Genomic DNA, 55485 nt, shown 5'->3' with positions numbered 1-55485 from the left:
GTCGACGGGTTCGACGTCCTCGTGATGTCCTTCGCGGCTCCCGGCGTGGCAGGCGAGTGGGGGCTCACCGATTCCCGGGTGGGAGTGCTGCTCAGCAGCGGACTGGTGGGGATGGCGCTCGGCTCGGCCGTGCTCGCGCCGCTGGCCGACCGCATCGGCAGGCGACCACTCACGCTGATCTGCCTGACCGTGTGCACCGCCGGGATGGCACTGGCCGCGCTCAGCACCGGGTTCGAGATGCTCGCGGCCTGCCGTCTCCTGACCGGTCTCGGCATCGGCGGCATGGTGGCGAGCCTGCCCGTGGTCATCACGGAATACGCGCCGCAGCGGCTGCGCGGCACGATGATCGCCCTGTACGGGATGGGACTGCCGCTCGGCGGTGTGCTCGGTGGTGCGGTCGCGAAGCTCGTGGTCGCCGAGTACGGCTGGCGCGCCACCTTCGTCGTGGGTGCTGTGCTGACCCTGGTCATGGTGGCCGGGGTGGCCGCGGCTATGCCGGAATCACTGGACTACCTGATCAGCCGCCGTCCCCGCGGGGCGCTGGAGAAGGTCAACCGGCTCCTGGAGCGGATGCGGTTGCCCGCCGTCGACACCCTGCCCGACCCGGAGCCCGGCGAACGCCGGGTGCGGGTGACGACGTTGCTGACCCGGGACGCGGCGCGGACGGTCCTGTTGTGGATCGCCTACTTCGTGATGATGGCGGGCTTCTACTTCGCCGCGAGCTGGACGCCGCTGCTGCTGCAGCACAGTGGTTCCTCGGCCCAGCAGGGCATGAACGCCGGGCTCCTGCTCAACCTCGGCGGGATCGCGGGCACCCTGCTGTTCGGCTTGATCGCCCTCAAGGTGCGGCTGCGCGGTCTGACGATCGCCTGCTTCCTCGCGGCGGGACTGTCGTACCTGGCGATGAGCGTGTTCCTCGATTCCGCCGTCGCCGCGTTGATCGCCGCGGTCGCGGTCGGCATGTTCATCAACGCCAGCGGCAACGGGCTCAACGCCATCGCTCCCGGTCTCTACGCCCCGGCGGTGCGCGCGACCGGGGTCGGCTGGGCCATGGCGTTCGGCCGCATCGGCGCCCTGACCGCACCGGTGCTGGCCGGGCTGCTTCTGGACAACTCCTGGTCGCCCCGCTCGCTGTTCGGGCTTCTCGTCGTGCCCCTGGTGGCGGCCGCCGTCGCGGTCTTCGTGATCACCGTGCCCCGGCGGACGGCGCGGACGACCACAGCCGCCGAAACACCCGCTCCGCTCGCCTGAGCCAGGCGTTCGTTCAAGGAGGAACAGCATGAAAGCCGTGCGCCTGCACGACTACCACAAACAGCCGATCGTCGAGGAGGTGCCGGAACCGGTCCTGTCCGGACCGCTGGACGTGATCGTGCGGATCGGGGGCGCCGGCGTGTGCCGGACCGATCTGCACATCATCGAGGGGCAGTGGGCCGACGCGATGGCGCCGCGGCTGCCCTACACCCTGGGACACGAGAACGCGGGCTGGGTGCAGGCGGTCGGCGCCGGGGTCAGCAACGTCGAGGTCGGGGACGCGGTGATCCTGCACCCGCAGCCCTCGTGCGGGCTGTGCCTGGCCTGCCGGGAGGGCCGGGACATGGCCTGCGCCGCGGCCGCCTTCCCCGGGGTGTCCGACCACGACGGCGGCATGGCCGAGTACCTGCGCACGACCGCGCGGGCGTGCGTCAAGCTCGACCCCGCCACCGACCCGGCCGACGTCGCCGCGCTGGCCGACGCCGGGCTCACCGCCTACCACGCGGTGCGCAAGGCGGTTCCGCTGCTGCCACCCGGCAGTACGGCCGTCGTCCAAGGGGCCGGGGGACTGGGCCACATCGGCATCCAGGTCCTCGCCGCCCTGACGGCGACGAAGATCGTCGTGGTCGACCGGGACCCGGCCGCGCTCGCGCTCGCCGCCCGCCTCGGCGCGGACACGACGGTGCGGGCCGACGGCAACCAGGTGAGCGCGGTCCTGGACGTGACGAGCGGGCGCGGCGCCGAGGTCGTGTTCGACTTCGTCGCCGAGCAGGGCGCGGAGAACGACGCCTGGGACATGACCGCGGCAGGCGGTTCCCTGTTCGTCGTCGGGTACGGCGGGGAACTGCGGATCCCGACGGTGGCGGCCGTGGCGGCCGAGAAGAACGTCGTCGGCAACATGGTCGGGACCTACCGCGACCTGGTCGAGCTGATGGTGCTCGCGGAAAGCGGGAAGGTGAACCTGCACACGCGCCGCTACCCGCTCGACGCGGCCGCCGAGGCGTTCGACGATCTCGCGCTGAACCGGATCCGGGGCCGGGCGATCCTGGTGCCGCAGGCATGACGGAGCCCGGTGGCGAGCCGGCCGATCCCCGGTTGGCGCGGCCACATCCGGTGCGGGTGCTCGACGGAGCGGTGTCCTACCTCGACATCCGGTATGCCACGGTGACCGGCTGGCGTCCGCTGACCCTGGACCTGCACCTGCCCCTGGACGCCGGCGGTCCGCTGCCCGTCGTGGTCTACGCGCACGGTGGCGGTTTCGTCGGCGGGAGCAAGGAAATGGGGCCGTGGGCGACGCTGCCCGCACGCGGGATCGCGGTCGCGTCGGTCGGTTACCGGCTGGCCGGCGAGGTCGCCCACCCCGGCCCGGTCGAGGACGTGCTGGCGGCGATCCGCTGGGGGCGGGCGCGCGGTGGCGAGTACGGGCTGGACCCCGGCCGCGTCGCCGGGTGGGGGAGCTCGGCGGGGGCGTACCTGATGGCCCGCGCCGCGTTCTCCGACGACGTGCCGCTGTCCGCGCTGGTGTTGCACTATCCGGTCACGGATTTCGGGCTGTTGCTGTCGGATGCGTCCACAGTGGAGGAGCGGGAGGCCCTGGCGAAGATGGTTCGCACGTTCCTCGACGTTCCGGCCTGGCCGGGCGAGGACCAGCTCGCCGCGGTTTCGGTGGTGACCGCCGCACGCCGGGCCCGCTACCGGCCGCCCGTCCACCTCAGTCACGGCTCCGGCGACCGGCGGTGCGGCCTGGCCCAGAGCCGCCGGTTGCACGAGGTCGTCTTGGCGGCGGGCGGCCGGTCCGAGCTGCTCGTCGTGCCCGGGGCCGATCACGCCGACCCGGTGTTCGCGACGCCGGCCGTCGTCGATCCCGCCGTCGAGTTCCTGCGCACGGCGTGGGCGCGACACGATCCGCTGGAATGAGGGGAAAAACCACATGCGCATCGGAAATCTGCGCGGCCGCGCCCACCTGTTGCGCGACCGCGCGGCGATCGACATCGCCAAAGCCAGCGGCGGCCGGTTCGGGCCCGAGCCCGCGGACCTGTTCGCCCGCTGGCCGGAGTTCGCGGCGTGGGCCGCCACCGCCCGCACCGACGTCGCCGAGCCGTACCGGCCCGAGGATCTGGGTGCGCCGGTGCCGCGGCCGCGTCAGGTCTTCGCCGTCGGCCTGAACTACGCCGAGCACGCGGCGGAGACGGGTTTGCGCGCCGGTGGCGTGCCGTCGGTGTTCACGAAGTTCGCCGACTCGCTGACCGGCCCGCACGGCCGCATCGTGCTCAGCGGGCCCTCCGTGGACTGGGAGGTGGAACTCGTCGTCGTCATGGCGCGGGAAGCACGGAACGTCGCGGAGGCGGACGCCTGGAACTACGTCGCCGGGCTCACCGTGGGGCAGGATTTCAGCGATCGGGACGTGCAGATGAGCGGGGCGCCACCGCAGTTCTCGCTCGGCAAGAGCTTCCCCGGCTTCGGCCCGCTCGGGCCCGCGGTGGTGACCCTCGACGAGCTCACGACGCCGTTGCGGCTGCGGTGCTGGGTCAACGACGAACTCGTCCAAGACGGTCACACCGGGCAGATGATCCTCCCGGTGGGCGCGTTGATCGAGCGGATCTCGGCGGTGTGCACGTTGCACCCAGGGGACCTCATCTTCACCGGCACACCGGCCGGGGTGGGGATAGGACGGACCCCGCCGAGGTACCTCACCCCCGGCGACGTCGTCCGCACCCGCATCGACGGCATCGGGGAGATGAGGCACGTCTTCGTCGAGGAGGCGTGAAGCCGTCACAGGCCGATGAGGGGGAGGAAGATCGTGTCGACGATCTCCTCCAGGACGTGGTCGGGCACCGGGGCGAAGGTCACCAGGATTTCGTGGCGCAGCAGGTCGAAGGGGAGCGACTTGATGCGCTCGCTCAACCGGTCCGCGGTGATCTCCCCGCGGCGGACGGCGCGGTCGAACAGGACGTCCGTGGCCTTCTCGTGCCGTGCGGTGAGCAGGTCGGGGCTGGTGCCGGTCTCCTGGTAGTAGGAGGACAGCTGCGCGTTCATCACGGTGATGAGCCGGGCGCGCGTGGTGTTGATCTCGCGCATCAGGGTCAGGACGTCCTCCCGCAGGCTTCCGGTGTCGGGGACGTCCACCCGTGCCCGCTCCAGGGTGTGCGCGATCGCCGCCCGGACGAGCGCGTCGCGGTCGGGCCAGCGGCGGTAGAGCACGGGCGGGCTGGTGCCGGCGCGCCGGACCACGGCGTCCATGGTGAACCCGGCGTAGCCGCCGGCCATGAGTTCTTCCCACGCCGCATCGAGGAGCGCCTTCTCCAGTTCCGCTCCACGCCGTCGTCCGGCCATCTCCACACCTCCCTAAGATAGACTCGTCTATCTTAGCGGAACGGGAGGTCGAACATGGACTACGACGTGCTCGTGGTGGGCGCCGGGCCGGTCGGCCTGATGCTGGCCACGGAACTGGGACTGGCGGGGATCCGGGTCGTGGTGGTCGAACGGCGTTCCGAGCCGGACACCGCGCCCAAGGCCGCGGGGATCAACACGGCCTCCGCGGAGATCTTCGAGCGCCGCGGGCTGCTCCCGGCGATCGAAGCGGCACGCGGGCCGCTGCCGTTCCAGGGGGAGCGGAACCGGGCGCCCTTCGCCGGGCACTTCGGCGGGATCCAGGTCCCGGCGGCCGCGGTCGACGAGCAGGACCCGCTGCTGCGCGGGCGCGGCCCCGGCTGGTACCTCCCGGTCGAGCAGGTCGAGGTGGAACGGGTCCTTGGCCGGCGCGCGGCGGAGCTGGGCGTCGAGATCCGGCGTGGCGCCGACGTGACCGGATTCGACGCGGACGACGACGGTGTCACCGTTCACCTGCGCGGTGGCGGCGACCTGCGTGCGGCGTGGCTCGTCGGCTGCGACGGCGGTCGAAGCCTGGTTCGGCGCCAGGCTGGCTTCGACTTCCCCGGCACGGACCCGACGATCACGGTCCGCCAGGCGACCGGCACCGTGCATGGGGCGGAGCTGCTGGGGCAGGGGTGGCAGTACACGACCACCGGGCTCTACGTCTACGGGCCGAGGCCGGGCTGGATTCGCACTGTCGAGCTGGACGGACCACCGGTGGACCGGGAAGCCCCGGTCACCGCGTCCGAAATGGACGCCAGCCTGCGGCGGGTCAGCGGCCTGGACGTGCACGTGACCGACGTCGCCGACGGCGGCACCCGCTTCACCGACCACGCGCGGCAGGCGAGCACCTACCGGCGTGGCCGCGTCCTGCTGTGCGGGGACGCCGCCCACGTGCATTCGCCCTTCAGCGGCCAGGGCCTGAACCTGGGGCTCGGCGACGCGGTCAACCTGGGGTGGAAGCTCGCCGCCACCGTGCGGGGCTGGGCGCCGGAGGGTCTGCTCGACACCTACGTCAGCGAACGGCACCCGATCGGCGCCGAGGTGCTCGACTGGACGCGCGCGCAGGTCGCCGCGATGCGCGGTGATGCCTACAGCAGCGCGCTCCGGGCCGTGGTCACCGATTTCCTCGGCACCCGGGATGGCGCGACGCTCTACGCGAAGCGGATCTCCGGTCTGGGGCAGCGCTACGACCTGGGGGGCGGCCACGCGCTGGTCGGCGCGCTGATGCCGAAGCTCCAGCTGGACGACGGCAGCCTGCTGGCCCACCACGCCCGCGGGGGACAGGCACTGCTGGCCGACTTCGCCGGGACCGACGTGCTCGCCGTCCTGGCGAAGGCGTATGGAACGCGTCTGAAGTTGGTGCGGGGCAGCGCGGAGGGCAGCGGCCTGAGCGGTTTGCTGGTACGTCCGGACGGTTTCGTGGCGTGGGCGTCGGATGCGGGTGACACCGACGGCCTGGAAACCACGCTGACCCGTTGGCTGGGTGCTCCGGCTGGTACTGCAACGACGCGACGATAGCCGCCCTAACCGTCCAAACGGGACCAGAAATCCGTCAGGGCGCGTGCGACCGGCTGCGGGTGCGTCACCGGCCACCAGTGCCCGACATCGGCGAGTTCGGCGATCTCCGCGCCGGCGGCTTCGGCCGCGAACCGGTGCTGTGCGGGCGTTCCACTGGCCTGGTCGACGTCCGCGAGGGCGATCAGGGCCAGGCCGGGGCGCTGCCGGGCGTTCGCGAGGCCGCGGCCCGCTTCGGCCATCACCGGCTGGGCGGCCGACCGCAGGAGCGACAGCACCGCCCGCCCCATGTCGTCGTCCATCCCGGCGGCCACGCGTTCCGCGACCGGACCGGTCATCCCGAGCGCGTTGACCACCTCCAGACGCTGCGCCAGCGTGCCGCCGAAGATTTCCTTCACCGAGGCTTCGCCCGCCCCTTCCTGTTGCCACACCTGGGCCCGCGCGTGCCAGACGTAGTCCGGGGCGAACAGGCCGAGCGCGTCCGACGCCCAACTGCGGATCAGCTCCGGGCGGGTCATCGCGATCTGGGCGACATGCGCGCCGCCCCAGTCGTGGCCGACGAGATCGACGGGTTCCCGGAACTGCTCCAGCCGCGCGGCGAGCCACTCGCGATAGCCCTCGACGGTGGCGGAGAAGCCGTTCGAGGCAGGCATCCCGAAGCCGGGTGGGGACAGCGTCACCGCGTCGTCCCGGCCGAGCGCGGCGATCAGCGGTCCCCACACGCCGGGGCTCTCCGGATTGCCGTGCACGAGCACCAGGGGAGCAGGCATGGTCACTCCTAACTTGCGTGTACGTATGCAAGTAACTGTAGCAGCGGCCGGCGCCGGAGACCACTGCCGGAAGTTAGGGCGTGACAGCGAAGGCCGCGCGTACCGACCGCGTCGCTTCCCGGATGATGGCCGTGACGTTGCGAACCGGCGGCTGGGCGATGAGTTGCAGCCCTGTCCCGCGGACCAGTGCGACGATCAGCACGGCGGCCGCGGCCGGGTCCGCGTCGGACCGGATGGACCCATCGGCGACGCCCTGGCGGACCACGTTCGCCAGTAGCTGCCGGAAGTCGGCGTCCCGGCGGGCGAACAGCGGAGCCAGCACGGGGTCGGCCGCGATCGCCTCACCCCACAGTTGCAGGAACGCGCGCGCCGACGGTGTCCGCCGCACGACGTTGCGCAGGTATGCCTCGATGATCAGCACCAGGTGGTCCAGGCCGTCGCCCTGGTATTCGGGGACGTCGAACCGCTGCGCCTCGTCGACCACGGACTCCAGCAGCCGTTCCCTGCTGCCGAAGTGGTGGTAGACGATGCCGCGGCTGTACCCGGCGGCTTCCCCGACCTCGGCGAGCGTGACGGCCCGGGACCCGCTGCGCGCGATGAGCTCCGTCGCCGCGTCCAGCACGCGACGGATGGTCTCCGCGCGTCGTTGCTCCTGCGTGCGCCGGGCCGGCCGATCGGTCATGCGTCATCCCCTTGGCAAACCTCGTGGTCGACGAAGTGTGTCACGGTCACCTCGTCCACTAGGTGAAGACGCCCGCGGTGGCGATCCGGACTCGCTTGCGTGCGGTCTGCTCGTCGTCCCCGAAGCGGTCGACACCCCAGGACAGCGTCACGACCAGCTCATAGAGCTCCTCCGCGGTGACGCCCTCGACGGCGTCGCCGGCGGACTTCGCCGCGTCGAGGAGTTCGCGTGTCCGGTCGAGCAGGGGGTTGCACGCGTGGGTCATCGGTGAGGCCGGGTCGCTGTGCGCGGTGGCGACGCAGGAGGGCAGGTCGTGCCAGATGCGCAGCTGCCAGGTCAGCCGCGCCAGCCATTCGGCGAGCGCTTCGCGTGGGGAGGCGGTTTGGGCCAGCTCACCGGATTCGGCCAGGGCGTCCTCGATGCTGGTCTGCATGACGGCGGCGAGCAGGTCGTCCCGCGTCGGGAAGTTCCGGTAGAGCGTGGCGTTGCCCACTCCCGCTTTCACCGCGATGCCGTCGAGCGAGGCGAGGACGCCCTCGGTTTCGAACGTCTCGCGTGCCGCGAGCAGGATCGCGTCGCGGTTTCGCCGGGCGTCGGCCCGCAGCGGCCGCGCCTTCGCGTCGTCAGCCATGACATCCCTCCTTGCGGAAGTGGGGAGTGTCCCCGCATACTGAATTTGGGGACACTCCCCACTTGATGAAGGAGTATAGGTGAACCAGTCACTCCAGGGCCGGACGGTGCTCGTGACGGGCGCGAACGGCGGGCTCGGCGAACAGTTCGTGGCCCAGGCACTCGAACGCGGCGCGAGCAAGGTCTACGCCGCGGCGCGCAAGCCGAAGAGCTGGAAGGATTCCCGCGTCCAACCGCTGGCCCTCGACATCACCGACGCCGCCGCCGTGGCCCGCGCCGTCGCGTCCGCCCCCGACGTCGACCTGGTGATCAACAACGCCGGAATCGCGCCGGACGGCGACTCCATCTCCGGGCCGGAGGACGAGCTGCGCCGGATCTTCGAAACGAACTTCTTCGGCACGCTCCGCGTCGCGAACGCCTTCGCGCCGGTGCTGGGCGCCAACGGCGGCGGAACCCTGCTGAACATCCTGTCCGCGGCGTCCTGGTTCAGCATCCCGACCGGATACGCGGCCTCGAAGGCGGCGATGTGGTCGGCGACCAACGCGCTGCGGGTGCAGTTGCGCGGGCAGGGCACCCACGTGATCGGCCTGCTCGTCGGCATGATCGACACCCCGATGACGGCCGGGTGGGACGTCCCGAAGGTCACCGCCGCGAGCGTTGTCGCCCAGGCCTACGACGGAGTCGCCAACGGCGCGCTCGAGGTACTGGCCGACGAGCCGACGCGCGAGCTGAAGTCCCGGCTGAGCACGAAGGCCGAGGAGCTCTATCCCTGGCTGGATGAGCAGCTGGCAGCGCTGGTGTCCTGACCCGGGGTCCAGAGTGGACGACCGCCGGACTGGTGCCGGCACCAGCCCGGCGGCCACGGGGCCGGCAGGTCGATCCAGCGTCGGCGGCCGCGATGAGCGTCAACCAGGACGTGCGCTCGGTCGGCTTCTCTCGGCAGCGCCGTCAGCGGCCTGATCCTGCCCGCACACACCGCGACGGGCAGCTTCGCCCCCACCGACTCGGCTATGCCACCCCCGCTCGGACGGCCGGGGCGCTGGGACTGGTCACCATCGTGCTGGCTGCGGGAATCAACGCCTCCCCGCGCAGGCAGCAGCAGTCGTGACGAGGCGAACAGCGGGCGACCGCGCCGACAGCGGCCGATGACCAGTCTGGCGAGTAACGACAGCAGCGGCGTTGCTGACCGCGTGCCGGAGTCCCACCGGCGTATGGCCGCGGCCACCCTGGCCGCCCGGATCGTGCCGGGTGAACGGGGGTCCTGCGACCCGCTCCGCTGATCAGCGACGTGGTCGCTCTCGACGAGACCTCGGGCGTCCTGCGGCCAGGGTTGCCCGCACCGGCCGAAAGGTGCTGCTCCGTCCGCGACGAGGCCGGCCACCGGCATCGTCGTGCCGCCTCTCCTGGACGATCACGCTGACCTCGGCAACGAGCCGCTCCCGCAGGCTCTTGTCGATACCGGAGTCGGTGATGATCACCTCGACCTTGTCCAGCGGGAGCACCTTCGACGATATGGCGCCGAGGAAGAGCGTGTGGGCACGCAGGTCGCTGATGCCCTGATCGCGAGGCGTGCCGATGGTCTCCGCCAGGGCTTCGTCCACTCAGCCGCCCATGAGGAAGGTGCGCACCCCTTCGACAGTCAGCAGGTGCTGGGCGATGCCGAGTCCGGGGTATGTGGCCCGCAGGTTCGTGACATGGTCCGGCATGTGCAGGGCCAGGGAGTGCACGGTCGAACCGGTGTCGAAGATGACCGCCCGGTCGGATTTCAGGGGAGGCGGCCGCCGATTGCGCGATGCGCCGCTTGGCATCGCGGTTGAGGGACATGCGGGCGTCGAACGAGACGATGGACGCGTGCGTTTCGGGTGCGACGGCGCCGCCCCGGGTTCGCTTGACCCGCCCCCGCCGTTCGAGCTCGTCGGGGTCGCCCCGGATCGTGACCTCACTGCCCCCCCCAGTCGGGCTGCCATTTCCGAAGGCACGACGCGGCCGGAGGTGGCTATCTCCTCCAGCAGCTGAGGCGGCGTTCGTCAGCGAGCATCGACAGAGCGCCGTGCCTGCTTGCCTGAGCAGGGGAGCGGCAAGGCCGTGCGCGCTCGCACGGCTGTCGGCGTCAACTCCTCGCTGTTGCCTCACCCGCTCGCAGACGCCGACGTGCGTCAGAGGCGTTGAGCGGTGTCCGAAAGTGGTCCGGCACACCCAGTGCTGCACGACGGAGCCACTCACTGGTCCCGCAGCGTCCGGTAGGTGAAGTCGGTCAGGTAGTCGTTCAGCTTGAGGGACGCCTCGGAGGCCTTGGCCTGATCGCCGTGGCAGATGGCGCGGAGGATGTCCCCGTGGAGGTCGGCCGCTTCGGCCAGTTCCGCCTTCGGGTTTCGCAGGTGGGCGAACCAGAACCGGCGCGAGAGCCCCTGCAGCGGGGCCATCGCCACCGACAGGTACTCGTTGTGCGCGGCCTCGACGATCAGGGTGTGGGTCGACTTCAGCAGCTCCCCGAACCGCCTGGGATCGTCGCCGTCGAACTGGCTGAGCACCTCGGCGAGCGCCAGGATGCGCTCACGCTGCTCCGTCGTGGCCCGGTGGGCGGCGAGGCGCACCGCGAGCTCCTCCATGGAACGGCGTAGCTCGAGCACCTTGAGTTGCGCCTCGATCGACGTCGGGGCGACGAACACGCCCTGGCTAGGGTGGATCTCCACCATGCGCTCGCGTGCGAGCCGTTGCAGCGCCTCGCGCACCGGCGTGCGGCCGAGCCCGGTGCGTTCCATCAGCCGGGCCTCCGACAGCAGCGAACCAGGCGGGAGTTCCTGGAACGTGATCATGCGTTCCAGCACGTCGTAGGCCTGGTCGGCCTTGTTCGCCACGGGTGCCTCCTCCTCGTTCCACCGCTGGGCCTGGACAATACCGCGACGCGCGATGTACAACCGGTACATGACCAATATATCGACCTGGTCGCTGACCGGTGGTCCGGTCGACCGGGGACTCGAAGTGCTGGCCGAGGTCGACGTGCTCGTCGTCGGGGCCGGTGCGGCCGGGGTCGCGGCGGCGGTGGTCGCGGCCGAGGCGGGTAAGTCGGTGCTCGTCGTGGAGAAGTACGGCTTCGCCGGCGGCGCGGCGGTCGCCGGGATGTCCGGCACGATCTGCGGCATGTACCTGGCCTCGGATGCCGACCGGGAGCCGAGGCAGGTCGTCGCGGGGTTCACCGAGCGGTTCCGCGGGGAGCTGGCCGCCCGGGGCGGCCTCACCGCGCCGCAGGTCTACGGCAAGACCTGGACCGTCGCGCACGATCCGCTCGTGTGGCGCGAGGTCGCGGACGACCTCCTCGAAGGCGCGGGCGTCACGGTGCTCTACCACACGGCCGTCGCCGCCGTCGTCCTTGACGGCGACACCCACCGCGGAGTGGTGGTCGAGTCGAACGCCGGCCGGGCCGTGGTGCTCGCTGCCAGGACGATCGACGCATCGGGCGACGCGGCTGTGGTCGCCCGCGCCGGGCACCGCTACACCTTCGGCGACAACGGCGCGATCCAGAACCCGACCATGTTCTTCCGCCTCGGCAACGTCGACGTCGAGCGGTTCCTGGAGTTCTACGGCGAGGACACCATCTGCCCGCCGTACGTGACCGAGGAGATCCTCCGGGCGCGAGGCGCCGGGCTGGACCTGCCGCGGCAGAAGATCTGGATCTTCACCACTCCCAGGCCCGGCGAGCTGCTGGTCAACGCGACCCGGCTGGCCGGCCGCGACGGCCGGATGCTCAACGTGATCGACCCCGCCGACTTCACCGAAGCCGAAATACTGGGTCGGCGGCAGGTCCGGTCCTACGCGCGGTTCCTGATTGATCGGATCCCCGGTTGTGAGAACGCGTTCGTCGTGGACACGGGGGTCGAGGCCGGGATCCGGCAGACCCGCACGATCGCCGGGATCGAGCGGCTGTCCAACGAGGACGTCCTCGCGGCACGCAAGCGCGAGGACGGGATCTGCCGGGTGCCGTGGCCGATCGAGCTGCACGCCGGTGACCGGCCCAAACTGAGCTGGCTGCTCGACGACTACTACGAGGTGCCCTACGGCGCGCTCGTGCCCGAACGCGGCGAGGGCGTCATCGTCGCGGGCCGCTGCCTCAGCGCCGAGCACGAGGCACTCGCCTCGGCGCGGGTCACCGCGCAGTGCTTCGAATACGGCCACGCGGCCGCGGTGGCGACCGTGATGTCGCTGGACAAGGGCCTGCCGTACCGCGGACTCGACGGCCGCGAGATCCGGTCGGCGATGGCCGCCGGCGGAAGCGCCCTGTCCCTTTCCTGACTGGAGAAACACCATGGAACAGCTGCGGAGCAACTTCGAGCCCGGCACCACCCGCTGGGCCGTGCGCCGCGCGCAGTGGAGCGCGATGGGCATCAGTGCCGAGGACCAGCGCAAGCCCAAGATCGCGGTCGTCAACACCTCGTCGAAGTTGTCGGTGTGCTTCGCGCACCTCGACGACGTGGCGGGGGTGGTCGCCGACGCCGTCCGCGAGGCGGGTGGGCTGCCGCTGGAGATCCGGACGACCGCGCCGTCCGATTTCGTCACCAGCGCGGGCCGCAAGGCGCGCTACCTGATGCCGACCCGTGACCTGATCGTCAACGACGTCGAAGCCGCCGTCGAGGGTGCGCAGCTCGACGGCATGGTGTTGTTGTCGAGCTGCGACAAGACGACCCCGGCCCACTTGATGGCCGCCGCGCGGCTCGACCTGCCCTCGGTCGTCGTCATCGGTGGCTACCAGCGCGGAGGGACGTTCTCCGGCTGTTCGGTGGACATCGACTCGGTGTACGAATCGGTGGGCGCCGTCGCCTCCGGGAAGCTGAGCGTGGACGAGCTCGGCGAGATGGCCGACCGGGCGATCGAGGGGCCGGGCGTGTGCGCGGGACTGGCGACGGCGAACACGATGCACGTGCTCGCCGAGGCCCTGGGCATGACGATGCCCGGCTCTGCGCCCACGCGTGCGAACTCCGCGGCGATGCTCGACCGGGCCGCGGCCGCGGGACGGCGTGCCGTCGAGCTGGTCCGGGAAGGGCTCACCGCCCGCCAGGTGCTCACACGCGACGCCATCGAGAACGCGGTCGAGGTGGCGCTGGCACTGGGGGGCTCGGTCAACTGCGTCCGGCACCTCACCGCCGTGGCCGCGGAGGCCGACCTCGACCTCGACGTCGTCGCGTTGTTCGAGGAGAAGGGCCGCGGTGCCAAACAACTCGCCGCCATCCGTCCCAACGGGACACACCAGGTGTGGGACCTCGACCGGGTCGGCGGGGTTCGCGCCGTCCTGCGTGCGCTGGCACCGCGGCTGCACACCGGCGCGCTGACGGTGTCCGGCAGCACCGTGGCCGAGCTGATCGCCGACGTGGCCGGACCGGACGGCGACGTGGTGCACCCGCTGGACGAACCCGTGGCCGACGAGCCGGGCCTGCTGATCCTGCGTGGATCGCTGGCGCCGGACGGTGCGATCGTCAAGGTCGCCGGGGTGGGTGCGGCACGGCGGCAGTTCCGCGGGCCGGCCAGGGTCTTCGCGGGTGAGGACGAGGCCATCGCCGCGCTGGGCCAGGGAGAGATCAAGCCGGGACACGTGATCGTGCTGCGCGGGATGGGCCCGAGGGGCGGCCCGGGCACGGTGTTCGCCGCGAGCTTCGTGGCCGCGCTCAACGGTGCCGGCCTCGGCGGCCAGGTGGCCGTGGTGACCGACGGCGAACTGTCCGGGCTCAACCACGGGCTCGTCGTGGGACAGGTGATGCCCGAAGCCGCCGACGGCGGGCCGCTCGCCGGAGTCGAGGACGGGGACGTCATCTCGATCGACCTCGACGCACGGCTGATCGACGCGGAGCCGATACGCGACGGGAAGCCCGTCACCGCCGGTGATCCCGGCAGCGAACGCGGCTGGCTCGGCCAGTACGCGGCACTCGTCGGCCCGATCCAGCGGGGCGCGGTCCTGCGCCGTCCCGCCCGCCACTGACCTTTCCCCGGCCACCGAAGGAGCTGGCTTTCATGACCGAATCCCGACGGCACGCCCGTAGAGCCGGTATCGCCGCCCTCGTCGGCACCACGCTCGAGTGGTACGACTTCCTGATCTACGGCACGGCCGCCGCGCTGATCCTGAACAAGCTGTTCTTTCCCGCGATCAGCCCGGTCGCGGGGACACTGGCCACTTTCGCCACCTACGCCGTCGGATTCCTGGCCCGGCCGCTGGGCGGCATCGTGCTGGGCAACCTCGGCGACCGGCTCGGCCGCAAGACGATGCTGGTGCTGACGATCGTGCTGATGGGCGTCGCGACCGCGCTGATCGGTGTGCTGCCCACCTACGACCAGATCGGCGCGTGGGCGCCGGTCCTGCTGATCCTGTTGCGGCTCGTGCAAGGCTTCGGCGCCGGAGGCGAGTACGCCGGCGCCGTCGTGTTGTCGGTCGAGCACGGCGACCAGCGGCGACGCGGGCTGGCCGGTGCGTGGGCCCCGGCCGGGTTCGCGCTCGCCACCCTGCTCGCGACAGGGATCTACCAGCTGTTCCTGCTGCTGCCCGACGAACAGTTCCGCCAGTGGGGCTGGCGAGTGCCGTTCCTGCTGGGGATCGTCATGCTCGCGATCGGCTATTTCATCCGCAGCGGCGTGGACGAGACTCCCGCGTTCAGGAACGCGAAGCAGGCCGAGGAGACCAAGACGGGACTGTTCGCCGCGCTGCGGTACCAGCCGAAGAGCTTCCTGGTCGTCATCGGTGCCCGGTTCGCCGAAAACGGCTTCGCCTACCTGTTCCCCGTGTTCGCGGTCGCGTTCCTGACCAAGCAGCTGGGCCTGTCCGACTCGCTCGGGCTGACCGCGGTGATCATCGCCTCGGCCGTCCAGGTGGGCGGGGTGCCGCTGTTCGCCTGGCTGTCCGACCGGTGGGGACGGCGGCCCGTCTACGCGGCCGGCGCGGTCGCGTCGGCGCTGTGGACCCTGCCGTTCTTCCTCCTGCTGGAAACCCGCGAGCCGGTGGCCGTCGTCGTAGGGTTCGTGGTGGGACTGGGCATTTGCTACCCGGCCATGCTGGCGCCGCAGGCGGCGTGGTTCGCGGAGCTGTTCGAGACCAGGACCAGGCTCGCCGGGTTCGCGTTCGCCCGCGAGATCGGTTCGGTGCTGGCGGGCGGGTTCCTGCCGCTGATCGCGACCGCGCTGCTCGCCTGGTCCGGCCACTGGTGGCCGGTCGCGGTGTACCTGGGGGTGCTGACGGTGCTCACCCTCGTCGCGCTCGCCGTGGGCCCCGAAACCCGGCGCCGCGACATCGAGTCCGCCGGCACGCGCTCGACGGTCACGACGGGGTAGCCCAGGGATCGACGGGGACGACGCGGGTGCTGCGGCCCAGCTCGTCGACGATCCGGCCGTGCACCTTGACCTGCCGCAGCACGATCCTGCGGTCCACCACGGCCGCCTCGGGGCAGTCCACCGCGATCCGGGTGAGCAGCTTTCCGAGGTGGTCCAGCGACCGCAGGCTCACGATCAGGGAGAGATTCGCCGGACCGGGGACCGCGGCGCAATGCCGGGTCTCGGGCCAGGCGCCCAGCCTGCGGCCCGTCTCGCGCACGTGGAGGTCCGGCACCGCCAGCCACAGCAGTGCCATGGACTCCCACCCCGCGAGCGGGCGGGCGACGTCGCACCGGAACGTGATGTCGCCGTGCCGCCGCAGGCGGTCGAGCCGGCGCTTGACCGCCTGCGGCGACGTGCCCAGCTCCGCGGCCAGCTCCGTGTACGGGCGCCGCCCGTCGTGCCCCAGCGCGAGGAAGAGCGCGCGGTCGGCCGGGCCGAACGGACGGATCTGTTCCGGTGCCGGCCCGGCGGGCTCGCGGACCAGCTCGGTCTGGGCGCGGTTCATCACGCCGAGCCGCCACACCACCCCGCCGAAAAGTCCACTGTAGACGTACGAGCGGGCGTTCACGACGTCCGGCGGCATCGGCAACGTGCGCACCAGAACCTCGGCGATGGCGGGCAGGGTCGGTGCCAGCACCAGCGCGAACACCCCGAACTCGCCGGTGGTGACTCCGACCGTCGAGACGTTCGGCAGCTCGGCGAGAGCCAGTGCGACGCGCTCCGCGGTCCCCGGACGGCACGTCAGTTCCAGCAGCGCGCCGCGCATCGCACTGTTGCTCAGCGCCACCGTGACCCAGGCCGAGCCGGACTCCACCAAGTGCTGCCAGCGCCGCGCCAGCGTGACCGGCGCGAGGTCCAGCGCTTCGGCGAGGCTCGTCCAGCTGGCCCGCGGGTTGACCTGGAGCGCGTCCACCAGCGCCAGATCGGTCTCGTTCAGCAGCTGGGTGTCACTATCCATCGTCCGGCGCGCCTCCACCGTCAGTATCCGTCGATTTTCCGAGGAACTCCGGGTTCTTCTGGAGTGTAATCGGAAATCACCGGACCAGGGAGTGACCATGGTCGACATCTCCGGCAAAGTCGTCCCGGACGCGCTGTACCGCAAGGTCGGCCGCCGGATCCTGCCGTTGCTCGTGGTGTGCTACGTCTTCGCCTACCTCGACCGCGTGAACATCGGCTTCGCCAAGCTGCAGATGACCACCGACGTCGGGATCAGCGAGTCGGTCTACGGACTGGCGGCCGGAATCTTCTTCCTCGGCTACGTGCTCTTCGAGGTGCCGAGCAACCTGCTGCTGCAGCGGATCGGCACCCGCAAGACGGTGTTCCGCATCATGCTGCTGTGGGGCCTGACCTCGGCCTCGATGCTGTTCGTGCACGACAGCACCAGCTTCTACGTGCTGCGGTTCCTGCTCGGCGTGTTCGAGGCCGGGTTCGCGCCCGGGATCATCTTCTACCTGACCTACTGGTACCCGCCGGCGCGGATGGCGGCGGCGATGTCGGTGCTGATGATCCCGGGGCCGCTCGGCTCGATGATCGGCGGGCCGCTGTCGTCGCTCGTGCTCACCGCGTTCGACGGCGGGTTCGGGCTCGCCGGGTGGCAGTGGATGTTCCTCGTCGAGGGCCTGCCGTGCGTGGTCCTGGCGTTCGTGGTGTGGAAGGTGCTGCCCGACGGGCCCGCCGAAGCCCGCTGGCTCACCCCGGCGGAGAAGGCCCGGATCGCCGCGGACGTGACAGGTCCGGAAACCCTTCGCCAGCACAGTTTCCGGCGAGTGCTCACCGATCCGAAGGTCTACGCTCTGGCCGTCGGCTACTTCTGCCTGATCAGCGGCCTGTACGCGGTGAGCTTCTGGTTGCCGACCATCCTGCGGGAGAACGGTCTCGCCAGTACCGTCGAGATCGGACTCTGGACTGCGGTGCCGTATGCGTGCTCGCTGGTCGCGATGTTCTGGCTGTCCCGCCGCTCGGACCGCCGCGGGGAACGCCGCCTGCACAGCGCGGTCCCGGCGCTGGTCTCTGCCGCCGGGCTGGCGGTAGCGGCGCTCACCGCCCAGTCGTTCGCGGTCTCGATGCTCGCGATCGTCATCGCCACGGCCGCGATGTGGGGCTCGTACACGGTTTTCTGGGCGATCCCGTCGGCGTACCTGACCGGCACCGCCGCGGCGGGCGGCATCGCCCTGATCAACAGCATCGGGCTGCTCGGCGGTTTCTTCAGCCCCACGTTGATCGGTTACGTCAAACAGGCCACCGGGAGCACTGAGGCGGGTCTGCTGTCAATGGTCGCCCTGCTGCTGGCCGGGGGGCTGCTCATTCTGTTCACCACACTGCGGAACGAGGCACGATGAAGATCCTGGCCGCTGGTTTCCAGCACGAGACCAACACGTTCGCCGACACTCCCGCCGGTTACGCCAACTTCCTGAACGGGGAGGGGTTCCCGGCGCTGTGCCGTGGCGAGGACGTGCTGCGGCTGGCGAACGTGAACCTGCCGATCGGCGGTTTCCTGCGCGCGATGCGGGACGTGACCGTGCTGCCGGTGATCTGGGCGGCCGCGTCGCCGTCCGGGCCGGTGACCGCCGACGCCTACGAGCGCATCACCGGGGAGATCCTCGGCGCGGCCCGCTCCGCGCGGCCGGACGCGGTGTACCTGGATCTGCACGGCGCGATGGTCACCGAGCACCACGACGACGGTGAGGGTGAGCTGTTGCGCCGTCTGCGCGCGGTCGTCAGCGACGACGTGCCCGTCGTGGCGAGCCTGGACCTGCACGCGAACCTGTCCGAGGAGATGTTCACGATGGCGGACGCCCTGGTCGCCTACCGCACCTATCCGCACGTCGACATGGCGGAGACCGGCGCTCGCGCGGCGGGGCTCCTCGCGCGGCGGATCGCCGGTGAGCGACTCCGGCCGGTGTGGCGGCGGGTGCCGTTCCTCATCCCGATCAACGCCGGCTGCACCGATCTGGAGCCGGCCTCGACCGTCTACCGTGGACTGGCCGAGGGGATGTCCTTCGCCGCGGGGTTCCCCGCCGCGGACATCCCCGATTGCGGGCCGGTGGTGTTCGGCTACGGCGGCGACGGGGTGGCCGAGGAGGTCGACCGGGTCCACGAGCAGGTCACGAGCCGCGAAGCGGACTGGGCGATCGCGCTGCCCGACGCCCGGCAGGCGGTCGCCGAGGCGATCCGGCTCAGCGCCGACGGGCCGGTCGTCATCGCCGACACCCAGGACAACCCCGGGGCGGGCGGGACCGCGCGGACCACCGGGCTGCTCAAGGCGTTGCTCGCCGCGGACACCGGCCCCGCGGCGATCGGCCTGTTCACCGACCCGGAGGTGGCCGCCGCCGCTCACGCGGCCGGGGTCGGCGCGACGATCACCGTGCCGCTCGGCGGGGAACCGGCCGTGCCCGGTGACATCCCCGTGCACGGCCGGTTCACGGTGGAGCACCTGTCGGACGGCCGCTGCCGCTTCGACGGCCCGATGATGCATGGCAACGCCGTCGACCTCGGCCCCTCGGCGTGCTTGCGCTACGGTTCTGTGCGGATCGGCGTCACGACCGGACGGACGCAGGTGTTCGACCGCAACCTGTTCCGGATGGTCGGGATCGAGCCCGAGCGCCAGCGGATCGTCGTGGTCAAGAGCTCCGTCCACTTCCGCGGCGACTTCGCCCCGATGGCCGCCCACATCCTGGTCGCGAAGGCCCCCGGGGTGATGGCCGCCGATCCAGCGGATCTGGTGTGGACGAAGCTGCCGCCACAGGTGCGGATCACTCCCGCCGGGCGGGCGGCGGATCGCGGACCTCAGCGAGATTCGTGACCGTCTCCGGGTCCCGGGACGGTCGGCGCAGGTGCGCGCCCTCAGCAGGGGAGTGCCCTGGCTCTCGGCGGTCCCTCGGTGCCGCCGCGCCCCGGCGGCGGCACCTCCCCGGCAACGTGCACTCGGCTGGGAGCAACGGCCCCAGCCGCAGAGTATGACCCCGGTGCTCACAGGGCGTTCCTAGTTCATGGCCGATCAGCCTTTCCTGGCTTCCGTGGACGAGGCCCGGGCGACCGGCTGCCCGCCGGATCGGTGGCCTCGCCGACATCGATGGTGCTCACTCGAACCCGGAGGCAGTAAAACACGGCGGACGCCCGGTGCACAACCGGTTGTGCACCGGCGCAACCGGTTGTGCTGGAGGTGTCCGATCGCGATATGCTCCAGCCCATGGCCACGTTGCGGGAGGTCGCCGAGGCGGCGGGGGTGTCCAAGGCGGTGGCTTCGCGTGCTCTGACGGGTGACTTCAGGACCCGGATGAGCGAGGAGACCCGCCGTCGGGTGCGCGCGGTCGCCGAAGAGCTCCAGTACGTGCCCAATCACCGGTCGCGGGCGTTGCGGTTCGCCAAGTCGGGCGCCGTGGGCCTGATCGTCCCGGACGTGAACAACGCCGTGTTCGCCGAGATGCTGGCGGGCGTGCAGGACCGGGCGGGCGAGGCGGGCATGTCGGTGCTGCTGGGTCAGATCGACCCGCCGCCGGCCGGCCGCGACCAGTTGCGCCGGCTGGTCGCCGAAGGCCGGGTGGACGGGGTTCTCCTGCAACGGCGTGAGGATTTCGACGACCAGCGCCTGCGTGAGGTGCTCGCCGGGGATCCGCCGGTGGTGCTGATCAACTCCAAGCTGGCCGGGCGCGCGGGCTCGGTCGTTCTCGACGACGTCCGCGGGGCCGCGACGGCGACCCAGCACCTGATCGACCTCGGTCACGAACGCATCGGTCACCTCGCCGGTGTGGCCGACCACGACACCGCCGTCCGTCGTCACCGCGGTTTCATCGAGACCATGCGCGCGGCGGGACTCCGGGTGCGTCCGTCGTGGGTCGAGCGCTCCGGCTGGGAGGCTCCTGGTGGCGCCGCGGCCGTCACCAGGATGATGCAGCGGAAAACGCGGCCGACCGCGCTGGTGGTCTCGAGTGTCAACGCCGGAATCGGGGCGTTGTCGGCGCTGAGCCGCCTGGGTGTCCGGGTGCCCGAGGACCTGTCGGTCGTCGCGATCAACGACACCTGGGTTGCCGAAACCTGGGCGCCCGCCCTCACCACCGTGCGGATGCCGCTGCGCGCCCTGGGGCGCCGCGCGTGTGGAATGCTGCTCGACCACCTTGCGGGACAACGACTCGGCGACGTCGTGGTCGAGGAGCCGGCGCCGGAGCTGATCGTCCGGGAGTCGACGCGGCCGGTCCCTTGACCGGGAGGCGGCCGCCGCTTACCATCGTCGGCAGTGTCCACTGTGGCACTTCACTCGAGCCCGGACATTTCCGTTCGGAGCCCTGGGATCGTTTCGCAGCTGCCCCTGCCGACAACCGCGATCCCTTGCCGATGCGCGTCGGCTGAGGCTCCTCGTTGACAGGACGAGGGCGACAATGCTTTCCGGAATCAAGATCGTCAGTTTCACCCATTTCCTGCAAGGCCCTTCGGCGACGCAGATCCTGGCCGACCTCGGCGCGGACGTCGTGAAGGTCGAACCGCCGCAGGGTGCCTTCGAGCGCGGCTGGTCCGGCCCGGACGCCTACGTCGAGGGTGTGTCGGTGTTCTTCTTGCTCGGCAACCGCAACGTGCGCAGCATGGCGGTCGACTTGAAGAACGAGGACGGGAAAGCGGTGCTGCGCCGGCTGATCGACGGCGCCGACGTGCTCATCGAGAGTTTCCGTCCGGGCGTGATGGACCGGCTGGGGCTCGGCTACGAAGAGCTGCGCCGGACCAACCCCCGGCTGGTCTACTGCTCGCTGTCGGGTTACGGGTCCGACGGCCCGTACAAGGATCGCCCCGGGCAGGACGTGCTCATCCAGTCGTTGTCCGGGCTCGCGTCGGCGACCGGCTCGGCGTCCGGGCCGCCGACCCCGGTGGGCGCCTCGCTGGTCGACCAGCACGGTGCCGTGCTCGGCGCACTGGGCATCCTCGCCGCCCTGCACGGCCGTGAGCGCACCGGCGAAGGCACCAGGGTGGAGAGCAACCTCCTCAACGCCGCGCTGGACCTGCAGATCGAACCGTTGTCGTACCACCTGAACGGCTTCCGCGGGCAGCGGAGTGCGAGCGGGATCTCCTCGCCGTTCTACAAGGCGCCCTACGGCGTGTTCGCCACGGCCGACGGGCACCTCACGATCTCCCTGACCAGCACCGACGCCCTGAGCAAGGTGCTGGAGGAACCGTGGTTCCGCGGGGTCGAACCCGACGCCGAGTACGCGATGCGCGAGGAGATCAACGCGCGTATCGCCGAACTGCTCTCCCGGAAGACCACGAGGTACTGGACCGAGCGCTTCGCTGAGTTCGGTATCTGGCACGCCCCGGTCAACAGCTATGACGACGTGGTGGCCGATCCGCAGGTGTGCCACAACGAGACGTTCCTGTCCTTCGATCACCCGTCGGCGGGTCCGGTCCAGGTCCTCGCCCACCCGATCAGTTACGGTGGGCAGCGCCCGGGAATCCGCCGCCTGCCCCCGGCGCTCGGGGAGCACACCGGGGAGGTCCTCGCCGAACTCGGGTACTCCGCTGGGGAAATCGCCCGCCTGATGGAAGGCGGTGCGGTCCATGGCTGACACGGCGCCGTGCCCGGTGCTGGTCGAGCGGTCCGCACCCATCGCGGTCGTCACGATCAACCGGCCGGAGAAGTACAACGCGATCAACGCCGCCGTCGTGGACGCGCTCGAAAACGCGCTCACCGAACTGGAGGGCGATCCCGCCATTCGCGCGATCGTGCTGACCGGGGCGGGCAAGGCCTTCGCCGCCGGTGCCGACATCGCGTTCTACGCCGACGCGGACCGCGTGTCGTTCGACGCCTTCACCCAGCGGTGCAACGAGTTGTGCGACCGGATCGCGAAATGCGCGGTCCCCGTCGTGGCCGCGGTGAACGGGCTCGCGCTCGGAGGCGGGTTCGAACTGGTGCTCAGCTGCGATGTCGTGGTCGCGGCGGACGAGGCGACGTTCGGTCTGCCCGAGGTCTCCCTCGGGCTACTCCCGGGGTGGGGCGGTACGCAGCGGCTGACCTGGCACGTCGGCCCCAACCGCGCCAAGTGGCTGGTGATGTCCGGCGAGCGCCTCGACGCGGAGGCGGCCGAGGCGGCGGGCATCGTCACCCACCGCTGCGCCCAGGACGAACTCGCGGCCCGGGCGGCCCAGATCGCCACCACCCTCGCCGAACAGGCGCCACTGGCCGTCGCCGCGATCCGCGAGGCGGTCACCGCCGCCGTGCCGGCCGCGGCGCAAGCGTCGGTCGGCGCGGGTTTCCAGCTGGAGAGGGCGAAGCTGTCCGCCCTGTTCGAGTCGGCGGACGGCAGGGAAGGGATCGCGGCGTTCGTCCACAAGCGACCGCCTCACTTCCGCGGTCGCTGATCCGCCACACCACTTCTGACCGCGCGTCCACGGACGGTGACGCGCGCCGACAGTTCTACCCGCACTGCACAACCGGTTGTGCATTTCTCATCGACAAAGGAGTCATCCATGCGAGCACAGCAAGCGAGCCCGCCGCCGAGCGGGCTGCGCAAGGTCGTGGCGGCTTCGATGGCCGGCACAGTCGCCGAGTGGTACGAGTTCCTGCTCTATTCGGCGTCCTCGGCGCTCGTTTTCGGCGCGTTGTTCTTCCCTCGGTCCGGCCAGCCGCTCGACGGTGTGATCAACGCTCTGCTCATCTACGCGGTGGGCTTCGTCGCGCGCCCGCTCGGCGGGATCGTCTTCGGGCACTTCGGTGACCGTCTCGGCAGGAAGAAGCTCCTGCAGCTGAGCCTGTTGCTGGTCGGGGCGGCGACGTTCGCGATCGGCTGTGTTCCAGCCTTCGCTTCGATCGGGTACTGGGCGCCGATGATCCTGGTGCTCCTGCGGTTCGTACAGGGCTTCGCCCTCGGCGGCGAGTGGGGTGGCGCGGTGTTGCTGGTGGGGGAGCACAGCCCGGACCGCAGCCGGGCGTTCTGGTCCAGCTGGCCCCAGGCCGGGCTGCCGATCGGCAACCTGGTCGCGACGGTGGTCCTGCTCGGACTGTCGGGAGCGCTCTCACCGGAGCAGTTCCTGTCCTGGGGCTGGCGCACCGCGTTCTGGGCCTCGGCGGTCATCGTGCTGATCGGTTACTACATCCGCACGCAGGTGGAGGAGGCTCCGATCTTCCTGGAGTCGCTGGAGAAGGCGCAGGCGCGGGCGAACGAGCGGACTTCGATCATCGAGGTGGTGCGGCAGTACCCGCGCGGTGTCCTCGTGGCGATGGGCGCGCGGGTCGGTGAGAACATCCTGTACCAGGTGGTGGTGACGTTCTCGATCACGTACCTGGCGCTGCGGGTGGGCAGCAGCACGACCGACATCCTGTTGCTCCTGGTGTTCGCGCACCTCGCGCACATGATGCTGGTCCCGTTGTTCGGCCACCTCGCGGACCGGTGGGGACGCCGTCCGGTGTTCCTCGCCGGTTCGGTCGCCATGATCGGATGGGGTTTCGCCGGGTTCCCGCTGATGGACACCGGATCCCCGGTGCTGATCGTGCTGGCGCTGGTCCTGGGGGTCGCCGTGCACGGCCTGATGTACGCCCCGCAGCCGGCGATGATGGCCGAGCTGTTCCCGACGCGGATGCGCTACGCAGGTGTGTCACTCGGCTACCAGACGACGTCGATCTTCGCGGGCTCCCTGGCGCCGTTCATCACCGCGACGCTGCTCAAGAGCTTCGGCTCGTCGATCCCGATCGCGCTGTACCTGGCGGTCGCCGCGATCATCTCGACCATCGCGGTGGTCGCGACCCGTGAGACGAAGGGTATGTCCTTGTCCGCATTGGACAGCCCGGTCGAGAGCCCGGGCGCAGGCGCGGGCTGCGGCGTGCCGGCCTCCACGAAGCCCGGCGAGGCTGGGTGACAGCGGCTCGCGGAGTGTGGGTGCCCCGGGCCAGCCGGTCCGGGGCACCCCCTGGAGTGGCCGTTGTCGAGCACCGGCCGGATGGAGTGCCGGAAGTGGCTGGCAGCACGTAGGAGGCCTGTGTGGAGCAGAGCCAGACCGCGGCGCCGGTGACCAGTCCGGCCTTCCCCGCGAAGTCGGTCACGACAGGGCCTTGTGGTTGATCCAGACGACCTGGTAGGGATGCCGCGACTGCCAGCGCTGGATGAGCTCCTCGGTGCCGGGCACCGTGAAGACCGCGTTGAGCGCGTCGAGGTCGGCGACTCCGAGCTGGATGATCGCGCTGGCGACGAAGACGGGACTGTGGTCGTCGGCGGGCACGCGGATGTGGCGCCGGGCCGAGAAGGTCTGGACGCGTCCGGAGCCCAGCATCAGGTTTTCGATGTCTTTCAGGTATTGATCCAGCTCGGCGTCGGGGATGGGCTGGTCGAAGGAGACAATCATGGTGTGGTTGAGCACGAACCGATTCAAGCAGCGGAGGCGGTGCGGAGTCCAAGACCGGTTCGCCATCCAGCGATAACCTGGAGGCATGATCGAGGTCGAAACGCGCGAGCTGGCCTACTTCGTCGCGGTCGCGGAGGAGCTGCATTTCGGCCGTGCCGCGGTGCGCCTGTCGATCGCCCAGCCGGCGCTGTCGAAAGCGATCCGACGCGTCGAGGAGCGGCTCGGGGTGCAGCTGTTCGTGCGTTCGAGCAGGCGCGTCTCGCTCACGGCGGCGGGGGAGGCCTTGCTGTACCACGGCCGCCATGCGCTGAACGCGATGAGCGTCGCGGTGCAGCAGGCGCGACAGGCTGGTGACGCGGACGCGCATCTGCGGCTCGTGATCAAACCGGGCGGCGACGCGAACCTGCTGTCGGGCATTCTCACCGCTTACGCCCAGCTGCCCGACGCACGCCGGGTCGACATCCTGTTCGGTGGTGCCACCGACCGCGCGGACTACGTGCGCGACGGCCGGGCCGACCTGGCACTGCTGTACGCGCCGTTCGACGATCTCACGGGGCTGGCGTACGAGGCGCTCCACGTCGAGGACCGGGTTGCGATTCTCCCCGCCGATCACCGGCTGGCCGCGCGCGAGGAGGTGCGGCTGGCCGACCTCGAGCACGAAACGATGCCGCGGTGGAAAGGCGTGCCCGGCGGCGGGACGGGGCCGGAGCTGGTGGACGTGCCCCAGATGATCCAGATGATCGTGCTCGGCCGGACGATCGCGGTGCTTCCGCGCTCGCTGGTGGAACCCGTGCCGCCGGGAATCGTGTGCGTCCCGGTCGTCGACGCCCCCGCCAGCGAGATCGTCCTTGCATGGGCGGAGCTGGACCGCCGTCCACTCGTCGCCTCGTTCGTGGCGGCGGCGCTCGCCGCCACCGGCGAGCGCCGCCAGGCGCTCTAGGTCGCCGGCAGATCCGGGCCCGGCTCACGCGCGTGGTGCGCGTTTGACCGTGACGGAGCTGATCCGGGTTTCGAGGCCCCCGGGCACCACCCAGTCGGCGGGATCGCCGCTGGGGCAGGCGTCGTGGGCGCGTGCTGCTTCCAGGATCGCCTCGGCGTCCCCGGGCGTCAGGCCGGCGAAGCGGACCCGGGTCTTGCCGGGGCCGTCCACGGCGACCACCCCGTCGCGGGGGCAGCCGCCGAGGCACTGGACACTTCGGACGGTGATCCCGTCCGCGCCGGGGTGTGTGGCGAGCGCGGCGAGCAGCGCGTGGCCGAACTGGCCGGTGCGGTGGGTGTCGTAGCGGGGGCAGGTGCGGCAGACGAGCAGAGGCATCGTGTTCCTCGGGGCACGGTAACGGCCGCCCGGCGCGGTGCCGGGCGGCCGACGGGGTGGTCACCGCTGGTCGGGGGTTTCCTTGTGGAACTTGCCGTCCTTCATGATGTAGTGCAGCTTGTCGTGGTCCTGCAGGACGGTGATGTCGGCGAGCGGGTCGCCGTCGACGAGGAGCAGATCGGCGAGGTAGCCGGGCTGGACCTTGCCGAGCTCGTGCGGCCGCAGCATGATCTCCCCGCCCAATGCGGTGGCGGCCAGGATCGCCTCCATCGGGGTGTATTCGAAGCGTTCGACGAAGTGCTGCAGGTCGCGGGCGTAGGTGCCGTGCGGCGTCCAGGCGAAGCCGTAATCCCCACCGGGCAGGACGCGGATGCCGCGCCTGTGCATCTCGATCATCGCGGCGGTGGCCATCTCCAGTTCGCGCTTGTAGCCGGCGGCTTCGGCGGCTTCCTGGGGATAGCCGAAGTCGGCGGCCTCGTAGAGGGTGGCCACCAGCCAGTTCACGCCCGGTGCGACGAAGATCCAGTCCTTGGCCGACTCCAGCAGATCCATGCCTTCTTCGTCGGTGAAGCTGGCGTGGTAGACGATGTCGACGCCGTGCCGCACGCACATCTTGACGCTTTCGGCGCTGCGCGCGTGCGCGCAGACCCGCTTGCCGCGCCGGTGCGCTTCGGTGACCGCCGCGGCGACCTCCTCGTCGGACATGTAGGTGTCCTCGGCGCGCTGGGTGCCGGTGATCTCCTCGCCGGTCATGGACAGCTTGATCTGGTCGACGCCGATCTCGATCAGACGGCGCACCGCCTTGCGCATCTCTTCGGGGCCGTCGGCGAACCAGGTGATGCCCTTGACCAGTTCGCCCCCGGTGACGGCGATCTCCGGCCCGTTGGCCAGGTAGCGGGGGCCGGGGACGCGGCCGGCGTTGATGGCGTCTCGGCAGACCACGTCGAGGCGGTCCTTGGCGGAGGCGGCGCCGAGGCACATGGTGTAGCCGGAGTCGATGTAGGAGCGGGCGGACTCGACCGCGAAAAGCAGGTGCTCCTCGACCGGCAGGGCGGCCAGGCCGTCGAGGTCGCCGCTGTTATTCCAGGTGAAGTGGGTGTGCGCGTCGCACAGGCCGGACATCAGCGTGCGGCCGCGGCCCTCGATCACCCGGGCGCCGTCCGCGGCGCCCGGCGCGGTCGCGCCGACCGAGACGATGCGGTCGTGGTCGACCAGGACGTCTCCCCGGTAGGGCTCGGCGCCGGTGGAGTCCAGAATGGACACGTCGCGGAACAGGGTCTTGTTCGCCGGGATGGACATGGGCTCTCCTCGTCGTTGAGGGGTTGGGATCAGAGGAACTTCTGCAGGAGTGCGGTGGTGTCGCGGGCGGCTTCCAGCGGCGTCCAGTGGCCCACGCCGGGCAGGACCTCGAGTGTGGCGTTGCCGTGCGCGGCGGCCAGGTTCTCGCTGACGGCGGGAGGACCGACCTTGTCGTCGGCGCCGGTGACCAGGAGCAGGGGGAGGTGCGCGGGCACCGGCCCCGGATCTTCCGCCGCGGCCAGTGCCTCGCAGTTGCGGGCGTAGCCTTCCGGGTCCTGACGCATGACCAGCTCGCGCACGAACGCGGCGACCTCGGGCTTGTCCCGGCGGGTCGCCTCGGACAGGGCGTTGGCGACGACGCCGGGCGCCACGGCCGCGGCGCCCTGGGCGCGCAGGGTGGCCGCCCGGTCCCGCTGGGCTTGCCGTCCGGCTTCGGCAGGTTCGGCGACCGCGCCGAGCAGCGCGAGTGCGGACACCTTCGCGGGGTACCGGGAGGCGAGTTCGCGCGCGATCAGCGTGCCCATCGAATGGCCCACGACCGCGGCCGTTTCGACGCCGAGCGCGTCGAGGACGGCGGCGAGGTCGTGGGCGTGCGTGGTGATGCTGATGCCGTCCCGGAGACCGGAGCGGCCGGCCCCGGCGGAGTCGACGCGGATCACCCGGAAGCGTTCGGCCAAGGCGGCGGCCTGGACCTGGTAGAGGTTGGTCGTGCCGCCCAGGCCGTGCACCATCAGCACCGCGGGGCCGTCGCCGTCGACCTCGACGGCCAGGTTCGCACCATTGACGTTCATGTCGGTCTCCCTCACACGATCCGGTTGCGCAGGACACCGAGGCCGGTGATGGCGACCTCGACGACGTCCCCGCGGGACAGGAACTTCGGCGGCTCGAACCCGATGCCGACCCCGGCCGGGGTGCCGGTGGCGATGATGTCGCCGGGCAGCAGCGTGATGCCCGCCGACAGGGTGGCGATCAGGTCCGGGATGTCGAAGATCAGGTCCTTGACCAGCGCCAGCTGGCGGTTCTCGCCGTTGACCGTGGTCTCCAGCTCGAGCGCGGTGACGTCGGGGACCTCGTCGGCGCTGACGGCGTACGGGCCCATCGGGCAGTGCGTGTCCAGCGACTTGCCCAGCAGCCACTGTTTGTGATCGCGCTGCAGATCCCGCGCGGTGACGTCGTTGACGATGGTGTATCCCCACACGTGCTCGAAGGCTCGCTCCCGGCTGATGCCGCGGCCGCCCCGGCCGATGACGACCGCGAGCTCACCCTCGTAGTCCAGTTCGGAGGTGACCCCGGGGTGCGATTGGACGTCGTCGTAGGGGCCGGTCACCGACGTGGTGGCCTTGGAGAACAGGATGGGTTTGTCGGGCAGCGCCTCGGAGCGGCCCGGCGTGTCGTACCCGCTGCGGCCGAACTCCGCGACGTGTTCCCGGTAGTTCTTCCCGACGCAGAACACGTTGCGGCGGGGCGCCGGGATCGGCGCGCGCAGCCGCACCGAGTCCAGCGGCGTTCCCGGTTGCTCGGAGGCCTGCCGGGCCAGGACGGGCCCGAGTTCGTCCCAGTTCTCCACGACTTCGAGCACTCCGGCGCCGTCGGGCAGAACCCCGCTGACGTCGTGGACCAGGCCGGACGCGGTGTCCACCACGCCGACCCGGTCCGTTCCCGCCGAGGTGAACGTCACCAGCTTCATGTGCGACCAATCTGAACCAATCGAAACCAATGTTGCTGGTGTCAGACCATACGGGCTTCGACGGAGGCTGTCGACTGCGAGTTTGTTGCTGGCTCATTGGTCTCGATTGGTCAGGCGGTGGTAAGGTCGGTCCATGACGACGGTGGAGCAGTCCCTGCGTGCCCTGGTCGCGGAAGGCGCCCGGGACGGCACGCTGGGCCCCGGCGCGAAACTGCCGACCGAACGGGACCTGGTGGCGCGGCTGTCGGCCCCGCGCAGCGCGGTCCGGCGCGCGCTGGAAGCGCTCGAACGCGACGGCTTGGTGAGCCGGCACGTCGGGCGGGGGACCTTCCTCACCGATGCTGTGACCGCGGCCGCCGACGCGCCGTCGGACACCAGCCCCGCCGAGATCATGCAGGTCCGGCAGTTGCTGGAGCCGCAGGTCGCCATGGTCGCCGCCCGGGTGGCCACCCAGGCCGACCTCGCCCGCATCGGTGAGGTCCTGGACGCCGGTGGCGCGGCGGAGGACTTCGAGGGTTTCGAACGCTCCGACGCGCTGCTGCACCGCTCCATCGCCGTGGCCGCGCACAACGGCCTGCTGATGACGATGTTCGACGTCATGAACACCGCGCGATCGCTGCCGGTGTGGGGAAGCCTCAAACGCCGCACCTCGACGCCCGAACTGCGCCGCTGCTACCACCGCGAGCACAGCGACATCGTGGAAGCCCTCCGCGACCGCGATCCCGACGGCGCCGCCGAGGCGATGCGCGCCCACCTCCAGCACGTCAGCGACACCCTGCTCGGCCGCGGCTGACCGTTCGGGACGAGCAGGCGGCGAGGGCCACGGGCAGGCAGTTCACTCAGCGCGAGCGGTGGTGCGGTTCGCAAGCACCTGATCACCGAAGGAGCCGTCGCTCACTCATGAGTTCCGGCCTCGCCGCGCCGGGCCGGGGTCTGGCGTTGGTGTCCGCGGCCGACGCGCGTGGGGCAGTCGGACACGCCGTTCACCGCGGCTTTCCTTGCGGGTAGCCACGACCTGCTGTTTCCGGCGTTCAGAGGCAGCGGTCCCAGGGGTAGACGGTGCAGTCGATCGTGCCCCATACCGTCTTGCCGCCGCCTGAGCGGGGCCGGCTGCCCCATGCGCTGCTCAGCTTGTCCACCATCGCCAGGCCGCGCCCGCCGGCCACCCGCGGGTCACGCTCCCTCATTACCGTGGGTTGCTCGTCGCTGCCGTCGTCCACCTCGATCACGGTCCGGCACGGCTCGCGGAGCCGCCGGAGCCGCAGCTGGTGCGCACCACCGGCATGCTCGTAGGCGTTGCTCAGCAGCTCTGTGGCCACCAGCTGCACCGCGACCAGGTGGTCCTCGCCGAGATCGGACAACGCTCTCGCCGCCCACTGCCGTACCGCCACGAGGGGCGGCACTGTATCCGGTTCGAGGTCCAACGTCAGCGGCGGCTCGGCAGTCATCGGTCGCGTCGTCATCCCCACTCCGCCCTGTCTGCTCAAGGCGGTCGTTCGCGACTACCCTGCTGACCCACCGCCAAAACCGCAACTCAAGCGGGGGTTCGGGTCGAGCGGACGTTACTGGCAGCCACGCCGCGAACTTCTTCGAGCCGCCCGCCGTGCCCGCGGTTCGAGCACACTGCCGACCTCATCTCGGCGAGGCCACGGCGATCTTCCTCGTCAACCACGGCGTGGTGACGGTCGGCCCGACGCTGGAGGCTCCTGGACCCGGGTCAGGTCGCCGGTGCGGGGCGTGTTTCCTTCGCGCGTCCGCGGGGCTGCTGGGAGTTCACTGCGAAGAGCCGGTGCAGGAGCTGGATCGCCACCGAGCCCTCGCCGACGGCGGAGGCCACGCGTTTCACCGAGCCGCGCCGGGCGTCGCCGGCGGCGAACACGCCGGGCATGCTCGTTTCGAGGAGCAGCGGGTTGCGCTGCAGTGGCCAGGTGCCGTCGCGGAGGTCCGATCCGGTGAGGACGAAGCCCTGGTCGTCCCGGTCGATCTCGGGTGGCAGCCAGCGAGTGTGCGGCCGGGCGCCGATCATGATGAACAGCCCGTCCGCGCCGGTGGTTTCCTCGTCCCCGGTCGCGCGGTCGCGGAGCACGAGGTGGTCCAGCCGCCCGTCACCGCCGCCACCCACGATTTCGGTTCCGGTGCGGACCTCCAGCCCGGGGGTCGCCGCGATCTCGCGCGTCAGGTACTGCGACATGCCTGCGTCCAGCGACGAGGCGCGGACCACGAGCGTGACGCTGCGGGCGTAGCGGGCGAGGTACAGGGCGGCCTGGCCGGCCGAGTTGCCGCCACCGAGCACGTACACGTCGCGGCCGGTCATGGCGGGCGCTTCCGAGGACGGCGGGCCGTAGAAGACCCCGGCGCCGCTGAGGGCTTCCAGCGCCGGCACTCCGAGCTGGTGGTAGCTCGCGCCGGTGGCCAGGAGGACCGCGCGGGTCCGCACCCGGGCGTCGCCGGACAGGGTGACGACCAGCTCGCCGCCCGCGCGCTCCACAGCGCGGGCCTGCCGCATGAACGCGAACTTCGCGCCGAAGACCCACGCCTGGTCGTAGGCCTGCTGGGCGAGGCGGCGGCCGCTGACGCCCCGGGGGAACCCGAGGTAGTTGCGGATCAGCGAGCTGGAGGTCGCCTGGCCGCCGAGCCCGCCCTCGTCGACGACCAGCGTGCTGAACCCCTCCGACGCGCCGTACACGGCCGCGGACAGCCCGGCCGGCCCGGCCCCGACGATGACCAGGTCGAACTCCATCCGCTCGGGGCTCACCGGCGAGCCTGAGGCCAACGCCAGCTCGGTGTTGGTCGGGTCGGTGAGGACCGTGCCGTCGGGGAAGAGGACGACCGGCAGCCGGATCCCGTCGCCCACCGTGGCCAGGCGTGCGCGGCCCTCGTCGGAGTCGGCCAGGCAGAACGAGTGCGGGATCGCGCAGCGGCCGAGGGCCTGGCGCAGCTCGTAGGCCCGGCCGGACCAGGTCTCCCCGATGACGTGGATGGTGTAGGGCGAGGTCCGCCGCGACTCGGCCCAGTCCAGCAGCGAACTCGAGATCGCCTGGTGGAACGCCTCGTCCGGGGTGGCCATCGGCCGCAGGACGTAGTGGTCGATGAGCCCGCGGGCGATCGAGGTGTAGATCGCTTCGCCGGTTTCGCGGTCGCCCCAGTCGCCCCACGCGATGAGCAGCCCGCGTTTCGCGTGCGGGTGGAGGCGGCGGGTGCGGTCCAGCAGCTCGCTGCCGGTCATCCCGGGCAGCCACTGGCCGGCGAGGACGAGCGCGACCTCATCGCCCGCGCCGGCGAGTTCCTCGAGGACAGTCAGCGCCTTCTGGGGCGAGGACAGGCACACGATCCGGTAGTGCCGGGCGTAGCGCTCCCGCAGCTCCCGCTCGACATCCCCGAGTACGTCCGCATCCCCGTCGACGGCGACGAGCACTGCGCCGGACATGCCGACGACTGTAACCGCTTGTTGGCCGCCTGGAAACGGCCTCACTCCGCCAGCAGCCCCCGGTACAGCGTCAGGTGCGCCCGCGCCGCGGCGCCCCAGCTGTAGGACGCTGCCAGCTGACGGCCGGCTTCCCGCAGGCGCTCCGGGTCAGCCAGCGCGGCTCGCATCTGGTCGGCCAGCCCGGCGGGGTCGGTGGCGAACCGGGCGGCGCCGTCGAACACTTCGCGCAGCACGGGCAGCTCGCGGGTGACCACCGGAACTCCGGCGGCCAGCGCCTCCATCGCGGCGAGGCCGAAGCCCTCTTTGGTCGAGGGGAAGGCGAACACGTCCGCCGCGGCGACCAGGGACGGCAGCGCGTCGTGCGCGACCGGGCCCAGCACCACCGGCTCCACGCCCAGCTCGGCGGCCCGCTTCTCCCACGCCGTCCGGTAGTCGCGGTAGTCGAACAGGGTCTCGCCGCCCGCGATCACCAGCCGCACGTCCGGGTCGGTCTCGCGCAGCAGCGCGTAGGCCTCCAGCAGGTCCAGCGAACCCTTGCGTGGCTCGATCCCGCCCACCGACAGCACAAACCGGCCCGACCACGCCGGATCCGGCGCGGCACTTGCGAACCGCTCGTAGTCGACGCCGTTCGGGATCACCGTCGCCTCGACGCCCCAGCCCTCGCGCAGCTCCCCGGCCACCGCGGCGGACACGCAGACGTGCGCGTGCGGGCGGCGGATCGCGCGTTCGTGGCAGGCGGCCAGTTCCGGCGTGGTGAAGTGGTCGATGTGGTGCACCGTGCGCACGACCCGCTCGACCGCGTTGGCGCTGATGCAGTCCTGGGCGTGCACGATGTCGTAGCCGCCCGGGTCGAACGCCGCGCGCAGCACCTCGATCGAGCGCAGGATCCGCGGCCCGACGCCCTCGCCCTCGACCTCCGGGAACGGCACGATCCGCACGCTCACCGCCGGGTCGACCGGGCGGAAGAACCCGCTGTCCCCGCCGCGGCCCAGCGACCACACGGTCACCTCCGCGCCCTCGGCGGCCAGCGCCTCGGCCAGTGCCAGCGTGTGCACGACCCCGCCGCGCGGCTTCGTCGAGTAGCTGAGCAGGGCGATCCTCACGTGCGGCTCCAGTAGGCGTCGGGTTTGCGCTCGGCCAGGTGGTGCAGCACCCGCCGGGCGGTGGCGACCTCGCCGGCGACGTCGACCTCGGCGATCGCGATGCCGGCCTTGCTCCAGGTGCGGGCCAGGATGTCGCCGCCCGGCCCGACCACCTTGGCCTGGCCCAGGAAGCGCATCCCGCCCATCGCGCCGGTCTGGTTCGACGAGGCCAGCACCACCTGGTTCTCCGCCGCGCGCGCCTGGTCGTAGAGGTCGAACAACCGAGCCTGCCGGTCCTGCGACATGCGGGGCGCGCGGTTGGTGATGCTGGTCGGCCACGCCGACAGGCAGGCCAGGATCTCGGCGCCGTCGAGGGCGAGGCTGCGCGCCGATTCGGGGAACGTCTTGTCGTAGTCGATGAGCATGCCGAGCCGCCCCACCGGCGAGTCGAACGCGGCGAAGGAGGTGCCTGCCGAGTAGGCGGCGACCTCGCCGGGCGGCTGGTGCACCTTGCGATGCCTGCCGAGCACGCCGTCGCCGGTGACGCACACCGCCGCGTTGTAGCGCTGCTCGCCGTCGGCCTCGCAGTACCCGACGCACACCACCATGTCCGCGGCGAGCGCGGCGATCTTGCGCAGGTGCACATCGTCCGGGGCGAGCGCGGGTGGCAGCGCGCCGGGGTCCGGGTGGCGCAGGTCGGCGAGGTACCCGCCGAGCGCGGCGTCCGGCAGCACCAGCAGCGCCACCCCCGAGGAGCGGGCGTGCTCGATGAGCGTGGCGATGCGCTGCAGGTCGAAGTCGAGGTCGCGGCCGAAGTGCGCGGCCACGGCTCCGATGCGGATGGTCCCCATCGGGTCAGTATCGCGCCGCGGCGAGTTCCTCCTCGCCGCCGGCCAGCGCCGGGTAGGCCGCCGGCCGCCGGTCCCGCAGGTGGCCCATCGACCGGCGCGCGGTCTCCAGCGCCTGCCGCACGTCGAGTTCGGCGACGGCGACGCCTTCGGCGACTCCGGTGCCGGCCAGGATCTCGCCGCCCGGGTCGACGACCTTGGCGCTGGCGACGAACCGCAGGTCGCCGAACACGCCGGACTGGTTGGCCGACAGCCACACGATCTGGTTCTCCAGCGCTCGCGCCTGGTCGAACAGGTCGAAGCGGCGTTTCCACCGGTCCTGTGCGAGGTCCGCGGCGGGGTTGGTGCGGCTGCCCGGCCACGCCGAGACGCACACGCCGATCTCCGCGCCGTCCAGGGCGAGGCTGCGCGCGGATTCGGGGAACGCCTTGTCGTAACAGATGAGCATGCCCAGCCGCCCGACCGGCGTGTCGAACGCCGCGAACCCGTCGCCGGCGCGGTAGGTGGCGTCCTCCGACAGCGGTTGGTGCACTTTGCGGTGGTTGCCCAGCACGCCGTCACCGGTGACGCAGACGACGCTGTTGTAGAGCCGTCCTTCGGCGTGTTCGCAGTAGCCCGCGGTCACCACCATGTCCCCGGCGAGCGCGGCCAGCCGCTTGATCTCCGGGCCGTCGACGTCCAGGGGTGGTGGCCCGTCGGCTCCGCCGTCGAGGTTGGCCAGGTAGCCGCCGAGGCAGGCCTCGGGCAGGGCGAGCAGGCCGACGCCGTCCGCGCGGGCGGTGGCGATCAGGGCGGCGATGCGGTCGAAATCGCCCTCCAGGTCGCGGTCGAAGGGCGCCGCGACCGCGGCCATCCGCAGGGTGCTCATGAGGTCCCCAATCCGGTCACCCCGGCCGCGATGGCCTGGGTCTGTTCTCCGTCCGGCCAGCGCAGCGCGACACCGGGCCCGGCCACCAGCTCACCGCACCCGGCGCTCACCGCCGGTCCGGCGTCCAGCTCTGCCGGCCCGGTGGTGAGCATCGCGAAGCCGGGGAAGCAGGTGAGCCAGTCGCCGGCGCTGGTGCCGCGGGGCCGCGGCACGGCGGCCACGTCGAGGACAGCGCCGCAGCCGCTGGCCTCGGCGAGCATGCCGAGCGTTCCGGCGATGCCCGCCATCGACACGTCCTTGGCCGCCGCGGGCCGTGCCCGGGCGACGGCGCTCAGCATGGCGCGCAGTTCCGGTGTGCGGCGGGCGGTCGTGGAATCCCACTGGCGTCCGGCGTATCCGGGCCGCCACCGTCCGCCGAGGTCGGCGGTGAGCCGCACCTGCTGGCCGGGCCGTCCACCACCGCCGGGCACCGGGAAGTCCGTCCGCCCCAAGGCGGTCACGGCGAGCGAGGCGGGCACCCCGAGTTGCGTGTGCCCGCCGAGCACGGGCACACCGTAGGCCTGGCTCGCCCGGCGCAGCCCGCCGAGCACGCGGCTGGCGAACGACGCGTCCCGCGCGCCGAGCGCGTCCAGCAGCCCGGCCGGTTCGGCGCCCATCGCGGCGAGGTCGTTGACGTTGACCAGCACCGAGCACCAGCCGGCCCAGTCCGGGTCGCGCTCCACCATGGACGGCAGGATCGCGTCGCACGCCGCCACCACGTCGCTGCCCGGCACCGGAACCCCGTCGTCGCCGACGAAACCGGGCACGCCGGTCAGCCCGGACAGCAGCGGCCCGAGGTCGCTCTTGGTCGCCCGGGCCAGCGCGGCGATGCGGCCGATCGGGTACCGCATCAGCACGTGCGGCGTCCCGGCGACCGTCACCGGGCGCACCCGATCCCAGCCCAGCCGGGTGAACAGACTCTCGTTGCGGGCCTGCACGGTGGCTTCGAACCGCAGCACCCCGGCGTTCTCGGCGTGGGCGCACGCGGCTCGCACCAGTGCCGGGCCGACCCGGCCCCGGCACGCGGGGTGCACCACGAGCCGCCCGCCGAGCCACCAGCCGATGTCCTCGGCGGTGGCCGGGCCGAGCCGGACACCGCCGATGACCGTGCCCTCCCGGTCGCGGGCGACGAGGACGACGGTGCGCGGGTCGTCGTCACGGTCGTCGAGGTCGTGCCCCTCGAACAACCCTTGCTCGTGCACGAACACCTCGGTGCGCAGGGCGCGGTAGGCGCGCACCGCGGCCGCGTCGGCCGGTTCGACGTGGAAGGCGGGACGGCGGGCCAGTGTCGCCGAGTCGCCCAGCAGGGCCAGCACGTCGGGCATCACGTCAGGCACCCGCCGCGCTCAGCACGCCACACGCCCCGCAGGCCGCGCACCCGGCTTCCTGGTCCGCGCCGCGCATGTCCGCCTCCCGCAACAACTTCGCGACCCGCTCGCTCACGTCACGCACCAGCGACGCGGGCGGGCCGGGCACGCCGTCTCGCCGCGCGAGGGTGCCGGCCATCGGCCGCATCGGCACCACGAACGGGTACACGCCCCGCTCGATCAGCCGCGCCGCGCCGTCGACCAGTTCGTCCGGGTCCTCGCCGAGGCCGATCAGCAGGTACGTGGAGACCTTGTTGCGGCCGAACACCCGCACCGCCTCGTCCCACGCGGCCTCGTACTCGGCCAGCGGCACCGAGCCCTTGCCCGGCATCCACCGTCGCCGGACCTCGTCGTCCAGCGACTCCACGTGGATGCCGATCGAGGTCGCGCCCGCCGCGCGCAGGTCGGCGATCACCGACAGCTCGCCGGGCGGTTCGATCTGCACCTGCACCGGCAGGCCCGGCACCGCGTCAAGCACCGCCTTGACGCAGCGGACGAGGTGCCGGGCGCCGCGGTCCGGGCCCGCCGTGGTGCCGGTGGTCATCACCATCTGCCGCACCCCGTCGAGCCGGACCGCGGCCTCGGCGACCTCGGCCAGCTGCGCCGGTGTCTTCGCCGCGACGGTGTCCCCGGCCTTGAGCGATTCCTCGATGGTGCAGAACCGGCACCGCTGGTCCTCGGCGTAGCGGATGCACGTCTGCACGACGGTCGTGGCGAGCACGTCCCGCCCGTGCAGCAGCGCGATCTTGCGGTACGGCACGCCGTCCGCGGTGGTCAGGTCGTAGAACTTCGGGCGGGACACCGGTTCCACGGTGAGCCCGAGGTCGATCCGTCCCTTGTAGACACGGCCGTCGCGCAGGGTGTAGGGGCTGTCCGGGTTCAGCGGCAGCGCCGCGTTCGCACCGTCGACGACGAGGTGCCCGTCGTCGCTCGGGCCGGCGCCCTTGCTGCGCCGCACGGGCGCGTCCCAGCGCACCCCGTGCACCGCGAGGTCGGTCCGGGCGTCCAGGTTGTCGGTCTTCACGCGCACTGCCTCCTCTTCCGTCAGCCCGGGGTCACCACATGTAGGTCGAGTTAATGATCGCCCCCTTGCGCGCGTAGTGGATGAGCGCGTCCTGCACGTCCAGCGGGTGCGTCGGGATGACGCCCTCGATCAGGTCCTCCTCCCGCAGCCCGTGCAGGGACAGGCCGAAGCGGCAGCAGTAGACCTTGCCGCCCTCCTTGATGAACGTCTTGAGCTGGTCGTTGATGTTGTGCTCGCCGGGGAAGGCGGAGTTGCCGGTGGTCGGGAATCCGCGGGTGGCCATGGCGTTCATGGAGCCGGGCCCGTAGAAGTAGATGGCGGATTCGAAGCCCTTGCGCAGCGCGCGGGTGGCCTGCAGGATCGCCACGAAACTCACCGACGACTCGTGCGCGATGCCGTGCACGAGCGTGAAGTACGACTGGCCGGGCTCGGCCTGGTAGTCCGGGAACACCTTGGTGCCGCCGTAGATGCTGGAGCCCTCCGGCAGCGACGGGTGCGGGATCTCGTTGAGGCTCTGCTGCTCGGTCTCGGTCAGCTCGGACACGATGAATCTCCTTGTTGTTGCTGGGTTGCCACGGGTGCGGATCACCCGTAGAGCTTGTCGAAGGTGCCGCGGAAGACCAGGTCCGCGAGTTCGCCGTCACCGGCCGCGGCGGCCAGCCGGGCGTACTCGCCGGCTTGGTCGCCCCACGGCTCGTCGCTGGCGAAGAGGATCCGGTCGCCGCCGATGCCGCGGCGGTCGACCTCGGCGGCCAGCCAGCGCGGCGCGAAGCCGATCGCCCAGGACAGGTCGGTGTAGACCTGTTTGCCCGCCGCGATCCAGTCGAAGAACCGGCTACCCACGAGCTTGATGTGGCCGCTCATGCCGCCGCCGAAGTGCACCAGGTGCACCTTGACGTCGTCGCCGTAGTGCTCGACCAGCGTGCCGACCTCGTCGATGTCGGACGCCGCGCCGGGGGAGGTGTGCACGTGGACGACCAGGTCGTGCTCGCGAGCGGCGGCGAAGATCCGGTCCAGGCCGGGGCGGCAGGCCGGGTCGGTGGGGCGGCCGCCGAGCAGGAAGCTCAGCTTCAGCGCCCGGACACCCGGCTCGGCGGCCAGGCTCAGGGCCTTCGCCGTGCGGTCGGCGTCGCGGTCCAGCGGGGACACCCACAGCCCGGCGCGGATCCGGTCGTCCCGCTGGGCCGCTTCGACGCAGAGTTCGTTGAAGGAAAAGGCGATTTCCGGGTCGGGCACCCCGTAGTTGGGGATGACCAGCGCGCGCTCGGTGCCTTCGGCGTCGAGGTCGGCGATCAGCTCGTCGATGGTGGCGCGGGCGCGCAGGTCCGGGTGCACGGCGGGTCCACCGTAGAACGGGTAGGCGGGCAGCACGCCGAGGTGGCGGTGCGCGTCGTTGACGGGCATCAGGCCACCGTCCGGGGCGCGGTCCAGTACTCGTCGGCCGGGTAGGTGCTCTCCGGGGTGCCCGCGATCCAGTGCAGCCCGTCGGTGCGGCGGCTGGTGGAGGCGATGTGCGCGGCCAGGTACTCCGCGTCGTCGGCGACGCCGCAGAACCGGCCGGAACCCCACGTGTGCTGCCACGGCAGGCCGATGAAGTACAGGCCGGGGCAGCTGGTGACGCCGCGCTCGTGGGTGGGGTAGCCGCGGCCGTCGAACACCGGCACCTCGATCCAGCGGTGGTCGCGGCCGAATCCGGTGCTCCACACGACGGAGGTGATTCCGCTGGTGTGGAGGTCCAGTTCGGACGGTTCGGTGTCCGGCTGCCACACCGGGACGTACCGGTCCTCGTGGGGCGCGTCGATGGCGTGGGCGGTGATCCAGGTGTCGATGGAGTCCTTGATGCCTTCGGAGACGGCGTCGGCGGCGTCGAGGTTGTGGCTCAGGTCCTGGGCGAAGGTCAGCCGCCCGCCGTTGATTCCGGTGAGCCGGCCGTAGAGTCGCATGCCGTCGCGGGCGAAGGCGCGCAGGTCGATGTCGCGTCCGCCGTCGCGGCCGGTGACGTAGTGGTTGGCGCGGAAGCGGACGGCGTCGGCGTCGGCGAACTCGTCGATGCCGCGCCGGTAGTAGCCCATGTCGTCCAGCCAGGCCACGACGTCGCGGCCCCGGTAGCGGCGGGCCACGCGCGGCGCGCTGCCCACGGCCAGGTGCACGCGGCGGCCGGCCAGGTGCAGGTCTTCGGCGATCTGGCAGCCGGACTGGCCGGTGCCGACGACGAGCACCTCACCCGGCGGTAGTTGTTCGGGGTTGCGGTAGTCCGCGGAGTGCACCTGCACCACGTCCGAGGGCAGCCGTTCGGCCATCCGCGGGAGCAGCGGCACCTGGTAGGGGCCGGTGGCGAGCACGACGTGGTCGGCGGTGAGCTCACCCTCCGATGTGGACACTGTGGACACCTGGAACCCGCGTCCGGTGCGGCGCAGCCGGGTCGCCTCGATCCCTTCGATGAGCGGGAAGTCGAAGGCGTCCCGGTAGGCGCGCAGGTAGGCGACGATCTCGTCGCGCACCATGAACCCGTCGGGATCGTCGCCGGGGTAGGGGAACCCGGGCAGGCGGCACTGCCAGTTCGGGGTGACCAGGCAGAACGAGTCCCAGCGGCGGTCGGCCCACTCGTGGCCCGCGGTGTCGCGCTCCAGCACGACGTGGTCGATGCCGCGGGCGGACAGGCAGTGGCTCATTGACAGCCCGGCCTGGCCGCCGCCGACCACGACGACCGTGTGGTGGCCGTTCATCGCTCGAACCCCTCGACCACGACCCGGCCGTCCTCGAACGACTTCGCGCGGGCCTCGATGTCGGCCAGCTGGGCCGCGGCCTGCGCGCAGCCGAACCCGTAGATGCGGCGCACGCGCTCCGAGGCCTGGTTCAGCGCGGTGCGGCTGCGGTCGACGAACTCGGCGACCGGGTAGCTGTCCCCGGGGACGAAGAACTCCTCCACGACCGTGGAGGGCGAGTAGCATTGCTGAACGGAGGCGTCGGGCCAACGAACGCGAAAGACAATCTCCGGCACGGGTTTCCTCCCCATCTGCGGCGATGGGAGTAGTTCACCGGCCCGCGATGTCGGGGGCGTTGCATCCGGAACACCGGCTCGTTTCGGAACCAGGCTTTTGTTGCCAACGGGTTTCGCAGGTGGCGGATGCCGTTGTGCCGGGGGGTGAGTCCTGTCTGGCGTGGGGGAGCGAGTAGGCCTGGGGTGCCGAGTCCGGAATGGCTGGCCGCCTGGGTGCGGGGGAGCGGCGGTCACGGACCACGCCGGGCCAAGCCGATGGTGGGCAGCGGCGAACGGGGGCGGTTCAGGCGCCGGGCGCCATCGGGCTTGCGCTCACGCTTCGGCGGGGGTGGCGGGGCAGCAGGAGCGCGGGGACGATCAGCGCCGCGGTCATGCCGAACGCCACCCAGAACGCGAAACCGAACGACTCGGCCAGGATCGGGGCCACCGTCGCCCTCACGGCGGGCGGCATCGAGGTGATCTGGTTCGCCCCGGCGCCGACCGCTGGGATGCCGCGCGCGGTGAGTTCGCTGGTGAGGTGCTGGGTCAGCGCGGTCACGAGCAGCGCGCTGCCCAGCGACGCCCCGATCTGCTGGATCGCCGACAGCGTCGGCGCGGCACGGGACACGGCGCGCGGGTCGAGCTGCGCGTACGCGGCGGCGAACGTCGGCATCATCACCGAACCCAGCCCCAGGCCGCGCACGAACAGCACCGCGCTCAGCCACCCGTACGAGGTGCCGGTCCCGAGCATGCCCAGCGGCGCGGTCCCGAGCAGCGCGAGCACGATGCCCACCGGCACGACGAAGCCCGCCCCGACCCGGTCGGTCAGCCTGCCGGCGAGCGGCATCGCCACCATCGCGCCGAGTCCCTGCGGGGCGAGCAGCAGGCCCGCGGCCAGGGCGCCTTCACCCCGCACGGTCTGGTAGTACAGCGGCAGCAGGAGCAGGCCGCCGAACAGCGCGACGGCCACGAGGAAGATCGTCACCGTGCCGGCGGTGAAGTACCGGTCGGTGAACAGCCGCACGTCGATCAGCGAGGCGGGCCCCCGGGCAAGGCTGTGCCACGTGTACAGCGCGAGTCCGGCGCCACCGGCGATGAGCCAGGCGAGCACGCTCCAGTGCCCGAAACCGCCCTGGGAGCTGGCCCGCGACAGGCCGTAGAGCAGCACGACGAGGCTCCCGGACAGCAGGACGAGACCGCGCACGTCGATCCGGCCGGGGTGCTCCGCCTCGCCGCCCCCGGGCAGCTTCCACACGGCCAGCGCGACCGCGCACGCGGCCACCGGCACATTGACGAGGAAGATCCAGTGCCAGCTGGTGTACTCGACCAGCAGGCCGCCGAGCACCGGGCCGAAGACCGGCCCGAGCAGCATCGGCACCCCGAGGATCGCCATCGCCCGCCCCAGCCGCGCCGGCCCGGCGGCCCGCGTGATGATCGTCTGCCCGCCCGGCAGGAGCATACCGCCACCGAGACCCTGCACGACGCGGAACGCGATCAGGCTCTCGATCGACCAGGCGCTCGCGCACAGGGCCGAACCCGCGGCGAACAACACCACCGACAAGATCCACACCGGTTTGGTCCCGAACCGGTCCACGGCCCACCCGGTGAGCGGGATGACCAGCCCCACCGCCAGCAGGTACCCGGTCACGATCCACTGGGCCGTGGACAGGCTCGCGCCGAGCTGGCGGCTCACGGTCCCCAGCGCGACGTTGACGATCGTGGTGTCGAACACGACCATGATGAGCCCGCACACGACCACGAGCCCGGTGACGACGACCTCGCGATCGAGCTTCTCCGCACGCGCGGTGGTGGAGGGATCCATGACGGCTCCCGCATGCTGGTCCGGACGGTCCGCGACGAAGCTCCAAGCTACGCCCGCACCGGCCCGCGTGCGAAGCGGTTTCCGCCCGCTACATCAGGCGAGCTGCTCCCGGGGTGAGACGAGGATCTTGACGTTGTCCTCCTTGTTGTCGATCAGCTCCCGGAACCCGCCGTCGACCAGGTCGTCGAGCGTGATCCGGCCGGTGATGAACTGCGACGCGTCGACCTTGCCCTCGCGCAGCAGCGCGATGGTGCCTGCGTGGTCGCCGCAGTAGGCCAGCGAGCCGACCAGGTTGATCTCGCTCATCACCAGGTCGTTGACCGCCACCCGCGGCACGTGGCCCCAGATCGCGACGTTGACCACGGTCCCGCCGGGGCGCACCGACGAGATCGCCGACGCCAGGACCGCGTCGATGCCGGCGCATTCGAACGCCACGTCGGCCCCCGCACCGTCGGTCAGGTCCCGGATCGCCTCGGTCGCGTCGTCGGTCGTGGGGTCGATGACGACGTCCGCGCCCGCGGGTCCGGCCTTCGCCTTGCGGGCGGCGGCCGGTTCCACCACGATCACCCGGCCGGCGCCGCGGGCCTTGAGCGCGGCGGCGGTGACGAGACCGATCGGGCCCGCGCCGTACACGGCCGCGGTGCCGCCCTCGGGGATCCCGGACAGCCGCACCGCGTGGTAGCCCACCGCCAGTGGTTCGACCAGGGCGCCGATGTCGGTGGGCAGGTCGCCGAGCTGGTGGATCCAGCGCTGGTCGACCACGCACCGTTCGGCGAAGCCCCCTTCGTTGCCGGACAGGCCGATGAAGCCGAGGTTCCGGCAGATGTTGTAGCGCCCGGCCTGGCAGGCGGCGCACTTGCCGCACACGTGGTAGGGCTCGACGGCCACGCGGTCGCCTTCGGCGATGCCGGTGACGCCCGGCCCGACCGCGGACACCACGCCCGCGAACTCGTGGCCCATCACCACGGGCAGCCCGACCCCGGTGAGCGGGTGCGGTGAGCCGGCCGGCGGGATGAAGATCGGGCCCTCCAGGTATTCGTGCAGGTCGGTGCCGCAGATGCCGCACCAGTCGACCGAGACCTCCACCTGTCCTGGCCCCACCCGCGGGTCGGGCACCTCGTCGATCCGGATGTCGCCGGGACCGTGGAACCGTGCGGCTTTCATGGGACCTCCTCGTCGCCGAACCGTGTGGTCGAGGGTGACGTGGCGGCGACGGCGCGGCCAGGGTTGCAACGAGTTGCACCGCCCGCCGGGGAAACGTCCCGTACGGTGATTGCGTGACGCAAACGAACGCGGTGACGACGGAGACGGACGCCGCCCTCGCCGTGCTGCGGTCGATGGTCGGCATCGCTGACGCGACGGTCGAGCGGGGGACCGCGGGGCTGACCCTGACGCAGTTCCGGGCACTGCGCGTGGTCGCCGAGCGCACCCCGGTCACGATGCGGCGGGTGGCCGTCGAGCTGGGCCTGAACCCGTCCTCGGTGACCCGCGCCTGTGACCGCCTGGAGGCGGCCAAGCTGCTGCAACGCGCCGCGAACCCGTTGAACAAGCGGGAGATCCTGCTCGCGCCGACGGCACGTGGACGCCGGTTGGTCGACCGCGTCGACCACGACCGCAGGTCCGTCCTGGCCGACGTGCTCGACCGGATGGAACCCCGGGCGCGGGAGCAGTTGGCGCGCGTGTTCGGCGCGTTCGCCGACGCCGCCGAGGCCGCCCTCCACCCCGGCGCCGACACCGCCCGGTGATTGCGCTGCGCAACCAAGGTGGTTTTCCCGCCGGGGGAGCGGGTACCCGGGCCGGGTGCGACGAGACGCGATCGCCGATCCGTGGGGCGCCCGCACGCCCTACGGACCGGGACAGTCCTGGCCCGTGCGGGTCGATTCCCAGCTCGCCGACGGCCTGACCGAGGACGACGTCGACCGGTGGGTCCCGACGGCGGCGGTCCTGCACTCCAACGGCGACGGCCTCGAACTGGCCGTCAAGGACGGCCGCCTCGTCGGCGTCCGCGGCCGCGCCGAAGACCGGGTCAACCGCGGCCGCGTCGACCCGAAGGACCTCTACGGCTGGCAGGCCAACGCCTCGCCGGACCGGCTCACCACCCCGCTGGTCCGCCGGGACGGGCGGCTCGTCGAGGCGAGCTGGGACGAGGCGATGGGCCTGGTCGCCGACCGCAGCCGCGCCCTGCTGGACGAGCGCGGCCCCAGCTCGATCGGCTTCTACACCAGCGGCCAGCTCTTCTGCGAGGAGTACTACACGCTCGCCGCGATCGCGCACGGCGCCATCGGCACCAACCACCTCGACGGCAACACCCGCCTGTGCACCGCGACCGCGGCCGCCGCGCTCAAGGAGACCTTCGGCTGCGACGGTCAGCCCGGCTCCTACACCGACGTCGACCACGCCGACGTCATCGCCCTCTACGGCCACAACGTCGCCGAGACGCAGAGCGTGCTGTGGAGCCGGATGCTCGACCGGCTCGCCGGCCCGAACCCGCCGTCGCTGTTGTGCGTCGACCCGCGGGACACCCCGGTCGCGCGGGCGGCCACCGTGCACCTGGCGCCCCTGCCGGGCACGAACCTGGCCCTGATGAACGCGTTGCTGCACGAGATCATCGCCCGCGACTGGGTCGACCACGACTACCTGGACCGGTGCTCCGTGGGCTTCGACCAGCTCGCCGCGCTCGTCGCGGACTACCCGCCCGAACGCGCGGCCGAGATCTGCCGAGTCCCGGCCGCGCGCATCCGGGAGGCCGCGGCTCTGCTGGGCGGCGCACAGCGGCTGCTGTCCACCGTGCTGCAGGGCTTCTACCAGTCCCACCAGGCCACCGCCGCGGCCGTGCAGGTGAACAACATCAACCTGGTCCGCGGCATGCTCGGCCGCCCCGGGTGCGGGGTCCTGCAGATGAACGGGCAGCCCACGGCCGAGAACACCCGCGAATGCGGCGCCGACGGCGACCTCACCGGGTTCCGCAACTGGGCCAACGACGCGCACGTCGCCGAACTGGCGGACCTGTGGAACCTCGAGGTGAAGCAGATCCCGCACTACGCCCCGCCGACGCACGCGATGCAGATCTTCCGCTACGCCGAGAACGGCAGCCTGCGCCTGCTGTGGGTGTCGGCCACCAACCCCGCGGTGTCGCTGCCCGACCTCGCGCGCATCCGGTCCATCCTGTCCCAGGACCGGTTGTTCCTCGTGGTCCAGGACGTCTTCCTGACCGAGACCGCCGAGCTGGCCGACGTGGTGCTGCCCGCGGCGATGTGGGGCGAGAAGACGGGCGTGTTCACCAACGCCGACCGCACCGTGCACCTGTCGGAGAAGGCCGTCGACCCGCCCGGGCAGGCGCGGCCGGACCTGGACATCTTCCTCGACTACGCCCGGCGCATGGACTTCCGCGACCGCGACGGGCAGCCGTTCCCGTCCTGGCACGACGCGGAGACGGCGTTCGAGGCGTGGAAGCGGGCCAGCGCCGGACGGCCGTGCGACTACAGCGGGCTCAGCTACGGCAAGCTGCGTCAGCGCGCGATCCAGTGGCCGTGCGACGCCGAACACCCCGACGGCACCGAACGGCTCTACGCCGACGGGAAGTTCTTCGCCCAGCCCGGCTACTGCGAGGACTACGGGCGCGACCTGGTCACCGGCGCGCCCGCCGACCAGAACGAGTACCGCGCGTTCAACCCGGACGGCAAGGCCATGCTCAAGGCGGCGGAGTACGTGCCGCCGCACGAGATGCCGTCCGCGGAGCACCCGTTCGCGTTGATCACCGGGCGGACGATCTACCAGTTCCACACCCGCACCAAGACCGGCCGGGTGCCGCAACTGCGGGACGCGGCTCCCGAGGTGTGGCTCGAGATGTCCGAACAGGACGCGAAGGCGCACGATCTGTCCGAAGGGGACCTCGCCGAGATCACCACACCACGCGGCGCCGTCCGCGCCCGGGTGCGGATCCGCGGCGTCCGCGACGGGGTGCTGTTCCTGCCGTTCCACTACGGGTACTGGGACACCGGCGACCAGTCCGGACGGCACCGGGCGGCCAACGAGCTCACGATCACCGACTGGGACCCGGTGTCCAAGCAGCCGCTGTTCAAGACCGCGGCGGCCGCGATCCGGCGCGCGGAGGGGGCCCGATGAAGATCGCCCTCGCCCTGCGGGAACTGCACCGCGCCGAGAAGGCGCTGGTGCGTGACCTGCTCAAGGTGTCCGACCGGCACCACGCCGAGCCCGAGATCCACCACGTGGCCCGCGATCTGGCCCGCTGGTCCCGCGACCACGTCCGGGCGCTGGCCGACGCCGGCCGCCCCTACGGCCTGGACCTGGGCGCCGAGGTCGCCGAGCGGTCGGGCCCGCTGGCGCCGGTGCGCACCGCGGTGAGCGAGATGCTGAGCACGCGGCCCGAGCCGGGGGTGCTGTTGCTGGCCGACCTGCGCCGGTTGCACCGCGCATGCGCCGGGGTGTCGCTGGACTGGGAACTGCTGGCGCAGGGAGCGCAGGCCATCAAGGACGACGACCTGCAGGCCGTGGCGAGCCGCTGCCACCCGCACACGCTGCGCCAGCTGAAGTGGACCAACGCGATGCTCAAGCAGCTGTCCCCGCAGGTGCTGGCCGGTTGAGCCGCCAGAGCTAGCCGGCTATTGCCCCGGCGCGGGGGTCCCCCGGGCTGACTACCCGCGTCAGATCTCGCCGTGGGATTCCGTCTCCATTGGTCACCGACCGGTGACATCGACTGATGGAGAAACGGATGTCGCAGGAATCAAACACGCTGAGGCGTGCCGTCGCCCGTGTCGGCGGTGCGCTGTCGGCCGCTGGGCTGGCGGCACTGACCATGGTTGGTGGCGCGTCCCCGGCTTCGGCCGCGGATGCGCCGGTCGGCTGTGGCTACGGCACCGGCGGGCCCAGTGCTTCCACCCTGTGCTGGCTCGACATGAGCGCCTACAACGACACCCAGGCCAGCTCCGCCGCGGGCCAGAACATGAAAGTCACCCTGCCCGGCGGCTACACGATGACGTTCAACATCGTGAACCGGCCCGCGGGCGGCCCGGCGGTGCCGGTGGCCGCCTTCGCCGTGCCAACCAACGGCACGGCGTCGGCTATGGGCAACAGGGTCTACAAGAACATCCCGGGCAAGCCCGCGCTGTACACCAGGGTCAGCGGCGCCAACACGCTGACCCTGCGCGACATCGTGGTCACGGACTCGGGCGGCGCGCGCGTGAGTGGTTACGCGCTGGTGGGCGCCGACGCCGAGAACACCGGGGCCGAAAGCATCACCTGGAATTCGAACCAGCCGATCAACCAGGTCGCCTCGGTTCCCGGAACGCAGGGCTGCCAGGCAAGCACCGCCACCGGTTTCGGCACCAACACCGTGACCTGCACGGGCACCGGGGGAGCCAACACGACCTGGGGCACGCTCGTGGTCAACTCGGTCGGCGCGACCACCTTCTCCCAGACCCTGCGGTCGAACGCGGGCATCGAGGCCGTCGCGTTCGCGGTGCAGACCTCGAAGCTGACGCTGAACAAGCAGGTCACCGACCGGCGCCAGGCGAACGACTCGTTCGACATCTCGGTGACCTCGCCGGAGGGCACGACCGTGGGCACGGCCGGCACCGGGTTGTCGAACACCGCCACCACCGGCGCGCTGACCGTCCTGCCGCGCGCGGCCGGCCAGGGCTACACGCTCGGCGAGACCGGCCCGGTCGGCAACTACGACCAGTCCTGGGCCTGCACCAACGCCACCGCGGGCAGCGCGACTCCGCTCCCGTCGGGCACCGGCACCAGCGTGCAGGTCTCCCCGCAGCCGGGTGACGACATCTCCTGCACCCTGACCAACACCGGGCAGAAGACGGACCTGAGCCTCGCCAAGGAGGGCCCGGCGACCGCCGCGCCCGGCGACCTCGTCACCTACCGGTTGATCGTCACCAACCACGGCCCCGGGAACTCGACCGGATACACCGTCAGCGACCGGCTGCCCGCCGGCCTGACCGGCATCACCACGACCACCCCGGGCTGCACCGTCAGTGGCCTGGACCTCACCTGCACCGGCGGTGAACTCGCCGCGGGTGACAGTGCGGTGATCGAGGTTTCCGGCATCGCCGACGGCAGCGTGAAGACGCTCTACAACACCGCGGTCGTCACGTCCAACGAGATCGACACCGACCCGACCAACGACACCTCCAACGAGGTCACGACCGATGTGGTGCCGATGGTGTCGCTGGCCGTCGCCGGTGGTGTACTCGCACTCGGCGGTGGCGGCTACGCCCTCAAGCGGCGCCGCAGCAACGCCTGACCGGAGCGATCAGCAAGGCGGGCGGCTCACATCCGGTGAGCCGCCCGCCATCCGCCCCACGCCGCGCCGGCTGAAGTGGACCGACCTGATGCTGAAGCAGCTGTCGCCGCAGGTGCTGGCCGGCTGAGCCGCGCTAGTCGCGGATGACGACGTCCACGGCGTCCCGGAACCGGTACGGGCGGTGGTCGAGCAGGTCGGGGAGTCGCTTGCGCAGCCGGGACAGCTCGGCGCGGACGGTGACGGTGCGGGAGGGGTCGCCGAACAGGCGGGCCGCGAGTTCGGTGGCGGTGAGCCCGGCCTGGTGGCGTGCGAGTTCGAGCAGGATGTCCCAGTGGCGCGGGGACAGGCGGTGCGTCCAGCTGCCCGTCTCACCCTCCACGACGAGGCTGGGACGACCGCCGGAGCCCGGGTCGAGCACGACCCGTGCGACGGCCGGGCGTTCGTCGTCCACCGGCCGGACGAGGACGCCGTCGGGCAGGAGCTCGACAGTGCAGTGTCCCAGCGCGGGCAGCCAGATCCGGTCGGTGTTCAGGGTGCGGGGGAGCGGGACGCGGTCGACCGGCGGCAGCCCTTTGGCGGCGGCGACCCAGCCGGACCGGTCCAGCACCAAAGCCGGTCCGGCGACCTTTGGCAGCAGCGGCGCGGCCGTGGCGCGGAGCCGGTCGAGGGCGCAGCGGTGGTCTTCCCGCAGGCTCGCTTCGGCCAGGCCCGCGAGCGCGGTGACGAGCGCGAGGATCGCGGGGTGCGCGGTCGAGACCGGTCCGCTGATGTCGACCGCGCCGAGCAGCGTGCCGTCCCGGGGGTCGCGGATCGGCGCGGCCGCGCAGGACCATTCGTGGTGGTTGCGCGCGTAGTGCTCGGTCGAGTGCACCTGGATCGGGCGCCGCTCGACGAGCGCGGTGCCGATGGCGTTGGTACCGACGGTGTTCTCCGCCCAGCAGGCGCCGTCCACGAAACCCAGCCGGTCGGCCCGCCGGGCCACGCCCGGATGCCCTTCGCGCCACAGGACCAGCCCGTCGGCGTCCACGATCACCACGATGTGCCCGGTGTCCCCGGCGAGCGGCACCAGCCCGTCCCGCAGCGTCCGCACCGCCTTCCTGGTCAGGCCGCAGCCGGCGCGGCGCTCCTCCAGGTCGCCGGGGGACACGGGATCCACGGCGGCCCGGTCCGGATCGACACCCTGGCGGCTGACGCGAAGCCAGGACTGCGAGATGACCGGGCGGGGCGCGGTGCCCGGCCGGCCCCCGGCCAGGACGAGGTCCTGTGCCCGGGCCACGTTCCGCGCGTACTGCCGCGGGTCGGCGGTGAACGGGTGGTGGCGCATGGCTCCCTGCCGGTCGCGTCGGTGATCCCAGCTCCGAGCAGGGAACCGCGCCGGCGGCCCGGGCGGCAAGGGTTGCAGGGGGTTGCACGTCCCGTTCCCGCACCGCAACCCCCTGCAACGCTGGTCCCGCGGCCGCGGGCGCTCCTACGGTCGGCGTTCACACCGACCCGACCAGCTGAGGAGCGCCATGTCCCTGAACAGGCAGGCACTGTTGCGTGCCTATCGGAGGATGTCCGAGATCCGCGCGTTCGAAGACCGCCTCCACGAGGAGAACGCCACCGGCGACATCCCGGGGTTCATCCACCTCTACTCCGGTCAGGAGGCCATCGCGGTCGGCGTCTGCGAGAACCTCGCCCCGACCGACTACATCGGATCGACCCACCGCGGGCACGGTCACTGCATCGCGAAGGGCTGCGACATCGACGGCATGATGGCGGAGATCTTCGGCAAGGACGCCGGACTGTGCCACGGCAAGGGCGGATCGATGCACATCGCCGACCTCTCCGTCGGCATGCTGGGGGCCAACGCGATCGTCGGCGGCGCGCCCTCGCTCGCGATCGGAGCCGCGCTCAGCGCCAAGACGCTCGGCAACGGCGGGGTGGCCGCCTCGTTCACCGGCGACGGCGGGTCCAACCAGGGCACGGTGTTCGAGGCCATGAACATGGCCGTCGTCCTGAAGCTCCCGATCGTCTTCGTCATCGAGAACAACGGCTACGGCGAGGCCACCGGCACCGACTACGCGGTGGGCGCTCCCGACATCGCGGCGCGCGCGGCGTCCTTCGGCATGCCCGCGGTCACCGTGGACGGCACGGACTTCTTCGCCGTGCACGACGCGGCGCGGGAGGCCGTCGAACGGGCGCGCACCGGTGGCGGCCCGACGACCATCGAGGCGCAGGCGCACCGGTGGTTCGGCCACTTCGAGGGGGACGCGCAGCTGTACCGGACGCCCGAGCAGGTCGCGGAGCTGCGCGCCACCCAGGACCCGCTGCGGATCTTCCGCAGCCGGGTGGACGCCAGGAAGGTGAAGGCGGCCGAGTTCGACGCGATCGACGAGGAGTCGCGCGCCCGCGTCGACGCGGCGGTGGCGAAGGCCCGCGCGGCCGCGTACCCGCCGGCGGAGAACCTGCTGACCGACGTCTACGTCTCGTACTGAGAAAGGGAAATCCCATGGCCACGTCGAAGAAGACGTACCGCGAGGCGATCAAGGACGCTCTCGCCCAGGAGATGGCGCGCGACGCCACGGTGGTGCAGATCGGCGAGGACCTCCGCGGCGGCCAGGCCGGCACCAACCCCGACCTGGAGACCAAGAAGATCGAGGCGTTCGGCGGCGTGCTGGGCGTCACCAAGGGCCTGTGGACCGAGTTCGGGTCCGACCGGGTGATCGACACCCCGATCACCGAGTCGGCCATTATCGGGATGGCGGCAGGGGCCGCGCTCACCGGGCTGCGCCCGGTCGCCGAGCTGATGTTCATGGACTTCTTCGGGGTCTGTTACGACGCGCTCTACAACCAGGCCGCGAAGTTCCGGTACATGTTCGGCGGCAAGGCCCGCACCCCGATGGTGGTGCGCGGCATGATCGGCGCCGGCTTCTCCGCCGCCGCCCAGCACTCGCAGTCCCCGTACAACGTGTTCGCCGCGGTACCGGGCCTGAAGGTGGTCGCGCCGTCCAACGCCTACGACGCCAAGGGGTTGCTGATCCAGGCGATCCGGGACGACGACCCGGTCGTGTTCTGCGAGCACAAGACGCTCTACGACCAGAAGGCCGAGGTGCCCGACGAGGCCTACACCCTCCCGTTCGGCGTCGCCAACTACACCCGCGAAGGTGACGACGTCACCGTGATCGCCTTGTCGGCCATGGTGAACCGGGCCAACGAAGCCGCCGACAAGCTCGCCGCCGAAGGCATCTCCGTCGAGGTGGTCGACCCGCGCACGGTGTCCCCGCTGGACGAGGAAGGCGTGCTGGAATCGGTGGCCTCCACCGGACGGGTCGTGATCGTCGACGAATCCGCCGCCCGCTGCGGTTTCGGGCACGACCTCGCAGCGTTGATCTCGACCAAGGCGTTCGGGTCGCTGCGCGCGCCCATCGAGCTGGTCACCCCGCCGCACACGCCGGTGCCGTTCTCGCCGGCGCTGGAGCAGGCGTGGCTGCCGAGCGCGGCGCGGATCGAAGCCGCTGTTCGCAAGACGCTGGCGGTCTGATCATGAGCGACATCAAGCTGATCGAGATTCCGAAGTGGGGCCTGTCCATGGAGGAAGGCACCGTGACCGCGTGGCGGCTGGCGGAGGGGGCCGGCTTCCGCAAGGGCGACCTGCTGTGCGAGGTCGAGACGAGCAAGATCACCAACGAGATGGAGGCGCCGTTCGACGGCGTGCTCCGGCGCGTCCTCGCGCGGCCCGGCCAGACTCTGCCGGTCGGCGCGCCGATCGCGGTGTCGGCTCCGGAGAGCGTGAGTGACGACGAGATCGAGCGTTTCCTCGCCCGGCACGGGACCGGCGCGCAGGGGGACACCGCGCCGGTCGCGGCCAACGGTGACGGTGCGAGCCTCGCCGATCCGGTGCCGGCGCGTCCCGCCGCCCCGGAACCGGGCCCGGCGGGGGACACGGTCGTGCCGCCGGAGTTGCGGGGACGGACCGGCGAGGACGTCTTCGCCACCCCCCACGCCCGCCGCCTCGGCCGGGAGCTGGGGATCGACCTGGCGAAGGTGCCGGGCAGCGGCCGCGATGGCCGGATCTCGGTCGCCGACGTCCACGCCGCGGTCGGCGCGGCCGGTGGACGGGTCGCGCCCGCACCCGCACCGCCCCGCCCCACCGTGCCGGGACGCTCCAGCCAGGACGACAGCGCGGTGCCCGCCACCCCGGTGGCCCGCCGTCTGGCCGCGCGGCTGGGCATCAACCTGTACGACTGCCGCGCCACCGGCTCCCGCGGCCGGGTGTGCGAGGCGGATGTGCGGGAGGCCGAGCGCAGGTTCGGCCTGACAGCCGCGCCCGAGGTTCCCGCGGCTCCCGCCGAGAGCGGCGCGCAGGTCGAAACCGTGCCGTTGTCGCCGATGCGCAAGGAGATCGGGCGGCGCCTGCAGGCCTCGAAGCAGACCGCGCCGCACTTCCGGGTGAGCGTCGACCTGGAGATCGACGAGCTGCTGGCGTTGCGCAAGCGGATCAACGCGACCGTGCCGAAGGTGAAGCTGTCGGTCAACGACTTCCTGATCAAGGCCTGCGCGGCGGCGCTGCGGCGGGTGCCCGACGTCAACGTGCAGTTCGACGAGAGCGCGCAGGCGGTGCTCCGGCACTCCGCGGCCGACATCTCGGTCGCCGTCGCGCTCCCCGGCGGCCTGGTCACCCCGATCGTCCGGGCGGCGGAGGGCAAATCGCTCGCCGAGATCTCGGCCGAGGTGCACAGCCTGGTCACCAAGGCCAAGACCGGCAGGCTGCGGCCCGAGGAGTTCCAGGGCGGCACCTTCACGATCTCCAACCTGGGCATGTACGGGGTGACGGAGTTCGACGCGATCATCAACCCGCCGCAGGGCGCGATCCTCGCCGTCGGCGCCGGACGGCCGTGCCCGGTCGTCGCAGGCGGGGAGGTGGTCGTGCGCACGCTGCTGACCGCGACGTTGTCCTGCGACCACCGCGTGATCGACGGCGCGCTGGGCGCGGAGTTCCTGCGGGAGCTCAAGCGTCTCGTCGAGTCGCCCGCCCTGATGCTCGTCTAGGAGGACTGCCATGAGCGAGAAGTACGACGTCCTCGTCGTCGGCAGTGGCCCGGGCGGTTACGTCGCCGCGATCCGCGCGGCCCAGCTCGGGCTGCGCACCGCGGTAGTCGAGCGCGACCGGCTCGGCGGGATCTGCCTGAACTGGGGGTGTATCCCGACCAAGGCGATGTTGCACGGGGCGGACGTCGCGCACACCCTGGCCAACCTCGAGCCGCTCGGGTTCCGCGCCGCCGGGGTCACCTTCGACATGGCCGGGCTGGTGAAGTTCAGCCGCTCGGTGTCGGAACGCTTGTCGAACGGGATCGGCTACCTGCTGAAGAAGAACGGTGTGGAGGTGATCACGGGAACGGCCCGCCTGGCGGGCCGGGGCGAGATCGACGTCGCCGCGGACGGTGCGCGCACCCGCTACCGGGCGGACCACACGATCCTCGCGACCGGAGCCCGGCCGCGCTCGATCCCCGGCGTGGCGCCCGACGGCGAGCGCGTCTGGACCTACTTCCAGGCGCTGACGCCGCCGTCACTGCCGGAGTCGCTGCTGGTCGTCGGATCCGGTGCGATCGGCGTGGAGTTCGCCAGCCTCTACCGCGACCTGGGGACCGCGGTGACGCTCGTCGAGGCGATGCCGCGCATCATGCCGGCCGAGGACGCCACGGTCGCCGAGCACGTCCGCAAGCGGTTCACGGACCGCGGCATCACTGTCCACCAGGGAGCGTCGGTGTCCGGTGTGGACGCCGGGATCGACGCGGTCACCACGACCCTGACCCTGTCCGACGGGTCGGCGGAGAAGATCACCACCGAACGGGTCCTGGTCGCCGCGGGCATCCAGGGCAACGTCGAGGACCTCGGGCTCGAGGAGGCCGGGGTCGAGGTCGAGCGCGGGTTCGTCCGCACCGACGAGTGGTGCCGGACCACCGCGTTCGGCGTCTACGCGATCGGTGACGTCGCGGGCGCGCCGTGCCTGGCCCACAAGGCCAGTCACGAAGGCGTGCTGTGCGTCGAGAAGCTGGCCGGCGTCGAGCACGTCCGGCCACTCGACCGGCGGCGCGTGCCGGCCTGCACCTACGCGCGGCCGCAGGTCGCGCACCTGGGCCTGACCGAGGAGCAGGCGCGCGCCACCGGGCGGCGCCTGCGGGTCGGCAGGTTCGACTACACCGCCTCGGGCAAGGCGCTGGCGATCGGCGAGGGCGACGGGTTCGTCAAGACCGTGTTCGACGCCGACACCGGTGAACTGCTCGGCGCGCACATGGTGGGCCCGGAGGTGACCGAGCAGATCCAGGGGTTCGGGATCGCCCAGTCCCTCGAGGCGACCACGGAGGACCTCGCCGAAGTCGTGTTCGCCCACCCGACGCTCTCCGAAGCGATGCACGAATCGGTCCTGGCCGCTCTGGGGCGCTCGCTCAACAGCTGACCAGCCCGGTTCTCCTGCCGCGCCGCGACCCGGCTCCGGCGCGGCAGGAGAACCGCCACGTCCCGGAGGTGACTGTTGTGCCTGAAGGTCGGAAGCTGCTGCGGCTCGAGGTCCGCAACAGTG

52 protein-coding genes (1 of these 52 only partly in view) are annotated in these 55485 nt (G+C 71.6%); 25 read left to right on the top strand and 27 right to left on the bottom strand.

Translation table 11 applies throughout. From position 1 onward, the window contains the following. The 4 genes in view from L2C96_RS29420 to L2C96_RS29405 are tightly spaced (at most 28 nt apart) and all read left to right on the top strand, a layout consistent with a single transcriptional unit that may run on beyond the window. On the top strand, window positions 1-1251 hold the 3' portion of the coding sequence (locus L2C96_RS29420) for an MFS transporter (protein WP_237338495.1). Its footprint begins 84 nt before the window's first position; the window shows 1251 of its 1335 coding nt (coding positions 85-1335); its start codon lies off the left edge, out of view; its stop codon occupies window positions 1249-1251. A gap of 28 nt (window positions 1252-1279) precedes the next feature. After that, window positions 1280-2314, top strand: a complete 1035-nt coding sequence (locus tag L2C96_RS29415; RefSeq protein ID WP_237338494.1) for an NAD(P)-dependent alcohol dehydrogenase — start codon at window positions 1280-1282, stop codon at window positions 2312-2314. Continuing rightward, window positions 2311-3168 (top strand): alpha/beta hydrolase, encoded by an 858-nt coding sequence (locus L2C96_RS29410; protein WP_237338493.1) that lies wholly within the window; start codon window positions 2311-2313, stop codon window positions 3166-3168. Before L2C96_RS29415 ends, L2C96_RS29410 begins: the two co-directional genes overlap by 4 nt. A gap of 13 nt (window positions 3169-3181) precedes the next feature. Beyond that, a complete protein-coding gene (locus L2C96_RS29405; RefSeq protein ID WP_237338492.1) occupies window positions 3182-4018 on the top strand; it encodes a fumarylacetoacetate hydrolase family protein in 837 nt (278 codons plus the stop codon). 5 nt (window positions 4019-4023) lie between these two features. On the opposite strand, the gene L2C96_RS29400 is transcribed toward L2C96_RS29405, so the two are convergent. Continuing rightward, window positions 4024-4584 (bottom strand): TetR/AcrR family transcriptional regulator, encoded by a 561-nt coding sequence (locus L2C96_RS29400; protein ID WP_237338491.1) that lies wholly within the window; start codon window positions 4582-4584, stop codon window positions 4024-4026. A gap of 54 nt (window positions 4585-4638) precedes the next feature. On the opposite strand from L2C96_RS29400, the gene L2C96_RS29395 reads away from it, so the two are divergent. Beyond that, window positions 4639-6144: an FAD-dependent monooxygenase gene (locus L2C96_RS29395; protein ID WP_237338490.1), complete on the top strand. Its 1506-nt coding sequence runs from the start codon at window positions 4639-4641 to the stop codon at window positions 6142-6144. A gap of 5 nt (window positions 6145-6149) precedes the next feature. On the opposite strand, the gene L2C96_RS29390 is transcribed toward L2C96_RS29395, so the two are convergent. The 3 genes from L2C96_RS29390 to L2C96_RS29380 form a co-directional block, all read right to left on the bottom strand. Continuing rightward, window positions 6150-6911, bottom strand: a complete 762-nt coding sequence (locus L2C96_RS29390) for an alpha/beta fold hydrolase (protein WP_237338489.1) — start codon at window positions 6909-6911, stop codon at window positions 6150-6152. Between the two features lie 73 nt (window positions 6912-6984). After that, a complete protein-coding gene (locus tag L2C96_RS29385) occupies window positions 6985-7593 on the bottom strand; it encodes a TetR/AcrR family transcriptional regulator (RefSeq protein ID WP_027929405.1) in 609 nt (202 codons plus the stop codon). Between the two features lie 58 nt (window positions 7594-7651). Continuing rightward, a complete protein-coding gene (locus L2C96_RS29380; RefSeq protein ID WP_237338488.1) occupies window positions 7652-8224 on the bottom strand; it encodes a TetR/AcrR family transcriptional regulator in 573 nt (190 codons plus the stop codon). Between the two features lie 79 nt (window positions 8225-8303). Here L2C96_RS29380 and L2C96_RS29375 point away from each other — a divergent pair, with 79 nt between their 5' ends. Further along, window positions 8304-9029 (top strand): SDR family oxidoreductase, encoded by a 726-nt coding sequence (locus tag L2C96_RS29375; protein ID WP_237338487.1) that lies wholly within the window; start codon window positions 8304-8306, stop codon window positions 9027-9029. Window positions 9030-9503: 474 nt separating this feature from the next. On the opposite strand, the gene L2C96_RS29370 is transcribed toward L2C96_RS29375, so the two are convergent. The 3 genes from L2C96_RS29370 to L2C96_RS29365 form a co-directional block, all read right to left on the bottom strand. After that, the gene (locus L2C96_RS29370) at window positions 9504-9824 is read right to left on the bottom strand and encodes a hypothetical protein (RefSeq protein WP_237338486.1); all 321 of its coding nucleotides are present in this window, start codon (window positions 9822-9824) and stop codon (window positions 9504-9506) included. Continuing rightward, on the bottom strand, window positions 9825-9950 hold the full coding sequence (locus L2C96_RS44720) for a hypothetical protein (RefSeq protein ID WP_267283878.1): 126 nt from the start codon (window positions 9948-9950) through the stop codon (window positions 9825-9827). It lies immediately after the preceding gene. Window positions 9951-10442: 492 nt separating this feature from the next. Next, window positions 10443-11081, bottom strand: coding sequence for a GntR family transcriptional regulator (locus tag L2C96_RS29365; protein WP_027929409.1), 639 nt, complete (start codon window positions 11079-11081; stop codon window positions 10443-10445). 52 nt (window positions 11082-11133) lie between these two features. Here L2C96_RS29365 and L2C96_RS29360 point away from each other — a divergent pair, with 52 nt between their 5' ends. From L2C96_RS29360 to L2C96_RS29350, 3 genes are read left to right on the top strand one after another with little or no spacing between them, the layout of a single operon-like run. Then, a complete protein-coding gene (locus tag L2C96_RS29360) occupies window positions 11134-12513 on the top strand; it encodes an FAD-dependent oxidoreductase (RefSeq protein ID WP_237338485.1) in 1380 nt (459 codons plus the stop codon). 13 nt (window positions 12514-12526) lie between these two features. Beyond that, entirely contained in the window at window positions 12527-14191 is a 1665-nt protein-coding gene (gene ilvD / locus L2C96_RS29355) for a dihydroxy-acid dehydratase (protein WP_237338484.1), read from the top strand. A gap of 32 nt (window positions 14192-14223) precedes the next feature. Continuing rightward, on the top strand, window positions 14224-15531 hold the full coding sequence (locus L2C96_RS29350; RefSeq protein ID WP_237338483.1) for an MFS transporter: 1308 nt from the start codon (window positions 14224-14226) through the stop codon (window positions 15529-15531). Here L2C96_RS29350 and L2C96_RS29345 read toward each other — a convergent pair. Next, entirely contained in the window at window positions 15518-16531 is a 1014-nt protein-coding gene (locus tag L2C96_RS29345; protein ID WP_037323411.1) for an Lrp/AsnC family transcriptional regulator, read from the bottom strand. The genes L2C96_RS29350 and L2C96_RS29345 overlap by 14 nt on opposite strands. 97 nt (window positions 16532-16628) lie before the next feature. On the opposite strand from L2C96_RS29345, the gene L2C96_RS29340 reads away from it, so the two are divergent. From L2C96_RS29340 to L2C96_RS29315, 6 genes are all read left to right on the top strand, one after another. Beyond that, a complete protein-coding gene (locus L2C96_RS29340; protein ID WP_237338482.1) occupies window positions 16629-17912 on the top strand; it encodes an MFS transporter in 1284 nt (427 codons plus the stop codon). Then, window positions 17909-19375: a M81 family metallopeptidase gene (locus tag L2C96_RS29335; RefSeq protein WP_237338481.1), complete on the top strand. Its 1467-nt coding sequence runs from the start codon at window positions 17909-17911 to the stop codon at window positions 19373-19375. The genes L2C96_RS29340 and L2C96_RS29335 overlap by 4 nt, the downstream gene beginning before the upstream one ends. Window positions 19376-19762: 387 nt before the next feature. Then, a complete protein-coding gene (locus L2C96_RS29330; protein WP_027929416.1) occupies window positions 19763-20773 on the top strand; it encodes a LacI family DNA-binding transcriptional regulator in 1011 nt (336 codons plus the stop codon). A gap of 175 nt (window positions 20774-20948) precedes the next feature. Continuing rightward, entirely contained in the window at window positions 20949-22121 is a 1173-nt protein-coding gene (locus L2C96_RS29325) for a CaiB/BaiF CoA transferase family protein (RefSeq protein ID WP_237338480.1), read from the top strand. Then, window positions 22114-22914 (top strand): enoyl-CoA hydratase/isomerase family protein, encoded by an 801-nt coding sequence (locus L2C96_RS29320; RefSeq protein ID WP_237338479.1) that lies wholly within the window; start codon window positions 22114-22116, stop codon window positions 22912-22914. Before L2C96_RS29325 ends, L2C96_RS29320 begins: the two co-directional genes overlap by 8 nt. Before the next feature lie 108 nt (window positions 22915-23022). Beyond that, a complete protein-coding gene (locus tag L2C96_RS29315) occupies window positions 23023-24408 on the top strand; it encodes an MFS transporter (RefSeq protein ID WP_237338478.1) in 1386 nt (461 codons plus the stop codon). Between the two features lie 180 nt (window positions 24409-24588). On the opposite strand, the gene L2C96_RS29310 is transcribed toward L2C96_RS29315, so the two are convergent. Beyond that, a complete protein-coding gene (locus tag L2C96_RS29310) occupies window positions 24589-24906 on the bottom strand; it encodes a hypothetical protein (RefSeq protein ID WP_237338477.1) in 318 nt (105 codons plus the stop codon). A 70-nt stretch (window positions 24907-24976) separates the two neighbouring features. On the opposite strand from L2C96_RS29310, the gene L2C96_RS29305 reads away from it, so the two are divergent. Beyond that, a complete protein-coding gene (locus L2C96_RS29305) occupies window positions 24977-25831 on the top strand; it encodes a LysR family transcriptional regulator (protein WP_237338476.1) in 855 nt (284 codons plus the stop codon). Between the two features lie 24 nt (window positions 25832-25855). Here the strand turns inward: L2C96_RS29305 and L2C96_RS29300 are convergent, their stop codons facing one another. The 4 genes from L2C96_RS29300 to L2C96_RS29285 are packed head-to-tail and all read right to left on the bottom strand — an operon-like array spanning window position 25856 to window position 29192. Continuing rightward, entirely contained in the window at window positions 25856-26206 is a 351-nt protein-coding gene (locus tag L2C96_RS29300; protein ID WP_237338475.1) for a DUF1636 family protein, read from the bottom strand. A 60-nt stretch (window positions 26207-26266) separates the two neighbouring features. Next, window positions 26267-27505, bottom strand: a complete 1239-nt coding sequence (locus L2C96_RS29295) for a metal-dependent hydrolase family protein (protein ID WP_237338474.1) — start codon at window positions 27503-27505, stop codon at window positions 26267-26269. Window positions 27506-27534: 29 nt separating this feature from the next. After that, window positions 27535-28296, bottom strand: coding sequence for an alpha/beta fold hydrolase (locus L2C96_RS29290; protein WP_237338473.1), 762 nt, complete (start codon window positions 28294-28296; stop codon window positions 27535-27537). An 11-nt stretch (window positions 28297-28307) separates the two neighbouring features. Then, complete coding sequence (locus L2C96_RS29285; RefSeq protein ID WP_237338472.1) at window positions 28308-29192, bottom strand: fumarylacetoacetate hydrolase family protein; 885 nt, start codon at window positions 29190-29192, stop codon at window positions 28308-28310. A 133-nt stretch (window positions 29193-29325) separates the two neighbouring features. Between L2C96_RS29285 and L2C96_RS29280 the strand changes: the two genes are divergently transcribed. Further along, the gene (locus L2C96_RS29280) at window positions 29326-29985 is read left to right on the top strand and encodes a FadR/GntR family transcriptional regulator (protein ID WP_237338471.1); all 660 of its coding nucleotides are present in this window, start codon (window positions 29326-29328) and stop codon (window positions 29983-29985) included. A 238-nt stretch (window positions 29986-30223) separates the two neighbouring features. Here the strand turns inward: L2C96_RS29280 and L2C96_RS29275 are convergent, their stop codons facing one another. From L2C96_RS29275 to L2C96_RS29215, 13 genes are all read right to left on the bottom strand, one after another. Next, window positions 30224-30655, bottom strand: coding sequence for an ATP-binding protein (locus L2C96_RS29275; RefSeq protein WP_237338470.1), 432 nt, complete (start codon window positions 30653-30655; stop codon window positions 30224-30226). Window positions 30656-30909: 254 nt separating this feature from the next. After that, on the bottom strand, window positions 30910-32619 hold the full coding sequence (locus L2C96_RS29270) for an NAD(P)/FAD-dependent oxidoreductase (RefSeq protein ID WP_237338469.1): 1710 nt from the start codon (window positions 32617-32619) through the stop codon (window positions 30910-30912). Between the two features lie 41 nt (window positions 32620-32660). Beyond that, complete coding sequence (locus tag L2C96_RS29265; RefSeq protein WP_237338468.1) at window positions 32661-33722, bottom strand: MSMEG_0565 family glycosyltransferase; 1062 nt, start codon at window positions 33720-33722, stop codon at window positions 32661-32663. Continuing rightward, on the bottom strand, window positions 33719-34552 hold the full coding sequence (locus L2C96_RS29260) for a carbon-nitrogen hydrolase family protein (protein WP_027929428.1): 834 nt from the start codon (window positions 34550-34552) through the stop codon (window positions 33719-33721). Before L2C96_RS29260 ends, L2C96_RS29265 begins: the two co-directional genes overlap by 4 nt. Window positions 34553-34556: 4 nt before the next feature. After that, a complete protein-coding gene (locus L2C96_RS29255) occupies window positions 34557-35417 on the bottom strand; it encodes a carbon-nitrogen hydrolase family protein (protein WP_237338467.1) in 861 nt (286 codons plus the stop codon). Beyond that, the gene (locus L2C96_RS29250; RefSeq protein ID WP_237338466.1) at window positions 35414-36781 is read right to left on the bottom strand and encodes an MSMEG_0567/sll0787 family protein; all 1368 of its coding nucleotides are present in this window, start codon (window positions 36779-36781) and stop codon (window positions 35414-35416) included. Before L2C96_RS29250 ends, L2C96_RS29255 begins: the two co-directional genes overlap by 4 nt. A gap of 4 nt (window positions 36782-36785) precedes the next feature. After that, a complete protein-coding gene (locus tag L2C96_RS29245) occupies window positions 36786-37847 on the bottom strand; it encodes an MSMEG_0568 family radical SAM protein (protein WP_237338465.1) in 1062 nt (353 codons plus the stop codon). A 31-nt stretch (window positions 37848-37878) separates the two neighbouring features. Beyond that, complete coding sequence (locus L2C96_RS29240; RefSeq protein ID WP_017982569.1) at window positions 37879-38391, bottom strand: MSMEG_0572/Sll0783 family nitrogen starvation response protein; 513 nt, start codon at window positions 38389-38391, stop codon at window positions 37879-37881. 41 nt (window positions 38392-38432) lie between these two features. Next, complete coding sequence (locus L2C96_RS29235) at window positions 38433-39251, bottom strand: amidohydrolase family protein (RefSeq protein WP_237338464.1); 819 nt, start codon at window positions 39249-39251, stop codon at window positions 38433-38435. Then, entirely contained in the window at window positions 39251-40573 is a 1323-nt protein-coding gene (locus L2C96_RS29230; protein ID WP_237338463.1) for an MSMEG_0569 family flavin-dependent oxidoreductase, read from the bottom strand. Before L2C96_RS29230 ends, L2C96_RS29235 begins: the two co-directional genes overlap by 1 nt. Further along, a complete protein-coding gene (locus L2C96_RS29225; protein ID WP_081617552.1) occupies window positions 40570-40863 on the bottom strand; it encodes an MSMEG_0570 family nitrogen starvation response protein in 294 nt (97 codons plus the stop codon). Before L2C96_RS29225 ends, L2C96_RS29230 begins: the two co-directional genes overlap by 4 nt. 268 nt (window positions 40864-41131) lie before the next feature. Continuing rightward, window positions 41132-42649, bottom strand: coding sequence for a DHA2 family efflux MFS transporter permease subunit (locus L2C96_RS29220; protein WP_237338462.1), 1518 nt, complete (start codon window positions 42647-42649; stop codon window positions 41132-41134). 93 nt (window positions 42650-42742) lie between these two features. Next, window positions 42743-43813 (bottom strand): 2,3-butanediol dehydrogenase, encoded by a 1071-nt coding sequence (locus L2C96_RS29215; RefSeq protein WP_237338461.1) that lies wholly within the window; start codon window positions 43811-43813, stop codon window positions 42743-42745. A 113-nt stretch (window positions 43814-43926) separates the two neighbouring features. On the opposite strand from L2C96_RS29215, the gene L2C96_RS29210 reads away from it, so the two are divergent. From L2C96_RS29210 to L2C96_RS29195, 4 genes are all read left to right on the top strand, one after another. Beyond that, window positions 43927-44394, top strand: coding sequence for a MarR family winged helix-turn-helix transcriptional regulator (locus L2C96_RS29210; protein ID WP_231960884.1), 468 nt, complete (start codon window positions 43927-43929; stop codon window positions 44392-44394). 55 nt (window positions 44395-44449) lie between these two features. Beyond that, window positions 44450-46774, top strand: a complete 2325-nt coding sequence (locus L2C96_RS29205) for a molybdopterin oxidoreductase family protein (RefSeq protein WP_237338460.1) — start codon at window positions 44450-44452, stop codon at window positions 46772-46774. Further along, entirely contained in the window at window positions 46771-47253 is a 483-nt protein-coding gene (locus L2C96_RS29200; protein ID WP_237338459.1) for a hypothetical protein, read from the top strand. Before L2C96_RS29205 ends, L2C96_RS29200 begins: the two co-directional genes overlap by 4 nt. Before the next feature lie 128 nt (window positions 47254-47381). Beyond that, complete coding sequence (locus L2C96_RS29195; RefSeq protein WP_237338458.1) at window positions 47382-48923, top strand: DUF11 domain-containing protein; 1542 nt, start codon at window positions 47382-47384, stop codon at window positions 48921-48923. 133 nt (window positions 48924-49056) lie between these two features. Here the strand turns inward: L2C96_RS29195 and L2C96_RS29190 are convergent, their stop codons facing one another. Beyond that, window positions 49057-50247: a helix-turn-helix domain-containing protein gene (locus L2C96_RS29190; RefSeq protein ID WP_237338457.1), complete on the bottom strand. Its 1191-nt coding sequence runs from the start codon at window positions 50245-50247 to the stop codon at window positions 49057-49059. A gap of 187 nt (window positions 50248-50434) precedes the next feature. Between L2C96_RS29190 and L2C96_RS29185 the strand changes: the two genes are divergently transcribed. Genes L2C96_RS29185 through lpdA form a run of 4 tightly spaced genes read left to right on the top strand, consistent with a single transcriptional unit; the run spans window position 50435 to window position 55362 of the window. Continuing rightward, window positions 50435-51400, top strand: coding sequence for a thiamine pyrophosphate-dependent dehydrogenase E1 component subunit alpha (locus tag L2C96_RS29185; protein ID WP_027929442.1), 966 nt, complete (start codon window positions 50435-50437; stop codon window positions 51398-51400). 14 nt (window positions 51401-51414) lie between these two features. After that, window positions 51415-52446, top strand: a complete 1032-nt coding sequence (locus L2C96_RS29180) for an alpha-ketoacid dehydrogenase subunit beta (RefSeq protein WP_237338456.1) — start codon at window positions 51415-51417, stop codon at window positions 52444-52446. Window positions 52447-52448: 2 nt separating this feature from the next. Further along, the gene (locus L2C96_RS29175) at window positions 52449-53954 is read left to right on the top strand and encodes a dihydrolipoamide acetyltransferase family protein (protein WP_237338455.1); all 1506 of its coding nucleotides are present in this window, start codon (window positions 52449-52451) and stop codon (window positions 53952-53954) included. A gap of 10 nt (window positions 53955-53964) precedes the next feature. Continuing rightward, the gene (lpdA, locus tag L2C96_RS29170) at window positions 53965-55362 is read left to right on the top strand and encodes a dihydrolipoyl dehydrogenase (RefSeq protein ID WP_237338454.1); all 1398 of its coding nucleotides are present in this window, start codon (window positions 53965-53967) and stop codon (window positions 55360-55362) included. Window positions 55363-55485: the final 123 nt, after the last annotated feature.

It is taken from the genome of Amycolatopsis tucumanensis (assembly GCF_021654135.1).
Lineage (GTDB): Bacteria > Actinomycetota > Actinomycetes > Mycobacteriales > Pseudonocardiaceae > Amycolatopsis_E > Amycolatopsis_E tucumanensis.
This window is presented reverse-complemented; position numbering and strand designations above follow the sequence as displayed.

Bases quoted from the DNA above. Each gene is read 5' to 3' on its own strand.
- L2C96_RS29300 (WP_237338475.1), bottom strand. From the start codon at position 26,206: ATGCCTCTGCTCGTCTGCCGCACCTGCCCCCGCTACGACACCCACCGC.
- L2C96_RS29380 (WP_237338488.1), bottom strand. From the start codon at position 8,224: ATGGCTGACGACGCGAAGGCGCGGCCGCTGCGGGCCGACGCCCGGCGA.
- L2C96_RS29315 (WP_237338478.1), top strand. From the start codon at position 23,023: ATGCGAGCACAGCAAGCGAGCCCGCCGCCGAGCGGGCTGCGCAAGGTC.
- L2C96_RS29275 (WP_237338470.1), bottom strand. From the start codon at position 30,655: ATGACGACGCGACCGATGACTGCCGAGCCGCCGCTGACGTTGGACCTC.
- L2C96_RS29180 (WP_237338456.1), top strand. From the start codon at position 51,415: ATGGCCACGTCGAAGAAGACGTACCGCGAGGCGATCAAGGACGCTCTC.
- L2C96_RS29280 (WP_237338471.1), top strand. From the start codon at position 29,326: ATGACGACGGTGGAGCAGTCCCTGCGTGCCCTGGTCGCGGAAGGCGCC.
- L2C96_RS29220 (WP_237338462.1), bottom strand. From the start codon at position 42,649: ATGGATCCCTCCACCACCGCGCGTGCGGAGAAGCTCGATCGCGAGGTC.
- L2C96_RS29330 (WP_027929416.1), top strand. From the start codon at position 19,763: ATGGCCACGTTGCGGGAGGTCGCCGAGGCGGCGGGGGTGTCCAAGGCG.
- L2C96_RS29230 (WP_237338463.1), bottom strand. From the start codon at position 40,573: ATGAACGGCCACCACACGGTCGTCGTGGTCGGCGGCGGCCAGGCCGGG.
- L2C96_RS29410 (WP_237338493.1), top strand. From the start codon at position 2,311: ATGACGGAGCCCGGTGGCGAGCCGGCCGATCCCCGGTTGGCGCGGCCA.
- L2C96_RS29285 (WP_237338472.1), bottom strand. From the start codon at position 29,192: ATGAAGCTGGTGACGTTCACCTCGGCGGGAACGGACCGGGTCGGCGTG.
- L2C96_RS29305 (WP_237338476.1), top strand. From the start codon at position 24,977: ATGATCGAGGTCGAAACGCGCGAGCTGGCCTACTTCGTCGCGGTCGCG.
- L2C96_RS29295 (WP_237338474.1), bottom strand. From the start codon at position 27,505: ATGTCCATCCCGGCGAACAAGACCCTGTTCCGCGACGTGTCCATTCTG.
- L2C96_RS29290 (WP_237338473.1), bottom strand. From the start codon at position 28,296: ATGAACGTCAATGGTGCGAACCTGGCCGTCGAGGTCGACGGCGACGGC.
- L2C96_RS29350 (WP_237338483.1), top strand. From the start codon at position 14,224: ATGACCGAATCCCGACGGCACGCCCGTAGAGCCGGTATCGCCGCCCTC.
- L2C96_RS29345 (WP_037323411.1), bottom strand. From the start codon at position 16,531: ATGGATAGTGACACCCAGCTGCTGAACGAGACCGATCTGGCGCTGGTG.
- L2C96_RS29200 (WP_237338459.1), top strand. From the start codon at position 46,771: ATGAAGATCGCCCTCGCCCTGCGGGAACTGCACCGCGCCGAGAAGGCG.
- L2C96_RS29235 (WP_237338464.1), bottom strand. From the start codon at position 39,251: ATGCCCGTCAACGACGCGCACCGCCACCTCGGCGTGCTGCCCGCCTAC.
- ilvD (WP_237338484.1), top strand. From the start codon at position 12,527: ATGGAACAGCTGCGGAGCAACTTCGAGCCCGGCACCACCCGCTGGGCC.
- L2C96_RS29325 (WP_237338480.1), top strand. From the start codon at position 20,949: ATGCTTTCCGGAATCAAGATCGTCAGTTTCACCCATTTCCTGCAAGGC.
- L2C96_RS29400 (WP_237338491.1), bottom strand. From the start codon at position 4,584: ATGGCCGGACGACGGCGTGGAGCGGAACTGGAGAAGGCGCTCCTCGAT.
- L2C96_RS29320 (WP_237338479.1), top strand. From the start codon at position 22,114: ATGGCTGACACGGCGCCGTGCCCGGTGCTGGTCGAGCGGTCCGCACCC.
- L2C96_RS29190 (WP_237338457.1), bottom strand. From the start codon at position 50,247: ATGCGCCACCACCCGTTCACCGCCGACCCGCGGCAGTACGCGCGGAAC.
- L2C96_RS29340 (WP_237338482.1), top strand. From the start codon at position 16,629: ATGGTCGACATCTCCGGCAAAGTCGTCCCGGACGCGCTGTACCGCAAG.
- L2C96_RS29335 (WP_237338481.1), top strand. From the start codon at position 17,909: ATGAAGATCCTGGCCGCTGGTTTCCAGCACGAGACCAACACGTTCGCC.
- lpdA (WP_237338454.1), top strand. From the start codon at position 53,965: ATGAGCGAGAAGTACGACGTCCTCGTCGTCGGCAGTGGCCCGGGCGGT.
- L2C96_RS29390 (WP_237338489.1), bottom strand. From the start codon at position 6,911: ATGCCTGCTCCCCTGGTGCTCGTGCACGGCAATCCGGAGAGCCCCGGC.
- L2C96_RS29405 (WP_237338492.1), top strand. From the start codon at position 3,182: ATGCGCATCGGAAATCTGCGCGGCCGCGCCCACCTGTTGCGCGACCGC.
- L2C96_RS29175 (WP_237338455.1), top strand. From the start codon at position 52,449: ATGAGCGACATCAAGCTGATCGAGATTCCGAAGTGGGGCCTGTCCATG.
- L2C96_RS29195 (WP_237338458.1), top strand. From the start codon at position 47,382: ATGTCGCAGGAATCAAACACGCTGAGGCGTGCCGTCGCCCGTGTCGGC.
- L2C96_RS29395 (WP_237338490.1), top strand. From the start codon at position 4,639: ATGGACTACGACGTGCTCGTGGTGGGCGCCGGGCCGGTCGGCCTGATG.
- L2C96_RS29255 (WP_237338467.1), bottom strand. From the start codon at position 35,417: ATGAGCACCCTGCGGATGGCCGCGGTCGCGGCGCCCTTCGACCGCGAC.
- L2C96_RS29260 (WP_027929428.1), bottom strand. From the start codon at position 34,552: ATGGGGACCATCCGCATCGGAGCCGTGGCCGCGCACTTCGGCCGCGAC.
- L2C96_RS29385 (WP_027929405.1), bottom strand. From the start codon at position 7,593: ATGACCGATCGGCCGGCCCGGCGCACGCAGGAGCAACGACGCGCGGAG.
- L2C96_RS29250 (WP_237338466.1), bottom strand. From the start codon at position 36,781: ATGCCCGACGTGCTGGCCCTGCTGGGCGACTCGGCGACACTGGCCCGC.
- L2C96_RS29270 (WP_237338469.1), bottom strand. From the start codon at position 32,619: ATGTCCGGCGCAGTGCTCGTCGCCGTCGACGGGGATGCGGACGTACTC.
- L2C96_RS29225 (WP_081617552.1), bottom strand. From the start codon at position 40,863: ATGGGGAGGAAACCCGTGCCGGAGATTGTCTTTCGCGTTCGTTGGCCC.
- L2C96_RS29215 (WP_237338461.1), bottom strand. From the start codon at position 43,813: ATGAAAGCCGCACGGTTCCACGGTCCCGGCGACATCCGGATCGACGAG.
- L2C96_RS29185 (WP_027929442.1), top strand. From the start codon at position 50,435: ATGTCCCTGAACAGGCAGGCACTGTTGCGTGCCTATCGGAGGATGTCC.
- L2C96_RS29415 (WP_237338494.1), top strand. From the start codon at position 1,280: ATGAAAGCCGTGCGCCTGCACGACTACCACAAACAGCCGATCGTCGAG.
- L2C96_RS29360 (WP_237338485.1), top strand. From the start codon at position 11,134: ATGTACAACCGGTACATGACCAATATATCGACCTGGTCGCTGACCGGT.